This is a genomic window from Streptomyces sp. CA-250714 (assembly GCF_050936705.1).
Lineage (GTDB): Bacteria > Actinomycetota > Actinomycetes > Streptomycetales > Streptomycetaceae > Streptomyces.
In genome coordinates this window covers 1,652,056-1,708,867 of sequence record NZ_JBNJMI010000001.1, presented here as the reverse complement: position 1 = coordinate 1,708,867, position 56,812 = coordinate 1,652,056, and the positions used below count along the sequence as shown (strand labels likewise).

General features: G+C 71.0%; 49 protein-coding genes and 1 pseudogene (2 of these 50 running past the window's edge). 23 read left to right on the top strand and 27 right to left on the bottom strand.

The window, feature by feature from the left end; genetic code table 11:
• Positions 1–1,368: the 3' portion of a phytoene desaturase family protein gene (locus ACQEU8_RS07620; protein WP_433098166.1), read on the top strand. The gene continues 60 nt to the left of window position 1, outside the view; the window shows 1,368 of its 1,428 coding nt (coding positions 61–1,428); the start codon falls outside the window, past its left edge; its stop codon occupies positions 1,366–1,368.
• Between the two features lie 141 nt (positions 1,369–1,509).
• Complete coding sequence (locus tag ACQEU8_RS07615) at positions 1,510–2,643, top strand: glycerate kinase (RefSeq protein ID WP_433098164.1); 1,134 nt, start codon at positions 1,510–1,512, stop codon at positions 2,641–2,643.
• A 718-nt stretch (positions 2,644–3,361) separates the two neighbouring features.
• Here ACQEU8_RS07615 and ACQEU8_RS07610 read toward each other — a convergent pair.
• From ACQEU8_RS07610 to ACQEU8_RS07565, 10 genes are all read right to left on the bottom strand, one after another.
• Entirely contained in the window at positions 3,362–4,273 is a 912-nt protein-coding gene (locus tag ACQEU8_RS07610; RefSeq protein WP_433098162.1) for a CDP-alcohol phosphatidyltransferase family protein, read from the bottom strand.
• On the bottom strand, positions 4,260–4,958 hold the full coding sequence (locus tag ACQEU8_RS07605; protein WP_433098160.1) for a phosphatidylserine decarboxylase: 699 nt from the start codon (positions 4,956–4,958) through the stop codon (positions 4,260–4,262). Before ACQEU8_RS07605 ends, ACQEU8_RS07610 begins: the two co-directional genes overlap by 14 nt.
• Positions 4,959–5,128: 170 nt before the next feature.
• The gene (locus ACQEU8_RS07600; protein ID WP_433098158.1) at positions 5,129–6,343 is read right to left on the bottom strand and encodes an acyl-CoA dehydrogenase family protein; all 1,215 of its coding nucleotides are present in this window, start codon (positions 6,341–6,343) and stop codon (positions 5,129–5,131) included.
• Positions 6,343–6,867, bottom strand: coding sequence for a MaoC family dehydratase (locus tag ACQEU8_RS07595; protein WP_433098156.1), 525 nt, complete (start codon positions 6,865–6,867; stop codon positions 6,343–6,345). The genes ACQEU8_RS07600 and ACQEU8_RS07595 overlap by 1 nt, the downstream gene beginning before the upstream one ends.
• A gap of 3 nt (positions 6,868–6,870) precedes the next feature.
• Positions 6,871–7,842 carry an HpcH/HpaI aldolase/citrate lyase family protein gene (locus tag ACQEU8_RS07590; protein WP_433098154.1) on the bottom strand — a complete coding sequence of 324 codons (972 nt, stop codon included), beginning with the start codon at positions 7,840–7,842 and terminating at the stop codon, positions 6,871–6,873.
• Positions 7,839–9,956, bottom strand: a complete 2,118-nt coding sequence (locus ACQEU8_RS07585; protein ID WP_433098152.1) for a protein meaA — start codon at positions 9,954–9,956, stop codon at positions 7,839–7,841. Before ACQEU8_RS07585 ends, ACQEU8_RS07590 begins: the two co-directional genes overlap by 4 nt.
• Before the next feature lie 11 nt (positions 9,957–9,967).
• Positions 9,968–11,305, bottom strand: a complete 1,338-nt coding sequence (gene ccrA, locus ACQEU8_RS07580; protein WP_433098150.1) for a crotonyl-CoA carboxylase/reductase — start codon at positions 11,303–11,305, stop codon at positions 9,968–9,970.
• 323 nt (positions 11,306–11,628) lie between these two features.
• Positions 11,629–13,116: an amino acid permease gene (locus ACQEU8_RS07575; protein WP_433098148.1), complete on the bottom strand. Its 1,488-nt coding sequence runs from the start codon at positions 13,114–13,116 to the stop codon at positions 11,629–11,631.
• Positions 13,117–13,333: 217 nt separating this feature from the next.
• The gene (locus tag ACQEU8_RS07570) at positions 13,334–14,125 is read right to left on the bottom strand and encodes a TetR family transcriptional regulator (RefSeq protein WP_433098146.1); all 792 of its coding nucleotides are present in this window, start codon (positions 14,123–14,125) and stop codon (positions 13,334–13,336) included.
• Between the two features lie 101 nt (positions 14,126–14,226).
• Positions 14,227–16,011, bottom strand: a complete 1,785-nt coding sequence (locus ACQEU8_RS07565) for a 3-hydroxyacyl-CoA dehydrogenase family protein (RefSeq protein ID WP_433098144.1) — start codon at positions 16,009–16,011, stop codon at positions 14,227–14,229.
• Between the two features lie 361 nt (positions 16,012–16,372).
• Between ACQEU8_RS07565 and ACQEU8_RS07560 the strand changes: the two genes are divergently transcribed.
• A complete protein-coding gene (locus tag ACQEU8_RS07560) occupies positions 16,373–17,014 on the top strand; it encodes a HEAT repeat domain-containing protein (RefSeq protein WP_433098142.1) in 642 nt (213 codons plus the stop codon).
• A gap of 17 nt (positions 17,015–17,031) precedes the next feature.
• Positions 17,032–17,574: a pyridoxamine 5'-phosphate oxidase family protein gene (locus ACQEU8_RS07555; RefSeq protein WP_433098140.1), complete on the top strand. Its 543-nt coding sequence runs from the start codon at positions 17,032–17,034 to the stop codon at positions 17,572–17,574.
• Between the two features lie 3 nt (positions 17,575–17,577).
• Here the strand turns inward: ACQEU8_RS07555 and hpnR are convergent, their stop codons facing one another.
• The 3 genes from hpnR to ACQEU8_RS07540 all read right to left on the bottom strand — a co-directional run bounded on the left by hpnR (position 17,578) and on the right by ACQEU8_RS07540 (position 20,745).
• Complete coding sequence (gene hpnR / locus ACQEU8_RS07550) at positions 17,578–19,110, bottom strand: hopanoid C-3 methylase HpnR (protein WP_433098138.1); 1,533 nt, start codon at positions 19,108–19,110, stop codon at positions 17,578–17,580.
• 146 nt (positions 19,111–19,256) lie between these two features.
• Positions 19,257–19,661 carry a RidA family protein gene (locus ACQEU8_RS07545; RefSeq protein WP_433098136.1) on the bottom strand — a complete coding sequence of 135 codons (405 nt, stop codon included), beginning with the start codon at positions 19,659–19,661 and terminating at the stop codon, positions 19,257–19,259.
• Between the two features lie 13 nt (positions 19,662–19,674).
• On the bottom strand, positions 19,675–20,745 hold the full coding sequence (locus tag ACQEU8_RS07540) for an Rv2578c family radical SAM protein (protein WP_433098135.1): 1,071 nt from the start codon (positions 20,743–20,745) through the stop codon (positions 19,675–19,677).
• Between the two features lie 179 nt (positions 20,746–20,924).
• On the opposite strand from ACQEU8_RS07540, the gene ACQEU8_RS07535 reads away from it, so the two are divergent.
• The 8 genes from ACQEU8_RS07535 to ACQEU8_RS07500 all read left to right on the top strand — a co-directional run bounded on the left by ACQEU8_RS07535 (position 20,925) and on the right by ACQEU8_RS07500 (position 31,145).
• A complete protein-coding gene (locus ACQEU8_RS07535; protein ID WP_433098133.1) occupies positions 20,925–21,377 on the top strand; it encodes an SRPBCC family protein in 453 nt (150 codons plus the stop codon).
• Positions 21,378–22,083: 706 nt separating this feature from the next.
• Positions 22,084–24,552 (top strand): MFS transporter, encoded by a 2,469-nt coding sequence (locus ACQEU8_RS07530; protein WP_433102209.1) that lies wholly within the window; start codon positions 22,084–22,086, stop codon positions 24,550–24,552.
• A 221-nt stretch (positions 24,553–24,773) separates the two neighbouring features.
• Positions 24,774–25,475 carry a hypothetical protein gene (locus ACQEU8_RS07525; protein WP_433098131.1) on the top strand — a complete coding sequence of 234 codons (702 nt, stop codon included), beginning with the start codon at positions 24,774–24,776 and terminating at the stop codon, positions 25,473–25,475.
• Positions 25,476–25,570: 95 nt separating this feature from the next.
• On the top strand, positions 25,571–26,404 hold the full coding sequence (locus ACQEU8_RS07520) for a M55 family metallopeptidase (RefSeq protein WP_433098129.1): 834 nt from the start codon (positions 25,571–25,573) through the stop codon (positions 26,402–26,404).
• Entirely contained in the window at positions 26,397–27,908 is a 1,512-nt protein-coding gene (locus ACQEU8_RS07515) for a M20/M25/M40 family metallo-hydrolase (RefSeq protein WP_433098127.1), read from the top strand. Before ACQEU8_RS07520 ends, ACQEU8_RS07515 begins: the two co-directional genes overlap by 8 nt.
• 5 nt (positions 27,909–27,913) lie before the next feature.
• Positions 27,914–29,959: a prolyl oligopeptidase family serine peptidase gene (locus ACQEU8_RS07510; protein ID WP_433098125.1), complete on the top strand. Its 2,046-nt coding sequence runs from the start codon at positions 27,914–27,916 to the stop codon at positions 29,957–29,959.
• Positions 29,956–30,678 (top strand): DinB family protein, encoded by a 723-nt coding sequence (locus tag ACQEU8_RS07505; protein WP_433098123.1) that lies wholly within the window; start codon positions 29,956–29,958, stop codon positions 30,676–30,678. Before ACQEU8_RS07510 ends, ACQEU8_RS07505 begins: the two co-directional genes overlap by 4 nt.
• Positions 30,679–30,794: 116 nt before the next feature.
• Positions 30,795–31,145 (top strand): hypothetical protein, encoded by a 351-nt coding sequence (locus tag ACQEU8_RS07500; RefSeq protein WP_433098121.1) that lies wholly within the window; start codon positions 30,795–30,797, stop codon positions 31,143–31,145.
• Between the two features lie 333 nt (positions 31,146–31,478).
• Here the strand turns inward: ACQEU8_RS07500 and ACQEU8_RS07495 are convergent, their stop codons facing one another.
• Together ACQEU8_RS07495 and ACQEU8_RS07490 are read right to left on the bottom strand one after the other, a co-directional pair.
• Positions 31,479–31,721 (bottom strand): GNAT family N-acetyltransferase, encoded by a 243-nt coding sequence (locus tag ACQEU8_RS07495; protein WP_433098119.1) that lies wholly within the window; start codon positions 31,719–31,721, stop codon positions 31,479–31,481.
• Positions 31,722–31,882: 161 nt separating this feature from the next.
• Positions 31,883–32,848, bottom strand: a complete 966-nt coding sequence (locus tag ACQEU8_RS07490) for an aminoglycoside phosphotransferase family protein (RefSeq protein ID WP_433098117.1) — start codon at positions 32,846–32,848, stop codon at positions 31,883–31,885.
• Between the two features lie 314 nt (positions 32,849–33,162).
• Here ACQEU8_RS07490 and ACQEU8_RS07485 point away from each other — a divergent pair, with 314 nt between their 5' ends.
• The 5 genes from ACQEU8_RS07485 (at position 33,163) to ACQEU8_RS07465 (ending at position 38,894) form a co-directional block, all read left to right on the top strand.
• The gene (locus ACQEU8_RS07485; RefSeq protein WP_433098115.1) at positions 33,163–33,855 is read left to right on the top strand and encodes a 4'-phosphopantetheinyl transferase family protein; all 693 of its coding nucleotides are present in this window, start codon (positions 33,163–33,165) and stop codon (positions 33,853–33,855) included.
• A 202-nt stretch (positions 33,856–34,057) separates the two neighbouring features.
• The gene (locus tag ACQEU8_RS07480) at positions 34,058–34,720 is read left to right on the top strand and encodes a DedA family protein (RefSeq protein WP_433098113.1); all 663 of its coding nucleotides are present in this window, start codon (positions 34,058–34,060) and stop codon (positions 34,718–34,720) included.
• A 149-nt stretch (positions 34,721–34,869) separates the two neighbouring features.
• Positions 34,870–36,000 (top strand): sensor histidine kinase, encoded by a 1,131-nt coding sequence (locus ACQEU8_RS07475; protein WP_433098111.1) that lies wholly within the window; start codon positions 34,870–34,872, stop codon positions 35,998–36,000.
• Positions 35,988–36,632, top strand: a complete 645-nt coding sequence (locus ACQEU8_RS07470) for a response regulator transcription factor (RefSeq protein ID WP_433098109.1) — start codon at positions 35,988–35,990, stop codon at positions 36,630–36,632. Before ACQEU8_RS07475 ends, ACQEU8_RS07470 begins: the two co-directional genes overlap by 13 nt.
• Before the next feature lie 207 nt (positions 36,633–36,839).
• The gene (locus ACQEU8_RS07465; protein ID WP_433098107.1) at positions 36,840–38,894 is read left to right on the top strand and encodes a DUF5107 domain-containing protein; all 2,055 of its coding nucleotides are present in this window, start codon (positions 36,840–36,842) and stop codon (positions 38,892–38,894) included.
• Between the two features lie 211 nt (positions 38,895–39,105).
• On the opposite strand, the gene ACQEU8_RS07460 is transcribed toward ACQEU8_RS07465, so the two are convergent.
• The 3 genes from ACQEU8_RS07460 to ACQEU8_RS07450 all read right to left on the bottom strand — a co-directional run bounded on the left by ACQEU8_RS07460 (position 39,106) and on the right by ACQEU8_RS07450 (position 40,961).
• A complete protein-coding gene (locus ACQEU8_RS07460) occupies positions 39,106–39,465 on the bottom strand; it encodes a VOC family protein (RefSeq protein ID WP_433098105.1) in 360 nt (119 codons plus the stop codon).
• A 123-nt stretch (positions 39,466–39,588) separates the two neighbouring features.
• Positions 39,589–40,398 (bottom strand): methyltransferase domain-containing protein, encoded by an 810-nt coding sequence (locus tag ACQEU8_RS07455; RefSeq protein WP_433098103.1) that lies wholly within the window; start codon positions 40,396–40,398, stop codon positions 39,589–39,591.
• 80 nt (positions 40,399–40,478) lie between these two features.
• Complete coding sequence (locus tag ACQEU8_RS07450) at positions 40,479–40,961, bottom strand: CBS domain-containing protein (protein ID WP_433098101.1); 483 nt, start codon at positions 40,959–40,961, stop codon at positions 40,479–40,481.
• 293 nt (positions 40,962–41,254) lie between these two features.
• On the opposite strand from ACQEU8_RS07450, the pseudogene ACQEU8_RS07445 reads away from it, so the two are divergent.
• From ACQEU8_RS07445 to ACQEU8_RS07435, 3 genes and pseudogenes are all read left to right on the top strand, one after another.
• Positions 41,255–42,043 (top strand): annotated as a pseudogene (locus ACQEU8_RS07445) (SigB/SigF/SigG family RNA polymerase sigma factor); the annotation flags it as partial.
• 359 nt (positions 42,044–42,402) lie between these two features.
• Entirely contained in the window at positions 42,403–43,734 is a 1,332-nt protein-coding gene (locus tag ACQEU8_RS07440) for an aminotransferase class I/II-fold pyridoxal phosphate-dependent enzyme (protein ID WP_433098099.1), read from the top strand.
• Positions 43,735–44,982: an MBL fold metallo-hydrolase gene (locus tag ACQEU8_RS07435; protein WP_433098097.1), complete on the top strand. Its 1,248-nt coding sequence runs from the start codon at positions 43,735–43,737 to the stop codon at positions 44,980–44,982. It abuts the gene before it with no gap.
• Here the strand turns inward: ACQEU8_RS07435 and ACQEU8_RS07430 are convergent.
• On the bottom strand, positions 44,979–45,638 hold the full coding sequence (locus ACQEU8_RS07430) for a DedA family protein (RefSeq protein WP_433098095.1): 660 nt from the start codon (positions 45,636–45,638) through the stop codon (positions 44,979–44,981). The genes ACQEU8_RS07435 and ACQEU8_RS07430 overlap by 4 nt on opposite strands.
• The gene (locus ACQEU8_RS07425; protein WP_433098093.1) at positions 45,635–46,411 is read right to left on the bottom strand and encodes an MBL fold metallo-hydrolase; all 777 of its coding nucleotides are present in this window, start codon (positions 46,409–46,411) and stop codon (positions 45,635–45,637) included. The genes ACQEU8_RS07430 and ACQEU8_RS07425 overlap by 4 nt, the downstream gene beginning before the upstream one ends.
• Before the next feature lie 203 nt (positions 46,412–46,614).
• Between ACQEU8_RS07425 and ACQEU8_RS07420 the strand changes: the two genes are divergently transcribed.
• Positions 46,615–48,732: a phage holin family protein gene (locus ACQEU8_RS07420; RefSeq protein ID WP_433098091.1), complete on the top strand. Its 2,118-nt coding sequence runs from the start codon at positions 46,615–46,617 to the stop codon at positions 48,730–48,732.
• A 4-nt stretch (positions 48,733–48,736) separates the two neighbouring features.
• On the opposite strand, the gene ACQEU8_RS07415 is transcribed toward ACQEU8_RS07420, so the two are convergent.
• The 3 genes from ACQEU8_RS07415 to ACQEU8_RS07405 form a co-directional block, all read right to left on the bottom strand.
• Positions 48,737–49,843, bottom strand: a complete 1,107-nt coding sequence (locus tag ACQEU8_RS07415; RefSeq protein WP_433098089.1) for a fatty acid desaturase family protein — start codon at positions 49,841–49,843, stop codon at positions 48,737–48,739.
• Positions 49,844–50,015: 172 nt separating this feature from the next.
• Complete coding sequence (locus tag ACQEU8_RS07410; protein ID WP_433098087.1) at positions 50,016–50,324, bottom strand: YrhK family protein; 309 nt, start codon at positions 50,322–50,324, stop codon at positions 50,016–50,018.
• Between the two features lie 19 nt (positions 50,325–50,343).
• Positions 50,344–51,156 (bottom strand): helix-turn-helix domain-containing protein, encoded by an 813-nt coding sequence (locus ACQEU8_RS07405; RefSeq protein ID WP_433098085.1) that lies wholly within the window; start codon positions 51,154–51,156, stop codon positions 50,344–50,346.
• Positions 51,157–51,246: 90 nt separating this feature from the next.
• Here ACQEU8_RS07405 and ACQEU8_RS07400 point away from each other — a divergent pair, with 90 nt between their 5' ends.
• Positions 51,247–51,552: a 4a-hydroxytetrahydrobiopterin dehydratase gene (locus tag ACQEU8_RS07400; protein WP_433098083.1), complete on the top strand. Its 306-nt coding sequence runs from the start codon at positions 51,247–51,249 to the stop codon at positions 51,550–51,552.
• A 106-nt stretch (positions 51,553–51,658) separates the two neighbouring features.
• Here ACQEU8_RS07400 and ACQEU8_RS07395 read toward each other — a convergent pair whose 3' ends face one another.
• From ACQEU8_RS07395 to fdhD, 4 genes are all read right to left on the bottom strand, one after another.
• Complete coding sequence (locus ACQEU8_RS07395; RefSeq protein WP_433098081.1) at positions 51,659–52,498, bottom strand: aldo/keto reductase; 840 nt, start codon at positions 52,496–52,498, stop codon at positions 51,659–51,661.
• A 134-nt stretch (positions 52,499–52,632) separates the two neighbouring features.
• Positions 52,633–54,459: an AMP-dependent synthetase/ligase gene (locus ACQEU8_RS07390; protein WP_433098079.1), complete on the bottom strand. Its 1,827-nt coding sequence runs from the start codon at positions 54,457–54,459 to the stop codon at positions 52,633–52,635.
• A gap of 264 nt (positions 54,460–54,723) precedes the next feature.
• Positions 54,724–55,362, bottom strand: coding sequence for a hypothetical protein (locus ACQEU8_RS07385; RefSeq protein ID WP_433098077.1), 639 nt, complete (start codon positions 55,360–55,362; stop codon positions 54,724–54,726).
• Positions 55,363–55,470: 108 nt separating this feature from the next.
• Positions 55,471–56,322, bottom strand: coding sequence for a formate dehydrogenase accessory sulfurtransferase FdhD (gene fdhD / locus ACQEU8_RS07380; RefSeq protein WP_433098075.1), 852 nt, complete (start codon positions 56,320–56,322; stop codon positions 55,471–55,473).
• A 208-nt stretch (positions 56,323–56,530) separates the two neighbouring features.
• Here fdhD and ACQEU8_RS07375 point away from each other — a divergent pair, with 208 nt between their 5' ends.
• Positions 56,531–56,812, top strand: partial view of an ROK family protein gene (locus ACQEU8_RS07375; protein ID WP_433098073.1) — the 5' portion only. The gene runs 900 nt beyond the window's last position; only the first 282 of its 1,182 coding nucleotides appear in the window; it begins with the start codon at positions 56,531–56,533; the stop codon falls past the right edge of the window.

Here is a 56,812-nt window from a genome sequence, read left to right as displayed (position 1 = left end):
GTTGAGCTGGCCCGGCGCGGCTTGGAGGTCGAGCTGTTCGAGGCACGGGACACCATCGGCGGCGGCGCCCGCACCGAGGAACTGACCCTGCCGGGCTTCCGGCACGACCCCTGCTCCGCCGTCCACCCCACCGGCGCCGCATCGCCCGCCTTCCGCTCCATGCCGCTGGACCGCTACGGCCTGGAGTGGCTGCAACCCGAACTCCCGCTGGCACACCCGTTCCCCGACGGCAGCGCCGCCGTGCTGGCCCGTTCGGTCGGTGAGACGGCGGCCTCCCTCGGCCCGCGCGACGCGGGCGCCTACCGTCGTATGGTCGGGCCCTACCTCGGCCGCTGGGAAACCCTGGCCGAGGACTTCTTCGGCTACGGCTCGGCCTTCAACGGCCGCTTCCCCACCGATCCCGTGCAGCTCGTGAGGTTCGGCCTCACCGGGCTCCAGCCGGTCACCTGGACCAGGATCCGGTTCCGCGACGAGAAGGCCAGGGCACTGCTCGCGGGCATGGCGGGGCACGTCATCGCACCCATGAACAACCCGTTCATGACGGCCCCGGCGCTCGTCTTCGCACTCGCCGGGCATGTGGTCGGCTGGCCGGTCCCGCGCGGCGGCTCCCAGGCCATCTCCGACGCACTGGCCGGCTATCTGCGCGCCCTCGGCGGTACGATCCACACCGGCACCGAGGTCAAACGCCTGGACGAACTCCCGCCGGCCCGCGCCTACATCTTCGACACCTCGCCGACCGCCCTCGCCCGCATCGCCGGGCTGGGCAGCGCCTACGACAACGTCCGCTACGGCGCCAGCCTCTTCAAGATCGACTACGCGCTGGACGGGCCCGTCCCCTGGACCTCCCCGCAGGCAGCACGCGCCGGAACGGTGCACGTCGGTCCGACGCTGGACGACATCGACACCGCGATGCGGGACGCCGTCGTACGCGGCCGGGCCCCCGAGCGGCCCTTCCTCATCACCGCACAGCCCAGCCTCGTCGACCCCACCCGCGCCCCCGAGGGCAAACACGTCTTCTGGGCGTACGGCCATCTGCCCAACGGCTGGGAGGGCGATGCCACCGAGGCCGTGGAGCGCCAGATCGAGCGCTTCGCACCCGGCTTCCGGGACCGGGTGCTGGCCCGCGCCACCGCGGGACCGCCGCAGCTCGCCGCGCGGAACGCCAACTATGTCGGCGGCGACATCTCCTGCGGCTCGGCAGCCGGGCTGCGGCTGCTGATCCGGCCCAAGCTCAAGCGCGTCCCCTACGAGACCGCGCACCCGTCCGTCTTCCTGTGCTCCTCCGCGGCCCCGCCGGGACCCGGCGTACACGGTATGGCCGGTCATCACGCCGCGCGGGCCGTGTGGCGGCGGCTGCGGGCCCGGTGACGCAGCTCCCCGTGCGGGGCGTACAGTGCGGCGCGTACGCCCCCTCCGGTCGTGGCCCATGGTCGGGGAAGGCGTCGGAAAGATAGGGTCCCCAAGGCGCGACTGCCTGTTCGAACAACAGAGAGACCCAGGGGCAGAACCATGACTTCGACGGTGCGGACCACACCGGCGCGCGTACTGATCGCCGCGGACAAGTTCAAGGGATCGCTGACGGCCGTCGAGGTCGCAGAGCGTCTCACGGCTGGAATCCGGAAGGCCCGCCCGGAGGTGCACGTCGAGGCCCTGCCGGTGGCCGACGGCGGCGACGGCACGGTCGCGGCGGCCGTCGCCAACGGCTTCGTGCGCCACGAGGTCGAGGTCACCGGACCCCTCGGCGCCCCCGTCACGGCCGCCTTCGCGCTGCGTGAGGGCACCGCCGTCGTGGAGATGGCCGAGGCGTCCGGCCTCCAGCATCTGCCGCCCGGTGTCTTCGTGCCGCTGACCGCCACCACGTACGGCGCCGGCGAACTGCTGCTGGCCGCCGTCGACGCGGGCGCGCACACCATCATCTTCGGCGTCGGCGGCTCGGCCACCACCGACGGCGGCGCAGGCATGCTGGACGCGCTGGGCGCCCGGCTGCTCGACCGGGACGGTGACTCCATCCCGTGGGGCGGCGGCGGACTGCGGGAACTGGTCTCCGCCGACCTGTCCGGCATGGACCCCCGGCTCAAGAACGTCGAGGTCGTCCTCGCCAGCGACGTGGACAACCCGCTGACCGGCCCCAAGGGCGCTGCCGCCGTCTACGGTCCGCAGAAGGGCGCCACCGAGGAGGACGTGAAGCTGCTGGACGGGGCCCTCACCCACTTCGCCGAGGTCCTCGGCGAACAGGAGGCCGCCGCCTCGCCCGGCGCCGGCGCCGCGGGCGGCATCGGCTTCGGCGCCCTCGTCGGCCTCCGGGCCCGGTTCCGCCCCGGCATCGAGATCCTGATGGAGGAGCTCGGCGTCGAGGCCGCGATCGGGAGGGCCTCGCTCGTGATCACCGGAGAGGGCTCTCTGGACGAGCAGACGCTCCATGGGAAGGCCCCCGCGGGCGTCGCGGCTGCTGCGCGCCGCGCCGGGAAGCCTGTGCTCGCCGTTTGCGGCCGCCTCGCCATCGGTCAGCGGGAGCTTGATGCCGCCGGTATCGAGAGGGCCTACGCGCTTACGGATATCGAGTCCGATGTCGAACGGTGCATTGCCGATGCGGGGCCCCTCCTTGAAACCCTCGCCGAACGCCTCGCCGCGGACCGCTTGTAACCGGCTGCGTTGTTGAGGGCTGGGTGGGTGGGGGAGGTGGCGGGCTGAGGGCCCCACCCCGGGGGCCCTTCTCGTGTTGGGGGCGCTGCCCCCAAACCCCCGGTCCTCGCCGGACGGGCGTTGGGGCGGCTCCGCCCCCCAACTGCCCCCCGCTACGGGGGCTCCGCCCCCCTAGGAGCCCCCCCCGACCCAAATTGACCCTCTGGACAATCAGTCCCCCGCGCCTGCTCCAGGACTATTCGCTGCGGGTGGCGCCCATATCTGGGGTGGATGAGAGCGCCCATTGCTCCAACCCCAGATATGGGCGCCACCCGCAGACAAAAGGCAGCAGCCCTGAAGCGGACGGCTCTTACGTCAATGGCTAGGCAGGTTGCGGAAGGGGGGTCCTAGGGGGGCGAAGCCCACCTAGCGGGGGGCCGTTGGGGGGCGGAGCCCCCCGACACGACCTGTCGGCGGCAGCCGAAATACAAAGGGGGCGTGCCCCCACAAGCCAGCCGGCCCGGCGGCAGGCGGGGGAGCCGCCCCCAACCCCCACCCACCCCAGGCCACCACCACCCCCACCCACCCACGCCACCACGAACCCCCACCCACCCCGCACCGCCCCCAACCCCACCCACCCACGCCACCACCAACCCCCTCCCACCCCAAGCCCTCACCCGCCCCCGAGGCACGAAAAAGGGGCCCACCAGCGATGTGGTGGGCCCCTCACGGAAGGGGATCAGCCCTGCGCAGCAGCCCGCGCTTCCCGCCGGTTGTCCCGAAACGCATTCACCCGCCGAGCCGTGGCAAACAAAGGAATCACCGCGCCAAGAACAACCTGCAACGCGCAGCCCGTCTGAAGCAGCAGCTCCCCACCGGGAGCGTCGAAGGCCCAGGAGGCCAGCAACCCCATGCTGAGCACGATCCAGCACAGCATGGCCACCGCCAGCCGTCCCCGCGGCTTCGGGTACTCCACGCGGCTGACCATCAGCCACGCGACGCCGAGAATGCCGAGCGCGGTCGGCACGAAGGGCAGCTCCAGCAGCACGATGGAGATCACGGTGAGCGCACCGAAAGGCCCTGGCATGCCCTGGAACATCCCGTTCCGCATGGGCACGCAGGAGAACCGCGCAAGCCGCAGCACCACCGCCAGCAACACCACGACGGCGGCGACAACCGAGATCCGCTGGTGTGACGCGTCGTTGGCGACCATGCCCCAGACGGCCACGAAGTAGGCGGGCGCCAGCCCGAAGCTGATCAGGTCGGAGAGATTGTCCAGCTCGGCGCCCATCGCCGAGCTGCGCAGCTTGCGCGCGACCAGCCCGTCGAAGAGATCGAAGACGGCGGCCATCAGCATCAGCACCACGGCGGTGGCGGCGCTGTGCCGGGCCATGCCGCCGTCCTCGCTGCCGGTCAGATGCGGAATGAGCACGCCGGTGGTGGTGAAGTACACCGCCATGAAGCCGCAGGTCGCGTTGCCCAGCGTGAGCGTGTCCGCGATCGACAGCCGGGTCGACAGCGGCATCTCGTCGTCGGCGTCGTCCGTGTACTCCGCGTATTCGTCATCGGCGTACTCGGCGTAGCCGGTATCCGCGGACCGCTCCGTTCCGGGAACCCAGGTCGCCTGGGCGTCGGGATCAATCACGGTCAAGGCGAGTCACCCCCGCTGTCGTGGTCTGACCGACCTCCACGGCCGTCTCGACGCCCTTGGGGAGGTAGACGTCCACCCGGGAGCCGAACCTGATCAGCCCGAGGCGCTCGCCCTGCTCGACCTTGGCACCACTGGGCACGTACGGCACGATCCGCCGGGCCACGGCGCCGGCGATCTGGACCATCTCGATATCGCCCAGCTCGGTGTCGAAGTGCCAGACGACGCGCTCGTTGTTCTCGCTCTCCTTGTTGAACGCCGGAACGTAGCCGCCGGGGATGTGCTCGACGGACGTCACCGTGCCCGCGAGGGGTGCCCGGTTGACGTGGACGTTCAGCGGGCTCATGAAGATGGCGACGCGGGTACGGCCGTCCTGCCACGGCATGATGCTCTGCACCACGCCGTCGGCCGGGGAGATCACCCGGCCCTGGCCGATTTCCCGCTCCGGGTCCCGGAAGAACCACAGCATCCCGGCGGCGAGCGCCGTCGCGGGTACGGCGACCAGGGCGGCGCGCTTCGACTTGCGGGCGCGGGCCAGACTGAGAGCCGCCGTCGCGACGGTCGGGGCGAGCCACGGCGAGGCGCCGCGTGCGAGGCGCACACGGGGTGCGCGGGATGCGCCGGAGCCGGGGCCGTCAGCGCCGGACGAGGGGGAGCCGCTGGGTGCTGTGGATGGGCTGTGGGGCATGAATGACCTTCGTAGCGGAGGGAGCCGCGTAGGTGACAGGGGGACGGCGGCTTTCCCGGGATGCTATCGGTTTCTGATGGCAACTGGGCAAGCCAGCGGGCCAGTCAGTGGCCGAAGTCCCGGTTCGGGGTGTGATCTTGAATACCAAGAAAACACCCCGAAAAGGACATTCAGCCCTGGCTTCGGTACTCCTCGAGGAGCCGCCGGCCCACGATCATTTTCTGGATCTCTGCGGTTCCTTCGCCGATCAGTAGCATCGGCGCCTCCCGGTAGAGCCGCTCGATCTCATATTCCTTGCTGAAACCGTACCCGCCGTGGATGCGGAAGGCGTCCTCCACGACCTCCTTGCAGTACTCGGAGGCGAGATATTTCGCCATCCCTGCCTCCAGGTCGTTGCGTTGACCCGAGTCCTTCTTGCGGGCCGCACCCACCATCAGGGCGTGTGCTGCCTCGACCTTCGTGGCCATTTCGGCCAGCTTGAACTGAATGGCCTGATGCCCGGAGATGGGCTTGCCAAACGTGTGACGCTGCTGCGCGTAGTCGATACCGAGCTCGAAAGCACGCTGTGCGACACCGCAACCACGGGCTGCGACATTGACCCGGCCGACCTCGACTCCGTCCATCATCTGGTAAAAGCCGCGACCGGTCGCGCCACCGAGAACCCGGTCGGCCGGGACCCGCAGATCGTCCATGATCAGTTCGGTGGTGTCGACGCCTTTGTAGCCCATTTTGTCTATCTTGCCGGGAATGGTGAGCCCCGGCTTGACCTGGCCGAAACCAGGCTCCTTCTCCACCAGGAACGTCGTCATCGACTTGTGCGGAGCCGTGCCCTCCGGGTGCCCCTCGTCGGTACGGCACAGCACGGCCACCAGCGTGGAGGAGCCTCCGTTGGTCAGCCACATCTTCTGCCCGTTCAGCAGGAAGTCGCCGGAACCGTCGTCGGCACGCACGCCCTTGGACGTGATGGCCGACACATCCGAGCCCAGCCCCGGCTCGGACATCGAGAACGCGCCACGGATCTCGCCCGTGGCCATCTTCGGCAGGAAGTAGTCCTTCTGCTCCTGGGTGCCGTGCTGCTTGAGCATGTACGCCACGATGAAGTGGGTGTTGATGATTCCGGAGACGCTCATCCAGCCGCGGGCGATCTCCTCCACGCACAGTGCGTATGTGAGCAGCGACTCACCGAGCCCGCCGTACTCCTCGGGGATCATCAGGCCGAAGATCCCGAGCTCTTTCAGGCCCTCGACGATCTCGGTGGGGTACTCGTCCTTGTGCTCCAGTTCCGTGGCGACGGGGAGGATCTCCTTGTCGACGAAACTCCGCACCGTCGAGAGGATTTCCCGCTGTATCTCCGTCAGACCCTCGGTCTGTGCCAGCCGGCCCATCACTTACCGCCCTTCGGTGCCGGTTCCCGCAGTTCGGGGCGGCCCGGCTGTTCCCCGCCACGCTCCTTGACGTAGGTCTCCGTCGGCACCATCACCTTGCGCCGGAAGACGCACACCAGGGTGCCGTCCTGCTTGTAGCCCTTGGTCTCGACGTGCACGATCCCGCGGTCGCTCTTCGACTTCGACGGGATCTTGTCCAGCACCGTCGTCTCGCCGTAGATGGTGTCGCCGTGGAAGGTCGGCGCCACGTGCTTGAGCGACTCGATCTCGAGGTTGGCGATGGCCTTTCCCGAGACGTCCGGCACCGACATCCCCAGCAGCAGCGAGTAGATGTAGTTGCCGACCACCACGTTCTTGCCGAAGTCGGTCGTCGACTCGGCGTAGTTGCTGTCCATGTGCAGCGGGTGGTGGTTCATGGTGAGCAGACAGAACAGGTGGTCGTCGTACTCGGTGACCGTCTTTCCCGGCCAGTGCTTGTAGACGTCGCCGACCGTGAATTCCTCATAGGTACGCCCGAACTGCATCGGTCAGTCCTCCGGAGGTGTGAAGGAGGTGGTGCGCTTCATCCCCGCCGCGCGGCCCTTGCCGGAGATGACCAGTGCCATCTTGCGGCTGGCCTCGTCGATCATCTCGTCCCCGAGCATCGCCGAGCCCTTCTTGCCGCCCGCCTCGGAGGTGTAGTACTCGTACGCGTCCAGGATCAGCTCGGCGTGGTCGTAGTCCTCCTGGGAGGGCGAGAAGACCTCGTTGGAGACCTCGACCTGGCCCGGGTGCAGCACCCACTTGCCGTCGAAACCGAGCGCGGCGGCGCGCTGGGCGACCTTCCGGTAGCCCTCCACGTCGCGGATCTGGAGGTAGGGCCCGTCGATGGCCTGGAGGTCGTGGGTACGGGCCGCCATCAGAATCCGCATCAGGATGTAGTGGTAGGCGTCGGCCGGGTAGCCGGGCGGCTGCTCGCCCACCACCAGTGACTTCATATTGATGGACGCCATGAAATCGGCCGGGCCGAAGACGATGGTCTCCATCCGGGGCGAGGCCGCGGCGATCTCGTCGACGTTCACCAGGCCCTTGGCGTTCTCGATCTGCGCCTCGATGCCGATCCGGCCGACCTCCAGACCCACCGTCTTCTCGATCTGGGTCAGCAGCATGTCCAGCGCCTGCACCTGCGCCGCGTCCTGCACCTTCGGCAGCATCACGCAGTCCAGGTTGGCCCCCGCGCCCTCCACGACGGTGACGACGTCGCGGTAGGTCCACTCGGTGGTCCAGTCGTTGACCCGCACGACGCGCGTCTTGCCACTCCAGTCGCCCTCGTTGAGGAACTTCACAATGGTGTGCCGCGCCTCCGGCTTGGCCAGCGGGGCGCAGGCGTCCTCCAGGTCCAGGAAGACCTGGTCGGCGGGGAGGCCCTGCGCCTTCTCCAGAAACCGCGGGTTGCTGCCCGGCACCGCCAGGCAGGAACGCCGCGGACGGAGCGCACGCTGCCGGTTGTCGCTGTTCACGAGGAGACCTCCAGTGGTTCTCGCTGGTCGCGCTCACTGCGCTCGTCGCGCGTTTCGAGCTTGTGCTGTGTCCGGATCTCGTCGACGATACGGCCGATGATTCGGGTGATCCCGAAGTCCTTCGGGGTGAAGACGGCGGCGACCCCCGCCTCGCGCAGCGCCCGCGCGTCCGCCGACGGGATGATCCCGCCCACGATCACGGGGACGTCGGCCGCGCCCGCCTTCCGCATCCGCTCCAGCACGTCGGGCACCAGTTCGGCGTGCGAGCCGGAGAGGATGGACAGGCCCACGCAGTGCACGTCCTCGGCGAGTGCCGCCGAGACGATCTCTTCCGGCGTGAGCCTGATGCCCTGGTAGACCACCTCGAAGCCCGCGTCCCGGGCCCGTACGGCGATCTGTTCGGCGCCGTTGCTGTGGCCGTCGAGCCCCGGCTTGCCCACCAGCAGCCGCAGCTTGCCGACGCCCAGCTCGGCGGCGGTGCGCTCCACGTGCCGGCGGACCGCCGCCAGCTCGGAGCCCTCCTCGGCGCCGACCGCGACCGGGGCCGAACTCACCCCGGTCGGGGCGCGGAACTCGCCGAACACCTCGCGCAGCGCGCCCGCCCACTCCCCGGTGGTGACCCCGGCGCGGGCGCAGTCCAGCGTGGCCTCCATCAGATTGGTGTCGCCGGCCGCCGCCTCCCGCAGCGCCGCGAGGGCCTGCTCGGCGCTGGGGTACAGCCCCGGCTCGCGGGCGCCCTCGCGCCAGAACGGCTCGTCCCGCGTCTGCCGCCAGCGCTTGACGGCCTCCACGGTCGCCGCCTCACCGGCCGGGTCCACGGTCAGGATCGCGGTGTCCAGGTCCGCGGTGAGCGGGCTCGGCTCCGTCGACTCGTAGCAGTTGACGCCGACGATCTTCTCCTCGCCCGACTCGATCCTGGCGCGCCGCTCCGCGTGCGAGGCGACGAGCTGGGATTTGAGGTAGCCGGACTCGACGGCCGCCATCACCCCGCCCATCTCCTCGATCCGCGCCATCTCGGCCAGCGACTCGGTCACCAGCGTGTCCACCTTGGCCTCGATGACATGGGAGCCGGCGAAGATGTCCTCGTACTCCAGCAGATCGCTCTCGTGTGCCAGCACCTGCTGGATACGCAGCGACCACTGCTGGTCCCAGGGGCGGGGCAGGCCCAGCGCCTCGTTCCAGGCGGGCAGCTGCACGGCACGCGCGCGGGCGTCCTTGGAGAGGGTGACGGCCAGCATCTCCAGCACGATGCGCTGCACATTGTTCTCCGGCTGCGCCTCGGTCAGCCCGAGCGAGTTGACCTGCACCCCGTAGCGGAAGCGGCGCTGCTTGGGGTCGGTGATGCCGTAGCGCTCGCTGGTGACGCGCTCCCAGATGCGGGTGAAGGCCCGCATCTTGCACATCTCCTCGACGAAGCGGACGCCCGCGTTCACGAAGAACGAGATCCGCGCCACCACCCGCCCGAACTCCTCGGGCGGCACCTGCCCACTGTCCCGTACGGCGTCCAGCACGGCGATCGCCGTCGCCATCGCGTACGAGATCTCCTGCACCGGCGTGGCCCCGGCCTCCTGCAGGTGGTAGCTGCAGATGTTGACCGGGTTCCATTTGGGCAGGTGGGCGACCGTGTAGGCGATCATGTCGGTGGTCAGCCGCAGCGAGGGCCCCGGCGGGAAGACGTGCGTCCCGCGGGAGAGGTACTCCTTGACGATGTCGTTCTGCGTCGTGCCCTGGAGCTGGGATATGTCGGCGCCCTGCTCCTCCGCGACCACCTGGTAGAGCGCCAGCAGCCACATGGCCGTGGCGTTGATGGTCATGGAGGTGTTCATCTTCTCCAGCGGGATGCCGTCGAAGAGCCTGCGCATGTCCCCCAGATGGGAGACCGGGACCCCGACCCGGCCCACCTCGCCGCGGGCGAGGATGTGGTCGGGGTCGTAGCCGGTCTGGGTGGGCAGGTCGAAGGCGACGGACAGCCCGGTCTGGCCCTTTTCGAGATTGCGCCGGTACAGCTCGTTGGACGCCTCAGCGGTGGAGTGCCCCGCGTACGTCCGCATCAGCCACGGGCGGTCGCGCTTTTTGGGCTCGCTCGCGTCGGATGGCTCCCGTGCATCGGTCATTGCGGGCGCCCTCAGACGTTCCTGAAGCGATTGATCGCGTCGATATGCCGCGCCCGCTTCTCCTCGTCGCGCACGCCCAGGCCCTCCTCGGGGGCCAGCGCGAGGACGCCGACCTTGCCCTGGTGGAGGTTGCGGTGCACGTCATAGGCGGCCTGGCCGGTCTCCTCCAGGGAGTAGCTCTTGGAGAGCGTCGGGTGGATCTTGCCCTTGGCTATCAGCCGGTTGGCCTCCCAGGCCTCGCGGTAGTTGGCGAAGTGCGAGCCGACGATCCGCTTGAGCGACATCCACAGGTAGCGGTTGTCGTAGCTGTGCTCGTAGCCGGAGGTGGAGGCGCAGGTGACGATGGTGCCGCCCTTGCGGGTGACGTAGACGCTCGCGCCGAAGGTCTCGCGCCCCGGGTGCTCGAAGACGATGTCCACGTCCTCGCCGCCGGTCAACTCGCGGATGCGCTTGCCGAAGCGCTTCCACTCCTTGGGGTCCTGGTTGTGCTCGTCCTTCCAGAACCGGTAGCCCTCGGCCTTGCGGTCGATGATGGCCTCGGCGCCCATCCGGCGGCAGATCTCGGCCTTCTCGTCGCTGGAGACGACGCAGATCGGGTTGGCGCCGCCGGCCAGCGCGAACTGGGTGGCGTACGAGCCGAGTCCGCCGCTGGCGCCCCAGATGAGCACGTTGTCGCCCTGCTTCATACCGGCGCCGTTGCGGGAGACCAACTGCCGGTAGGCGGTGGAGTTGACCAGGCCGGGGGCTGCCGCCTCCTCCCAGCTGAGGTGGTCCGGCTTGGGCATCAGCTGGTTGGACTTGACCAGCGCGATCTCGGCGAGTCCGCCGAAGTTGGTCTCGAAGCCCCAGATCCGCTGCTCGGGGTCGAGCATCGTGTCGTTGTGCCCGTCGGCGGACTCCAGTTCGACGGAGAGGCAGTGCGCGACGACCTCGTCGCCCGGCTTCCAGGAGTTGACGCCCACGCCGGTGCGCAGCACGACGCCCGCCAGGTCGGAGCCGATGATGTGGTACGGCAGGTCGTGCCGTTTGGCCAGCGGCGAGAGGCGTCCGTAGCGCTCCAGGAACGCGAAGGTGGACAGCGGCTCGAAGATCGAGGTCCACACGGAGTTGTAGTTGACCGAGGAGGCCATCACGGCCACCAGGGCTTCGCCCGGGCCGAGTTCGGGCACCGGCACCTCATCGAGGTGCAGCGACTTGCGCGGGTCCTTGTCCCGGGTCTCCAGCCCTTCGAACATCCCGGCCTCGTCCTTGTGGACGGTCACGGCGCGGTAGGACTCGGGCAGCGGGAGGGCGGCGAAGTCCTCCGGCGAGGTGTCGGACGCGAGGATCGCGTCGAGGATCTGGTTCACGGTATGCCTCCGGCGAAGCGCGGGCTTTCAAGAACGCTTGAGGGAACGTCGGTTGTGAGGCAGTGCCGTCGGTTCGGCCAGTGCTTGTGCGCGGGTGTGCGCGGGTCGCTTGTGACGCCAAGCGGTCCGGGGCACACGGTTTGGGCCGCGGGGACAGCGCCCGGACTGATGACAAGGTATGACACCCAGTGCCAGGTGACAAGACACCGCGTGCCGTGAATTCTCACATGGCGCGATCTGCTCTCATCTGAGCGATGATCGATCAAAATCAGGCTGCCGCCCAGGTCAGAGCGTGCGGCGGCAGAGCACGGAACGGCCGGTGGTCAGGGCACGTGGTGCGGCGTCGGCTCCTCGCCCCGCCGCAGCCGGCTGCGGCGGCGTCCGTACACCGCGTACAGCACGGCCCCCAGTGCCATCCAGGCACCGAACCGCGCCCACGTCTCCGCCGGAAGGTTGAGCATCAGCCACAGCGAGGTCAGCACCGAGGCGATCGGCAGCGCGGGCACCAGCGGCGTACGGAAGTTGCGCGGCAGATCCGGCCGGATACGCCGCAGAATGATGACGCCCAGCGCCACCACGACGAACGCGAACAGCGTCCCGATGTTTACCAGCTCGGCCAGCTCGGACAGGCTCACGAAGCCCGCGACGACCGCGACGAGGACGCCGAGCAGGACGGTCGAGCGGTACGGCGTACCGAAGCGCGGATGCACCCGGGCGAAGATCGGCGGCAGCAGTCCGTCCCGGCTCATCGCGAAGAACACCCGCGACTGCCCCAGCAGCAGGATCATGCACACGGTGGTCAGCCCGACCGCCGCGCCGAAGCTGATGAGCCCTGCCCAGAACGGTTCGCCGACGGCCTTGAACGCGTCCGCCAGCGGCGCGTCCACGGTGAGCTTCGAGTACTCCCGCATACCGGTGACCACGATCGAGACCGCGACGTACAGCACCGTGCAGATGATCAGCGAGCCGAGGATGCCGCGGGGCATGTCACGCTGCGGGTTGTGGGTCTCCTCGGCGGCCGTGGCCACCACGTCGAAGCCGATGAACGCGAAGAAGACGATCGCGGCGCCGGTGAAGATGCCCATCACACCGAACGTCGTCGGCTCGTACCCGGACATCAGCTGGATCAGCGGTGCCGCCCACCCGGACCCGGAGTCCACGGCGCCCTGCGCGGGCGGGATGAAGGGGTCGTAGTTGTCGGCCGTGATGAAGAAGGCACCGGCGACGATCACCAGCAGCACCACCCCCACCTTGATCGCCACGACGGTGGAGGTGACCCGGGCCGACAGCTTCATGCCGATCACCAGGATCACCGTCAGCAGCAGCACCAGCACACACGCCAGCAGATCGAAGCCGAACCCGGTCTCGTCACTGGTGCCCGAGAGCCACCCCGGCAGATTCCAGCCGATGCTGTCCAGCAGCGAACGCACATACCCCGACCAGCCGACCGCCACCACCGCGCAGCCCAGCGCCAGCTCCAGCACCAGGTCCCAGCCGATGATCCAGGCGGGCAGCTCACCGAGCGAGGCGTACGCGAAGGTGTAGGCGGAGCCGGCCACCGGGACGGTGGAGGCGAACTCGGCGTAGCACAGCGCGGCCAGCGTGCACACCACCCCGGCTGCCGCGAACGAGATGGCCACCGCCGGGCCGGCCGTCGACTTGGCGACCTGGCCGGTCAGCACGAAGATGCCGGTGCCGATGATCACGCCGACGCCGAAGACCGTCAGATCGAGCGCGGAGAGTGATCTGCGCAGCCCGCGCTCGGGGTCGTCGGTGTCGAGGATCGACTCCTCGACGGACTTGGTCCGCAACCACTGCCTGGATCGCTTCGCCTTGTGTCTGGGACCCTTCGCCCCGCCTGGCGCCACCGACACTGCCGCACCTCCACGTCGCCTTCGCGCCATGGTTTCCGCTCACCTGGCCGGGAGCGGGGATACGGGGCGGACGCGCGGGTGCAATTCACCCGACTCCCTCGCCGGGGCCCGGGCCACCAGGCCGGCGGGCAGGGCGCGGGGGCCCGGGGGGGGCTCAGTTCTGGGAGAGCGCGCGTTCGATGGTGGACATGATCTCGCCCAGCGGGGCGTCGGTACGGGCCACGGTCACCAGCACCTCGTCCCGGCGCTCCACCGCCGCCGCGGGCTGCTCCGTGCTCGGGCGGTGCGCCCCGAAGCCGGTGCCGAACGTACGCCGCACGATGGCGAAGGCGTGGTCGAGCTGCGCCATCACATCCCCGGCGGCGCCCGAACGCAGCCAGCGCCGCAGCACATGGTTGTGCGCGGTCACCACCGCCGAGGCCGCCACCTCGGCCAGTAGCGGCTCGTCGTAGCCGCTGACCCCGTCGCGGTGCGCCTCCTCGTCGAAGTGGCCCAGCAGATAGCGGGTGAACAGCCGCTCGTAGCGGGCCACGGAGGCGATCTCCCGCTCCCGCAGCGCCGGTACCTCGCGGGTGAGCTTGTACCGCTCCACGCTGCCCTTCGGCGAGGCGGCGTACATCTTCATGACTTCCTTGATGCCCCGGCACACGGTGTCCAGCGGGTGCTCGTGTGCGGGCGCCGCCTCCAGCACTGCCTGGGCGCGCACGAGGGTGTCGTCGTGGTCCGGGAAGATCGCCTCTTCCTTGGAGCGGAAGTGCCGGAAGAAGGTGCGCCGCGCGACGCCCGCGGCCGCCGCGATCTCATCGACCGTCGTCGCTTCGTAACCCTTCGTGGCGAAGAGCTCCATGGCAGCGGCGGCCAACTCACGGCGCACCCTGAGTCGCTGGGTGGCTGCACCGTTCGCACGCTGGCTGGTCGTACGGGAGTTCTTCTCGGGCTCTGGCATGTGGTGAACGTTACACGCCGTGACGGGTTCGGGGGACGGGCTGTTTGCCGGGCTGCCTGCCGACGGCTCCAACAGCCCGCCCCACCCGATTCCGGCGCCGGTCACCGGCGTGCGTACTCACGGAAGCCGCGCCCCGTCTTCCTGCCCAGACAGCCCGCGGCGACCAGGTGTTCCAGCAGTGGAGCCGGTGCCAGTCCCGGGTCGCGGAACTCCTCGTGCAGCACCCGCTCGATGGCGAGCGAGACGTCCAGGCCCACCACGTCCAGCAGCTCGAAGGGGCCCATCGGATAGCCGCCGCCGAGCTTCATCGCGGCGTCGATGTCGTCCAGCGAGGCGTAGTGCTCCTGGACCATCTTCACGGCGTTGTTCAGATACGGGAAGAGCAGCGCGTTGACGATGAACCCCGCGCGGTCGCCGCAGTCCACCGGGTGCTTGCGGAGCTTCCCGCAGACCTCGCGGACGGTGGCCTGCGCATCCTGGGCCGTCAGCACCGTGGTGACGACCTCCACCAGCTTCATGGCCGGTGCGGGGTTGAAGAAGTGCATGCCGATCACGTCCTGCGGCCTGGAGGTGGCGCGGGCGCAGGCGACCACCGGCAGCGAGGAGGTGGTGGTGGCCAGTACGGCACCCTGCTTGCAGACCGCGTCCAGACGCTCGAACAACTGCCGCTTGACGTCGAGGTCTTCGGCCACCGCCTCGACCACCAGGTCCGCCTCGGCCAGTGCCTCCAGCGACCCGGCCGGGGTGATCAGTGCCAGGGCGGCGTCCCGGTCCCCGGCCGTCATCCGGCCCTTCTTCACCGAGCGCTCCAGCGACCGGGCGACGCGCTCCTTCGCGGTCTGCGCCTTCTGCTCGCTGCGCGCGGTCAGCACCGTCGGGTAGCCGGCCTTGGCGAAGACCTCGGCGATGCCGCCCGCCATCGTCCCCGAACCCACCACGCCCACCGCGGCGACGGTGCGGCCCGCGGCGCGCGGGGCCGCCGGGTCGGGGGTGAGCGCGTCGGGCACGATCTCGGAGCTGCCGGGCGCGGCGTAGGTGTAGAAGCCGCGGCCCGACTTGCGGCCCGTCAGCCCGGCCTCGCTCAGCTGCCGCAGGATCGGCGCGGGCGCGTGCAGCCGCTCGCGCGACTGCTCGTACATCGCCTCCAGTACGGTGCGTGCCGTGTCCACCCCGATCAGATCGAGGAGGGCCAGCGGGCCCATCGGCAGACCGCACCCCAGTTTCATGGCGGAGTCGATGTCCTCACGAGTGGCGTAGCGAGACTCGTACATGGCGGCTGCCTGGTTCAGATATCCGAACAGCAGCCCGTCCGCGACGAATCCAGGACGGTCACCGACCGCGATCGGATCCTTGCCCAGTTCCCGGGCGAGCTCGGTGACGGCGGCGACCGCCTGCGGGGAGGTGAGCACCGAGGAGACGATCTCCACCAGCTTCATGGCCGGGGCCGGATTGAAGAAGTGCAGCCCCAGCACGCGTTCGGGACGGTCGGAGTCGGCGGCCAGCCGTGTCACCGACAGCGCGTTGGTACCGGTCGCCAGAATGGTGTCCGGCTTGACGACGGTGTCCAGCTCCGCGAAGACCTGGCACTTGATGTCGTAGTCCTCCGGCACCACCTCGATGACGAGATCGGCCTCGGCCGCGGCCTCGAGACCGGTGAAGGTACGGAACCGTGCCAGCACGTCCCGGCGCTCGCTCTGTGTCATCCGCTCGCGCTCCACCGAGCGCGCCGTGGAGGACTCCAGTGCGGCAACGGCCTGCCGCGCGGCTGCTTCGTTCGTGTCGATGCCGATGACCTCACGCCCGGCGCGGGCGAGAATATCGGCGATGCCGGTACCCATCGTGCCGAGGCCGACGACGGCGATCGTGCGCAGGGGAGGACGGTCCATCAGGGGACTCCAGAGGGTGTGACACAGACCCCCGTGAAGGGGGCGCGGTTGATGAGGGTGAGGGTTTCGTGCACTACCGGGCGCGCGGGCGTACGCACGCGCAGGGCAGGGGAGTTACCGGTCACGCCCCGCTGCGCGGCCCTGTCCCGGGGCCCGGTCACGAGGCTGTCCTTACGGACCCGGCGCGCCTGTGCGCGTGGTGGGCCCGCTGCCGAACCGACGTCACTCTCGGCGGCTGCGTCACCAAACCGCCTGAGCGGGGATACCGCTCTGATGAGCACCTTAACTCGTGGGTAACCATAAAGCCAGGGGTAGGAACACTTCCACCGCTGTGGAACTCAGCACGTGAGGGGGAGCCGGAGTGGGCGACGCGTTCCGAGCGCTGATCGACCGTGTGCGGCCCGAGGCCGAGCCCGTCGAGTACGCACGTCTGGTCACGCTGGCCAGGCAGCGCAGCACGGAGGCGCGCGACCAGCTCGCCGCCGTGCTCGTGGAGACCGAACGGCCGCTGTGGGCCCGCGAGATCGCGGCTTTCGCACTGGGCAGCGCCGGTGACCGGAGGGCCTTCGAGACCCTCATCTTCATGCTGAACTACCGCGACCCGGTCTGCTGCGCCAGCGCGGCACAGGCACTGGAGCGGCTGCGCGATCCCCGTACGGCCAAGGCGGCAGCGGCCCTGGCCACCAACGAACTGCGCACCGCCTACGCGCTCTATCCCGTCCGGCTCCTGACGGCCCTCCGTGCACCCGAGTCGGTCCCCACCCTCATCAACGTCCTCCAGCGCCTGCTGATCGGCCCCCTGCACTACTGGCCGATCGCCGAGGCGTGCGTCGTCGGCCTCGGCGCCCTCGGCGACAAACGCGCCATCCCGGTCCTGGACGCGGCGGCGGAACACCACCGGCTGTCCCCGTCCGCGAAGGCCGCCCTGGCCCGGATCCCCACCCAGTCCCGCCGCGGCGAAGTCGCGGCGCGCCGGGAAACCGGACAGGAGATGTCGGGTTAGCGCGGCACGCTGGCCGTATGACGACGAAGAGCGTGACCGTGCCGAACGGTGTGAGCTGGGACGAGTTCCGGCAGGCGGAGCCGGGGTTCGCCGAGACGGTCGAGCAGCGGTTCGGGAAGTACACCCACCATGTGCTGGCCACCCTGCGCAAGGACGGATCGCCGCGGCTGACCGGGCTGGAAGCGGACTTCCGGGCGGGGCAGATGTGGCTCGGGATGATGCCGAACTCCCTGAAGGCGCTGGACCTGCGCCGCGACCCGCGCTTCGCGATGTACGCCAACCCCGGCTCGGGGACGGAGATGGACGGGGGAGACGTACGGGTCTCGGGACGCGCGGTCGAGGTGACGGACCCGGACGAGATCGCGAGCTGGGCGGCCGGCGTGCCCGACGGCGAGGCCCCCGAGGTGTTCCATCTCTTCCGGGTCGAGGTGGAAGAGGTGGTGCGGGTCACCATCGAGGGGGAGGAGATCGTCTTCCGTACGTGGCAGCCGGGCAGGCCGCTGCGTACCATCCGGCGCGGCAACGACGACGCACCGCCGCGCGAGGACCCGCCGGTCTGACGGCTACGGGGTCGGCCCGGTCTGCTGACCCGTCTCCTTGGTGCCGGTGTTCTCCCGGGTGCGGGTGCCGGAGCGGCCGATCGTATGGACGAACAGCTCCTTGCGGCCGGGCGCCCCGCGGCGCCCGGGGACGGGCAGCTCGTAGGTGACCGGACGCGCGTGGTCCGCCAGCTGCCGGTCGGCGTTGTAGACGCGGCCGAACTTCCACAGCATGCGGGCGAAGTTCGTCTGGCCGTGGGCCAGATTGCGGCCGAGGATGCGCATGGCGCCGATGGCGGTGCTCAGCCCCAGGTGCTTGCGGTTGATGACGGCCTGGGTGCTGACCAGCTCCCGGTAGAACTGCTCCAGCGGCAGCCGGGTGGGTACGACGGCGTGCTGGATGTCGAAGAGCCGGTAGTCGCGCGTGGTCAGCTGGCGGGCCTCGGTGTGCCAGACCTCCGTGCCCGGATACGGCGTCATGACGGTCAGATGCACGATCTCCGGCACCGCCAGCGCGAACTCGCGTACCAGGCGGAACTGTTCCTCGTCCCACCCCGGGTCGACGATCAGGTTGATCGCCACACTGATGCCCATCCGCCGCGCCGTCTCCAGCGCCTTGAAGTTCTCGTCCGGGCTGATGCGCTTGCGGAACTGGTCGAGCCCTTCGGCATCCAGTGCCTCCATGCCGAGGAACATGTACTTCAGGCCCAGCCGCGTCCAGCGTTCGAAGACCTCCTCGTTGCGCAGCAGCACATCCGCGCGGGTCTCCAGGTAGTACCGCTTGCGGATGTTGCGGCGCTCCAGCTCGGCGGCGATGCCGTGGCCGTGGTCGGGCTTGATGAAGGCGACGTCGTCGACGATGAAGACATTGGGCTCGCGGATGGACGCCATCTCCTCGGCCGCCGCCTCGGGCGCGGCACGCCGGTAGCTGCGGCCGTAGAACGTCCACGCGGAGCAGAAGGAACAGTCCCAGGGGCAGCCGCGGGTGAACTCGATGGAGGCGCAGGGGTCGAGCTCGCCGATGAAGTAGCGGTTGCGGCGGCGCATCAGATCCCGGGCGGGGCGCGGCCGGTCGATACTGTCCAGCATCTTGGGGGCCGGACCGCGCCCGTCCGCCGTCACCACACCGGGCACCGTGTGGGCCGCGTTGTCCCGTACCGCCGCCAGCAGCGGTACGACGACGGTCTCGCCCTCGCCCCGGGCGATCGCGTCGACCGCGCCCTCGGCCTGCTCCAGTACGTGGTCGCCGATGAAGGAGATGCTGTGGCCGCCGAAGAAGACGAAGCACCCGGGCGCCGCCGCCTTGGCGCTGTGGGCGATCTCGAGGGCCTCGGGGATGTTGGCCAGATAATTGAGGGAAACGCCCAGCGCTTCGGGTTGGAAGGAGCGCAGCTCCCGCTCCAGCACCTTCCGGTTGAGAACTTGCAGGTCGACCACGCGCACCTGGTGCCCCGCCTCCCTGGCGGCGGCAGCCACGCGCTCGAGTCCGAGCGGCTCCAGGCGGAGGAAGATTTCCGAATACATCAGCGCGCTCGGGTGGACCAGCAGCAGGCGCATACAGGCGCTCCAGATCTCCAGGGCAAGGCGGTCGGCGTGCGGTCGTGGCCAGGAAACCCTGGCCAGATTTATGCCCCTTCGATGAAAATTATCTGCTAACCGCTCTTACGTCCTGGGACACGCCGGTCCGTGCGCGTATGCCGGACTCACCCCGCAGCGGTCACGGCCAGCGCCTCGATCTCGATGAGCAGTTCCGGCCGTACCAGCCCGGCGACCTGCACGGCGCTGCACGCGGGCAGCCGTTCGGGGTCGAGATACCGGTCGCGAACGGCACGCAGCGCCGGCATCACGGCCAGGTCGGTCACGAAGAAGGTGAACTTCACTACGTCACCGAAGCCGGCACCCGCCTCGTCCAGACACCGCTGGAGGTTGGCGAACACCTGCTCGGCCTGGGCCTTGGCATCGCCCTCGCCGACGACCTTGCCGTCCGCGTCGATGGCCACCTGGCCGGATATCGCGATGAACCTGCCCTCTCCGATGACCAGATGGCTGTAGCCGTTTCCTGGTGCGAGGCCTTCGGGAGTGGCGATGTGAGTGAGTGCTGAGGACATGCGGCGCATGCTGTCAGAGCAGGGTGAGCTGTGTGCAGTGGTTTTCTTCTGCCGCGCTGTCGAGTTCCGCGGCCTCCGCCGGAGGGGCCGCCTCGGCCGGTTCGATCCGGCGCGCGGCCCCGGAGGTCGAGGGGCCCACGCCGTACTCGGCGGCAAGCTCGTGCACCTGTCGTGTGATGCGCCGCTGATACCACTTGGGCGCGTACGCACCGGCCGAGTAGAGCCCTTCGTAGTGCCGTACCAGCTGCGGGTGGTGCTGGTGCAGCCAGCGGAAGTACCACTCCCGTGCGCCGGGCCGCAGATGCAGCGCCAGCGGGGTGACGGACGTGGCTCCCGCGGCGGCGATGGCGCGCACAGTGGTGCGCAGCTGCGCCGGTGAGTCGCCGAGGAAGGGGATCACCGGGGCCATCAGCACCCCGCACGGAATGCCGTGCTGAGTGAGCTGCCGTACGACATCCAGCCGCCGCTGCGGGGCCGGAGTGCCGGGCTCGACGGTGCGCCACAGGTCCTCGTCAGTGAACCCGACCGACACCGAGATTCCGACGTCGGTGATGGCGGCGGCCGAACGCAGCAGGTCCAGGTCGCGCAGGATGAGCGTGCCCTTGGTGAGGATGGAGAACGGGTTCGCGTAGTCGCGCAGGGCGGTCAGAATGCCCGGCATCAACCGGTAGCGGCCCTCAGCCCGCTGATAGCAGTCGACATTCGTGCCCATGGCGATGTGCTGGCCGCGCCAGCGGGGGCTGCTCAGTTCCTTGCGCAGCAGCTCGGGCGCGTTCACCTTCACCACGATCTGGGTGTCGAATCCCTCTCCGGTGTCCAGGTCAAGATAGCTGTGCGTCCGGCGTGCGAAGCAGTAGACGCACGCGTGGGAGCAGCCCCGGTACGGGTTCACGGTCCATTCGAACGGCATCCGCGAGGCACCTGGCACCTTGTTCACCAGTGAGCGGGCCCGCACCTCGTGGAACGTCATCCCGCGGAACTCGGGGGTGTCGAACGTACGACTCGTGACCGCGGAGGTGCCGAAGAGGGCGGGTGCCGCGGTCCGGCTGTGTTCATCGGCGTCCCTCAGCTCGTCCCAGCGCATCTGTGGCCTCCTCGGTGATGGTGTCGCGTCCCTTTGGCGGCACTGTCGCTTCTCTGTTCCCCCAGAGAATAGAACACTCGTTCGCATCGAACGTGTCAAGCCGGATTTGGGGAGCCGACCTGAGGGTGATTGGCTGACCACCCGTCCCATCACAGGCCGTCCAATTCACAGGAGGAGTCATGGCGCAGGTCGAGGCGACCACGCAGCGGGAGATCGCCGCCGGGCCCGATGAGGTGTTCGACGCGCTGGCCGACTACAGCGGGACCCGGGCCGAACTGCTCCCCGCGCACTTCAGCGAGTACGAGGTCCGGGAGGGCGGCGACGGCGAGGGCACCGTTGTGCACTGGAGGCTCCAGGCGACCAGCAAGCGCGTCCGGGACTGCCTGCTCGACGTCACCGAGCCCACCGACGGCGAACTGGTGGAGAAGGACCGCAACTCCTCGATGGTCACCACCTGGCGTGTGACCCCGGGCAGCCAGGAGAAGACGGCCCGGGTCACCGTGACGTCGGTCTGGAACGGCGCGGGCGGCATCGGCGGCTTCTTCGAGAAGACCTTCGCGCCCAAGGGGCTGGCCCGCATCTACGACGAGGTGCTGCAGCGGCTGGCCGCCAAGATGGAACAGGCGGGCTGACCTCCGCCGCTCCCGTGAAGCGGCGCGCCCTCTCACCGGATCGAGTGGTTTCCGGCGGAGGGCGCTGCCGCCCCGGCGATCCCCCTCAGTGGCGAAAACCCCTGTTCGGCAGCCCGACAGACGTCCCCGGCAACCGAATTGAGCCCCACCTGTCCCACGCCGCGCATCCGAACCGTGCTTGAACGCTCTTGTCGTGCAATGCGAGAAATACCCCCCACCAGGCAGCGGCAAGGGGAGTGTGATGGGCGGGACCGGCGGGGCCATCCTCGACAGCAGGGACGACGAGAATCCCGTACCGGGAGCGGGTCTTCACCCCGGCACGGCCGCGCACACTCCGGCCGCCGTCGAGGTCACTCTCGAACTGCCGGGCCAGCGCGATGTTCCCGTAGCAGCCACCCCGGTGCGGGCGCCGGCGCTTGATCCCGCCCAACTGGGCGTGGCCGCGCGGCAGCCCGCGGAGCAGCTGGTGTCCACGCCGGAAGCCCCGGCGCCGGGCCACGGGGCAGGGGTGTCGGCAGCGGTGCACTGGGCGGGATCATCGGCGCTGGCGCACGGGCCGGAAACGGATGCAGTGGTGCGCGGGCCGGAAACATCTGCGCTGGCGCACCGGCCGGAAACGGCTGCACCCGTGCGCGCGCCGGAAACATCTGCACTGGTGCACGGTCCGGAAGCGGCAGCACTCGTGCCCGGGCCGGAAACGGCTGAGATGCCCGTCGCACCCCCAGCACCGCAGCCCGCCACGTCGCACCAGGCGCCGCAGGCACCCCGGGAGCCGCGTCCGGCAGCCAGGACCGCAGCGCAGGTGCTGGACGGCGGCCCGCCCGGGGCCGTCCTCTCTCCGCGCCGCCTCCGGCTCGTTTTCGGGGTGCTGCTGCTGTCCCTGCTGCTGGCGGCGCTCGAACAGACCATTGTCGCCACGGCACTTCCCCGGATCGTCGGCGAACTCGACGGCGTGCGCCAGATGTCCTGGGCCGTCACTTCGTACCTCCTGGCCATGACGATCGGGCTGCCCGTCTACGGAAAGCTCGGCGACCTCTTCGGCCGCAAGGGGCTCTTCCTCTTCGCCATCGGCGTCTTCACCGTCGGCTCGGCGCTCGCCGGCTGGGCCGGATCGATGGAGGAACTGATCGTCCACCGCGCCGTGCAGGGCACCGGCGCCGGGGGGCTGATCGTCGGCGTGCAGGCGATCATCGCCGACGTCGTACCGGCCCGCGAACGCGGGCGCTACATGGGGCTGATCGGCGCCGCGTTCGGACTGGCCTCCGTCGCAGGGCCGCTTCTGGGCGGCTGGTTCACCGACGACCTGTCGTGGCGCTGGTGCTTCTGGTTCAACGTACCGGTGGGTCTGCTCGCCCTGCTGGTCACCTGCTTCGCGCTCAAGCTCCCGCGTACCCGCGTACGCCCCCGGCTCGACATCCTCGGCGCGCTGCTGATGGCCGCGTTCTCCACCTGCCTCGTCCTGCTGACCAGTTGGGGCGGCACCACCTACGCCTGGGGCGACCGCGTCATCCTCGGGCTGGCTGCGGGCGCGCTGGTCAGCGGAGTGCTCTTTCTCGTCGCCGAGCGCTTCGCGCCCGAACCGGTGCTGCCGCTGCGGCTGTTCCGCGACTCCGTCTTCAACGTCACCGGACTGGTGGGCGCCGCCATCGGCGTCGCACTGTTCGGCGCGGCCGGCTATCTGCCGAGCTTCTTGCAGATGGTCGAGGGCGTCAGTGCCACCTCGTCGGGGTTGCTGATGCTGCCGCTGATGTGCGGAGTCGTCGTCTCCTCGCTCCTGGCGGGGCAGCTCATCTCCCGCACCGGGCACTACAAGATCTTCCCCATTCTGGGGTGCGGCCTGTCCGCCGAGGGCATGTGGCTGCTCTCCAAACTGGAAGCGGACACCTCGCGCCAGGTCTTCGGCATCTGGTCCGGCATCCTCGGGCTGGGCATCGGCTTTGTGCTGCCGGTGCTGGTGCTGGCCGTGCAGAACTCGGTGAAACCGACCGACATCGGCGCCGCCACCAGTGCCAACAACTACTTCCGGCAGATCGGCGGCAGCGTCGGCGCCGCCCTCTTCGGCACCCTCCTCGCGCACCGGCTCGCGGACGCCCTCGCCCGTGAACTCCCCCGGGGCGAGGGCGAGGTGCCCGACCCCGACTCGGTCACCCCGCAGATCGTGCGCGCGCTGCCCGCGCCGCTGCGCGACGGCTATATCGAGGCGTACGCGGACGCGATGCCGCGGATCTTCCTCTACCTCGTACCGGTGCTCGTCCTCGGGCTGGCACTGTCCCTCTTCCTCAAGGAGAAACCACTGGTGTCCCAGCACACGCCCGTGCCGTCGGCCCGTACGGCGGAAGCCGAAGCACCCGCAGCGCCCATGCCCGACGCCAACGGCGCGGCACCACACCCCCAGCCGCAGTCCGCGCCGTACGCCCCGGGTGTCCCGGTCTGCGGCAGCGTGCGGCACCACGACGGCAGCGCTGTCCCGCGCGCCGCACTCACCCTCGTCGACAACGCGGGACGGCAGATCGGGCGCGGTGCCACCGGAGACGACGGGCGCTATGCGCTGAGCACCCCGGGTGAGGGCTCGTACGTGCTGATCGCCGCGGCGTGCGGGCACCAGCCGCGCGCGGTCAGCGTCACCGTGGGCGAACGGCCCGTCGATCTCGATGTGGTGCTCGGCGGCGCGGGACGCCTGGCCGGCAACGTGCTGACGGCCGACGGCAACCCCGTCAAGGACGCCATCGTCACGCTCACGGACGTACGCGGCGAGGTCGTCGCCACCACCCGCAGCAGCCGCGAGGGCAGCTACGTCATCACCGAACTCGTCGCCGGCGAGTACACGCTGGCGGCCAGCGCGCCCGTCTACCGCCCGGCCGCGCTGCCCGTCTCGGTGCAGGCGTCCCGTGAGACACGGCAGGACATCGAACTGGCCGGCGGTGCCGTGCTGCGCGGCACCGTACGGGCCACGGGCGGGCGGCCGGTCGAGGACGCCAGGGTGACGCTGCTGGACGCCGCGGGCAATGTCGTCGACACGGCGACGACCGGCGCCGACGGCATCTTCCGCTTCGTCGACCTGGCCTCGGGCGAGTACACGGTGGTGGCCGCCGGCTATCCGCCGGTCGCCACCGTGCTCCAGATCGCCGGTGGTGGGCGCACCGAACGCGACCTGCAACTCGGGCACGAGGACTGACCGACCGGCCCGACCCCCGGACGGCGGGGGACCGCCCGCACCCGGCCCCGGCCGGCGGGGTGGACGGCGCGGTGCACGCGTCGGGAGAGCTCCTGCCCGCCCCCGGGGCACGTCCCCCGTTCGGGCGGCACTTCCCCTACTGCCTTGATCCGGCTCTACGGTGGTGAAGGCCGTGTCCGTCGGGGCGGGGCCGGCCGTCGCCGGAAGAGAGGACTGGTCCAATGGGAAGCGAGCCGGACGCCGACCGAGCGGCCCGGGCGGCGGACCCCCTCGCCCCGGCGGACACCCTCGTCGCCGTACGCGGCTGTCTTCCGGCTGCCGCGGTGGCCGTCGACGCACGCGGCACCGTGGTGCACTGGGGTGCCGGGGCCCGAGTGCTGTTCGGATACCACCGCAGAGACGCCATGGGCGCCCCGGCGGGCGAACTCCTTCCGGTGACGGGCGCGTTGAACGCCTCCGCACGCCCTGGCGACCATCACTGGCTCGACGGCATCGGCGATCTGGCCGGCTCCGGCACGGCCATGGCGGGACGCGCCCGGGTGCCGGTGCCCGGCGGGGAGCGGGCCGATGTGCTGTGGTGGGGCTACCCGCTGGCGGCCCCCGCGCCGTTCCGGCTGCTGGTGCTCGCCACCGGCGCTGCCCGGCTCCAGCGGCAGCGGGCACTGCGCGGCACCCGCGTCGTGCCCGGCTTCGGCCACAACCGCTGGTTCCCCGAGGCGGCCGAGCTGCGCATGCGACTGGCGCGGATGCTGGGCCGGCCGGGGCCGCGGATGCCGCGACGGGCGGAGCGGCGGGCGGCGGCGCTGGTGGCCGCGCGAGTGCGGGAGCTGGGCTGCCCGGTGGTGGAGGTGCACCGCCCGGTCGTCCCGCACGATCCCACGCTCGCGGTGCTGAACGCGCAGGTCAGCGGCGGGTGTGGATAAGTTCCTCACCCGCCGGAGTGAAAACGAATGGTGTGGACCAGTGGAGTTATCCACAGGGCTGTCCTGGCCGTTGGCGACCGCGTACCGTTCCGGACATGAAGATCCTCATCAGCGCCGACATGGAGGGCGCAACGGGAGTCACCTGGCCGGCGGACGTCCTGCCGGGCACTCCGCAATGGGAGCGCTGCAGGTCGCTGTTCACCTCCGATGTGGACGCCGCCGTCAGGGGCTTCTTCGAGGCAGGCGCTGACGAGGTGCTCATCAACGAGGCGCACTGGACCATGCGCAACCTCCTGCTGGAGAAGCTGGACGAGCGCGCCGAGATGATCACCGGCCGGCACAAGTCCCTCTCCATGGTCGAAGGCATCCAGCACGGCGACGTGGACGGCATCGCCTACATCGGCTACCACACCGGCGCCGGTAGCGAAGGCGTCCTCGCGCACACCTACCTCGCCAACTCCCTGACCGGTGTATGGGCCGACGGCTCACGGGCCAGCGAGGGATACCTCAACACGCTGGTGGCCGCCGAGTTCGGCGTGCCGGTGGTACTGGTCACGGGCGACGACCGCACCGTCGAGGACGCCAAGGGCTACGCGCCCGAAGCGCTGGGCGTCGCCGTCAAGGACTACGTCTCCCGGTACGCCGCGGTCTGCCGCCCCCCTGCCCGCACCGCCGCCGAAATCCGGGACGCGGCCCGCCTCGCCGCCCCGCTGGCCGAGCGCCGCACCCCGCCCGAGCCCGAACCGCACACCATCGAGATCGAGTTCGACGCGGAACACCTGGTGGGCGCCGCCACCGTCGTACCCGGCGTCGAGCGCTCGGGCGAACGCCGCGTCGCCTACACCTCGCCCAGCGCCTACGAGACGATCCGGTGCTTCAAGGCCGTGACGACCGTCGTCTCGGCCGCGGTGGAGGAGCAGTATGGCTGAGCCGACAGGACAGGAAGAGGGCACGATGAAGCCTGCACCGCGGCAGGGACACCTCGACGCACAGGTCTTCGAGGAGGTGGTGACGGCCACCTCCGAGCTGATCCGCCTCGACACCACCAACCGGGGCGGCGGGGAGGGCAACGAGCGCCCGGCGGCCGAATACGTCGCCTCCGGACTGGCCGACGCGGGCATCGAGCCCCGGCTGCTGGAGAAGAAGGCCGGACGGACCAACGTGGTCGCCAGGATCGAGGGCAGCGACCCCGGCGCCGGGGCGCTGCTGCTGCACGGCCATCTCGACGTGGTCCCGGCCGAGGCCGCCGACTGGACGGTGCACCCCTTCTCCGGCGAGGTCCGGGACGGCGTCGTATGGGGCCGCGGCGCCATCGACATGAAGAACGCCGACGCCATGGCCCTCTCCCTGGTCCGTGCCTGGGCCCGTGCGGGCGTGCGGCCGCCCCGCGACATCGTCCTCGCCTTCACAGCCGACGAGGAGGACAGCGCGGAGTTCGGCTCCGACTTCCTGGTACGGGAGCACCCGGAGCTGTTCGAGGGCTGCACGGAAGGCATCAGCGAGTCCGGTGCCTTCACCTACCACGCCGGGCCCGGCATGCGGCTCTACCCCGTGGGGGCCGGAGAGCGTGGCACGGCCTGGCTGAAGCTGACCGCGCACGGCAGGGCCGGCCACGGCTCCAAGCCCAACCGCGCCAACGCCGTCAACCGCCTCGCCGCCGCCGTCCACCGCATCGGCGAGCACGAATGGCCGGTGCGGCTCACCCCCACCGTGCGGGCCGCGCTCGCCCGCCTCGCGGAACTGCACGGTCTGCGCCCGCTCGCGGCGGACGCGCAGGACGCCGAGGTGGACGCGCTGCTCGCCCAGCTCGGCCCGGCCGCCGCACTGGTCCAGGCGACTGTGCGCAACAGCGCCAACCCCACCATGCTTGAGGCCGGTTACAAGATCAACGTCATCCCCGGGACGGCTACGGCCCGGGTGGACGGCAGGATGGTTCCCGGCGCCGAGGAGGAGTTCCACGCCACCCTCGACGCACTGACCGGCCCCGATGTGCAGTGGGAGTTCCAGCACCGCGAGATCCCCCTCCAAGCACCGGTCGATTCCCCGCTGTTCGCCGCCATGTGCGAGGCCCTGGAGCACTTCGACCCGGGCGCGCACGCGGTGCCGTACTGCCTCTCGGGCGGCACGGACGCCAAGCAGTTCTCCCGGCTCGGCATCGTGGGCTACGGCTTCACACCGCTCAAGCTGCCCGAAGGCTTCGACTACCAGGCACTGTTCCACGGCGTGGACGAGCGCGTACCGGTAGAGGCCCTGCACTTCGGCATCCGCGCCCTGGACCGTACGCTGCTCGGCGCCTCCGGCAACCCCTCGCCGGACAGCCCGAACGGTACGGCCACCCGCGAGGACCGTTCCTCCGCCGGCCTCCGGCCTGGAGGTGCCCCCGACGACGACACCGCCACCACCCGCGACGCGACCACCCCGTCAGGAGGCTGACCCCCATGTCCGTCCAGGCCCCCTACGGCACCTGGCCCTCACCGATCGACGCCGGCCTCGTCGCCGCGCACGACGGGCGGCCCGAGTTCCTCGGCTCCGTCGGTGAGGAACTGTGGTGGACAGAGCCGCGCCCCGAAGAGGGCGGACGCCGCGCCCTGATGCGGTTCGCAGCGGACGGGCAGCGACCCCCGGTCAGCGTGCTGCCCGCGCCGTGGAACGTGCGCAACCGTGTGATCGAGTACGGCGGCCTGCCCTGGGCGGGTGCACCACGCGCCGAGGGCGGACCCCTGATCGTCTTCACCCACTTCGCCGACCAGCGGCTCTACGCCCTGGAGCCCGACGCTCCGGATGCCGAACCCCGGCCGCTTACGCCGCTGTCGGACGTGGTCGAGAGCGGACTGCGCTGGTGCGATCCGGTGGTGCTGCCCGAGCGCGGTGAAGCATGGTGCGTGCTGGAGGAGTTCACCGGAGAGGGACCCACCGAGGTGCGCAGGGTGCTGGCGGCCGTACCCCTGGACGGCTCCGCGGCCGGGGACCGCGGGCGGGTGCGGGAGCTGACCGGGGACGGCGACCGGTTCCTGACCGGGCCACGGCTCTCCCCCGACGGCCGGCGCCTGGCCTGGCTCGCGTGGGACCACCCGGCGATGCCATGGGACGGCACCCGAGTGATGACCGCGCGAATCTCCGACGACGGCACGCTGGAGGCCCCTCGCGTGATCGCCGGCGGCCCCGAAGAGGCGGTCGCCCAGGTCGAGTTCGGCACCGACGGCGCCCTGCTCATCGCCTCGGACACCAGCGGCTGGTGGAACCTCCAGCGCCTGGAAGTCGAAACCGCCGAGCGGGCCGAGGAAGCGCAACCGGGCCGCGGCCCTACCGTCCCGCGGGTGCCGCTGTGCCCACGTGAGGAGGAATTCGCGGGTGCCGCGTGGAAGATCGGCCAGCGCTGGTTCGCGCCGTTGCCCTGCGGACTGGTGGCCACGCTGCACGGGCAGGGCGCACAGCGGCTCGGCGTGCTCGACCCGGAGACAGGCGAACTGGTCGACGCGGCCGGACCCTGGACCGAGTGGGCGCCCGCACTCGCCGTCATCGACTCCCGCGTCACCGGCATCGCGGCCAGCCCCCGCACCTCCTACGAGATCGTCGAGCTCGACACCCGCACCGGCCACACCGTCGTACTCGCCTCGCACCACGAGGACCATGTCGACCCGGCCTACTATCCCGAGCCGCAGATCCGCACCTTCACCGGACCCGACGGGCGCGACATCCACGCCCATATCTACCCACCGCACCACCCCGACCACGCCGCGCCCGCCGGTGAACTGCCGCCGTACGTGGTGTGGGTGCACGGTGGGCCCACCAGCCGCGCCCCGCTGGTGCTCGATCTGGAGATCGCCTACTTCACCTCGCGCGGCATCGGCGTCGCGGAGGTCAACTACGGCGGCTCCACCGGTTACGGGAGGGAGTACCGCAACCGGCTGCGTCAGCAGTGGGGCGTCGTCGACGTCGAGGACTGCGCGGCAGTGGCTCGCACCCTCGCCCGAGAGGGCACGGCAGACCCGCAACGGCTGGCCATCCGCGGCGGCAGCGCGGGCGGCTGGACCAGCGCCGCCTCGCTCACCTCCACACTCACGGAAGGGCTGTACGCCTGCGGCACCGTCACCTATCCCATCCTCGACCTGACGGGCTGGGCCACGGGCGAGACCCACGACTTCGAGTCGCAGTACCTGGAATCCCTGGTCGGCCCGCTCTCCGAGGTTCCCGGCAGATACCGCGAGCGGTCCCCGCTGCACCGGGCACAGCGGATCACGGTCCCCTTCCTGCTGCTCCAGGGCCTGGACGATGTGATCTGCCCGCCCGTGCAGTGCGAGCGCTTCCTGGAACAGGTCAAGGGCAGAGGCATCCCGCACGCCTACGTCGCCTTCGAAGGGGAGGGGCACGGCTTCCGCAGGGCCGACACGATGGTCCGCGCGGTGGAGGCCGAACTGTCCCTGTACTCCCAGACCTTCGGCCTGAACCGTGAGGACATCCCACGGCTGGAGCTGCGCACATGAGCATCCCGCCGCTCCCCGAAGGAGAGCCCGCACCGACCCTGGCCGACCCGCACCAACTGCTGGAGGGCTACCTCGACTACTACCGCCGCACCCTGCTCCGCAAGGTCGCCGCGCTTCCGGAGGAGGAACTGCGCGCCACGCGCCTCCCCTCGGGATGGACCCCGCTGGAGCTGATCCGCCACCTCCAGTACGTCGAACGGCGCTGGCTCAACTGGGGCTTCATGGCCGAGCAGGTCCCCGACCCGTGGGGCGACCGCGGCACGGGCGATCCGAAGGACCGCTGGCAGGTGCCCGAGGGCATGAGCACCCGGCAGGTGCTCGACGCCTACACAGCGCAGTGCGACAGCTCTCGGCAGGTCACGTCCGCTGCCAAGCTCGACCAACGTGCCTCGGTCGGCGGCCGCTTCGCCACCGAGGCGGAGGCGCCCACCCTTGCCTGGATTCTCTTCCATCTGCTCCAGGAGTACGCGCGCCACGTCGGCCAGCTCGACGTGTGGTGGAACTGGCCGTTGGCGGCACGGGGGAGTAGGGGCGAAAGGTGGGGGCGGTGGATTCGGCAACGTATGGGGGTGGGGCAGGGGTGGTGGAAGACGAGAGGACGAAGGCCAGGTCGGGTCCGGCCAGGTACGGTCCGGCCAGGTCGGGTCTGGCCAGGTCGGGTCTGGCCAGGTCGGGGCGCCGTGGGGGCGTCGTCGGGGTCGTTCTGCTGGCCGCGCTGATCGGGCCGGCCTTGGCCGGATGCGGCGAGTCCGACGAGAACACCGGGACAGGCGGCAAGCCCAAGGCCAACCGTGCCTCCGCATCCGCGTCCGCGTCGAAGAGCCCGTCTCCCGCGGTGACAGCGGCCGATGGGAGCGACCCCGAGGCGTGCGCCGACGGTAACTGCGAGATAGCCGTGTCCGATCCGGTGACGGTCCGCTTCAAGATCCCGGACGGCCCCGCGAAGCTGTCCCTGACCGAGGTCGGCAAGAACCGAGTCGGCTACAAGGTGACCGCGAGCGGAAGCCGAACGAGCGGCGAGGCGAGCGGCAAGGGCAGCGGATGTACAGCCGTCTTCCGCAGCGGCGGCAGCAGCAGTTCGTGCGGCGTGGCGGGGGAGTCGCCGGAAAAGGTGGACAGGGCGGTGGTCCTGCAAGTGGTCGCAGGCGCGGACGGCACCGCGCTCGTTCGGCTGGTCTCGGACTGAGCAGGGATTGGCCGGTGCGTCCGGGCGTCCGGGCGTCCGGGGGGCGCCGGGACGGTGGTGGGGGCGTGAAAGCGACGAAGGGGAGGGCCCAATGCAGTTGGTTTTGAGGCCATCCAGGAAGTCCGCTCCCGTCTGCTGCCGCTCCGGTCCGGCCGAGGCCGGCTCGGCGCGATCAACAAGCCGATGTGGTGGCGGATTCTGCGGATCGGGGCGGCCGCAGCAAGGTCGGGCCCCGGTCGTTGGTCCCACAACCAGACCAGCCAGCAGAAGAAGCGCCGTGGCGCCGGTGGACCCGTGGACCGCAACCCCGCGCTCCCGCCCTAAGGGTGGGGATCAGAGTGGCGCGAGGACCAGAAGAATCTCGTCGCGGTCATCGTCTGCGGCGAGTCGGAGTTCGCCGGGCCACCGGCCGACTTCCTTCCAGCCGAGCCTCCCGTAGAAGTCCTCCAGGCCAACGCCGCTGCGGGCAGCGAGGCGCAGTTGTTCCAGGCCCAGCTCTTCCTTGGCTGCTCTGCGCACTTCCTTCATGAGGGCCCGGCCTGCACCACGCGCGTACAGCGGTGCGGGTCTGCACATGGTGGAGAGTGCCCCTGTGTGCGATGAGCTCGAACCGGTTGCGACGGATGCGAGAGGTGAGCTGCTGGAAGGTGAGCGGGCCCCGGGATCGTGGCACTCACGCATGGGGCCCTTGGTGGAAGACCGGGCTCCATGAACCCTGAGTGCCCCAGTGGCGCCGCCTACAGTCCGGCGACGTCCGCCAGGATGCGGGCTTGGTGTAGGAGGGTGATGGTGTCTTCCAGGTCGTCGTCCTCGTCGGCCGACCAGAGCGCGTACTCGACGTGGCGGGCGACCGACCAGGCGCGGATCCGGGCGGTGTCCTCGCCGAGGGCGTCCGCGAGGAGCGCTGTGCGGTGGCGGAGTAGGCGGTGGGGGTCGGAGTGCTCGAAGGGGTCGTCGACTTGTTCGAGCAGGGGCCATGGGTCGAAGGCGGGGTCGCCGGTCATCGGCTTGGCGTCGATGGCGAGCCAGGGGGCGCGCCGCGCCGACAGCAGATTGCCGGGGTTGAAGTCACCGTGCACCAGCACCTGGCGGCGGGCGGTGCGCGGCAGTTCGCGGAGGAGCTGGGCGGCCAGCCGGTACAGCCCCGTGTCGAGCTCAGGGGGCCACTCGCGGGCGGCCTGTTTCTCGGCGAGGTCGGCCCACTCGGTGGCGGTGTCCGCGACCCGGCCGACGCCGAGCGCCGTTGCCTCGGCCGGGTCCGCCGACCATAGTTCGCGCAGCACGTTCGCCGCCGCGAGCAGCCGCTCGTCGGCCGGGATGTGGTCGGCGTCGCCCAGTTCGGCGCCCGGCTCCAGGCGTTCCAGCAGCAGCGCGTAGAGGTCCGCGTCCTGCTCCAGCACCCGTACGGCACCGCGTCCGTCCCACAGGCGGAGGGCCGCCCCCTCGGTGCGGGCCTCGGGGTGGGGCCAGGTCAGCTTGAGTACGGCTCGCGTACCGTCCGGTCGGTCCGCCGGTGCCACCCAGGAGCAGCTGCCCCCGTGGAACGGCGCGCCCAGGCGCAGCTGCCAGCGCTCGCGCATCTGCTCCACCAGCTGCGGCAGCCCGGCCAGCCAGTCGCGCCCGCTTTCCGTGTGGCTCATCTCGGTGAGCACGGGCAGGTTGGGAGGAAAGAGATCGGTCACGTCACCGTCCCGGACGGTCATCTGCGGCGGCAGTTTTCGAACAGGGCCTCACTACGGTACGGCGCTCCGGCCACTTCTCCGAGTGCTTTTTGTCCGGCCGCGCGGCTTCGGTGCCCGGGCGGCCTGTCTGGCCCCGGACAGGCTGTCTGGCCCCGGGCGGGCTGTCTGGCGCGGCCCCGGCCACCCGGGTGCCGCGCCCGCATGGGGCCGCCCCACCCCCCGGCTCTCCCGGCCCCGAGGAACCATCGAAGGACCGAACGCTCGGCCTCCCCGCCGGTGCATGCATGGGGTCCGCGTGGCAGCGCGGTTCGCACTCGTTCGGGTACGGTCGCGGCATGACGAGCGTCGCACCCGGTATCGGTGATCCCGCCCGTTCTCCCGCCGTCCATGTGCTCCGTGTTTCCGAACACGCCGCAGCGGCCAGGGTTTCCGGTGCTCTCGCGCCGCTCTCGGAGGAGGAGCGGGCGCGTGCTGCGGCGTTCGTACGGGAGGTCGACCGGGAACGTTACGTCGTTGCGCACCTGGCGCTGCGCAGGGAGTTGGGTGCGCTGTTGGACCTGGATCCGGCCGAAGTGCGGTTCGCCCGTGCGGACTGCCCGGTGTGCGGGGACCCGCACGGCAGGCCGATCGTGCCGGGCGATCCGGTGCACTTCTCCCTCTCGCACGCGGGGGACGTGGTGTTGCTGGCGTTCGCCGCCGTGCCGGTGGGGGTGGATGTCGAGGAGCTTCCGGGCGTCGAGTCAGTGCGCGAGACGATGAGCGCGCTGCACCCCCGGGAACGGGCCGAGTTGGCGGCGGTGTCGGACGCCGCGGCGCTGCCCGCCGCCTTCACCCGCTGCTGGACGCGGAAAGAGGCGTATCTGAAGGGGACGGGAGCCGGGCTGGGCGAGGACCCGTCCATCACCTACGTCAGCGCTCTGGACGAGCCCGCCCAGGTGCCCGGCTGGCACCTCACCGACCTTCCGGCCCCCACGGGCTACGCCGCCGCCGGTGCGCTTCGGAAGGGCTCCACCGACACCGCCGGGTGAGCGAACTCCCCGTAAGGCAGCATCAGTTGGCCTGACCCGCGCCCAGAAGACAAACAGAAGTGCGGTTTCCCGCAACAGCCAGGTGCGGGAAACCGCAGTGGGCTGGGAGGCAATCCGCATACCGGCGGTGAGCTGCGGTTTCTAGCTTGGGTGGTGATCGGGGCACCCGCCCCGGTGGCCGACTCGACAGCCCGGAGACTCTATGCACCCCTCGTCCTTGGCCCTGCCGCAGGAACCCGCCGGCGGCATCGCGGGCTGGGCCGCCGATCTCGTCGACACGATGGGCGGTCCGGGAGCCGGACTGGCCATCGCGTTGGAGAACCTCTTCCCGCCGCTGCCGAGTGAGGTGATCCTGCCGCTGGCCGGGTTCGCGGCCGGGCAGGGGGTGATATCGCTGGTCTCGGCGCTGTTCTGGACGACGCTCGGCTCCGTCGTGGGCGCCGTGGTCCTCTACTGGATCGGCAGGCTCTTCGGACGTGACCGTATGCACGCGATCTGGGCGCGGCTGCCGCTGGTGAAGGCCTCGGATCTGGCGCGTACGGAGGAGTGGTTCACGAAGCACGGCACCAAGGCGGTGTTCTTCGGCCGTATGGTGCCGATCTTCCGCAGCCTGGTCTCCGTACCGGCCGGGGTGGAGCGGATGCCGCTGCCCGTGATGATCGTGCTGACCACGCTGGGCAGTCTGATCTGGAACTCCGTCCTGGTGCTGGCCGGTTACTGGCTGGGGGGCCGGTGGCAGATGGTGGAGACCTACGTCGGGATCGTCTCCAAGGCCGTGCTGGGTCTGGTGGCGCTCGCTCTGGTGGGGTACGTGGCCGTGCGGTTGCGCGGTCACAGCCGGGCCAAGCACCGCCGTGCGGGGTGACGGTGTACGCGTCCGAGCGATCTTGTTCCGGTTGTGCGCCCGTACTAGGCTCCGACGCCGTGCAGGGTGCCGATGGAGCGAACGCTGCCGATGGAGCGAGCGCTGCCGCGGCAACCCGGCCGCCCTCATGGCCGTACAGGAGCCTCGGGGTGTTCCTCGGCTGCGCCACGGCGCTGCTCGGTTTCCTGTACTTCGTGCTCGTCGGTTCCGCCCTCGGCCCGTTCCTGCTGTGGCCGTTCACCCGGAGCAGCGCCCTCGGCGTTCTGATGGCGGGAGTGCGCGGGCTGACGGCGCTGGAGCGGACCCGCCGGTCCGTCTTCTTCGGCGACCGCTTCCCGGAGCACTACAAGGCGTCCGACCAGAAGCTGTTGCGCTATCTGGCAGTCCGCAGCTGGACAGGGCTGCTGTGCGCCGTCGTGCTCGGGCTGCTGGGCTTCGGCATCATCCTGGCGGGGCTGGTGGCGGTCAGAACGGTGCAGGGTGCGTTCAGCTGGGATGACTGGCTGACGCAGGCGTTGCTCGGCGGTGTGCTGCTCTTTCTGGACATCCAGGGGCTGCATTCGCTGGCCGTGCTGGACGCGCGTAGCGCCCGCGAGTGTTTCGGCCCGTCCGAGCGGGAGTTGCTGCGGCGGCGTATCGACGAACTGGCCACCAGCCGGGCCGCGGTGGTGCACGCGGTGGACGCCGAACGACGGCGGATCGAGCGGGATCTCCATGACGGGATGCAGCAGCGTCTGGTGGCCCTCGCCATGCTGCTGGGCCGGGCCCGCCGGGGCCGCGATCCCGGGCAGGCGGATGCGCTGCTGCGCCAGGCGCACCAGGAGTCCCAGGACATCGTCACCGAACTGCGTGAAGTGGCCTGGCGGATCTATCCCTCGGCGCTGGACAGCCTGGGGCTGGAGGAGGCGCTGGGCGGGGTCTCGGACCGGTGCGCCATCCCGGTGCGTACCGAGTTCGACGTCGGTGGGCCGGTGCCGCAGCCCGTGGAGACAGCCGCGTACTTCGTGGTGTCGGAGTCGGTGACCAACGCGGCCAAGCACTCCGGCGCCACGGCCGTCTCCGTTCGGGTGGTGCTCCGGGACGCCCGGGACAGCCGCGGCGGCCCTCGGCCGGTGCTCGCCGTGTGCGTCCAGGACGACGGGAAGGGCGGTGCCGATCCCGGCGGCAGCGGGCTGGGCGGGCTGCGCAGCCGGGTGGCCGCGCTCGACGGCACACTGCACATAGACAGCCCTCCAGGGGGACCGACCACCATCACCGCGGAGCTGCCGTGCGCGTGCTGATCGCCGAGGACTCGACGCTGTTGCGGGAGGGGCTGGTGCGGCTGCTCGTGGAGGAGGGGCACGAGGTCCCGGGCGCGTTCGGGGACGCGGATTCGCTGCTGAAGGAGATGGCGGAGCGGCAGCCGGACATCGTCGTCCTCGACATCCGGATGCCGCCCACGCACACCGACGAGGGGCTGCGCGCCGCACTGGAGATCCGCGAACGCTGGCCACAGGTCGGGGTGCTGGTGCTCTCCCAGCACATCGAGCGCAACTACGCGGCACAGCTGCTGGAGTCCGACGCGGAACGGGTGGGGTATCTCCTCAAGGACCGTGTCGCCCAAGTCGAGGAGTTCCTGGACGCGTTGGAGCGCATCCAGGCGGGTGGCGCCGTGATCGATCCGGAGGTGGTGCGGCAGCTGGTCTTCCGTACCACGCACGGAGATCCGCTGGCCCGCCTCACACCCCGGGAGTGCAGCGTGCTGGAGGCCCTGGCACAGGGGCACACCAACACGGCCATCGCGCGGAAGCTGCACATCTCGCTGAGCGCGGTGGAGAAGAACCTGGCCGCCGTCTTCGACAAGCTGGAGCTGTCGCACACGACGGGTTACAGCCGGCGGATCCTGGCGGTACTGAGGTACCTGGAGTCGTAGCGGCGGCAAGGCCCCGGCGATACCGCACAACCGCACGGCGAGGCCAGGCAACGCCGGCACGGCGAGACCCGGCAACGCCCGCACGGAGAGGCCCGGCAACGCCCTCAAAAGGATCTGGCGCGCGGGAAGCGGAGCGTGTTCCATGGTCATCGGGAGTCCCCGGTCAGGCGGCGCCCGTTGACGACGTAGGGAAGAAGCGAGGTTGCCGTGGCCACGACCGTACGACGCAGCACCCGGACCCTGCCCGCCGCGCCGCTCGGCCCCGAGAATCCGCTGCCCGCGCTGCTGTCGCTGGACGAGGCCCACACCCTCGACGAGGCCGAACGCGCCGCGCTGCCAGCTGAGATGGCGCGGCAGGTCGGCTACGCTCCGCTGCGTTCGGTGCTGCCCACCCGTGTTCGCGACGGCTACGGGCGGCAGCGCACCCCCACCCGCCTCGACACGCTCGTGCTGGAGAACGACCAACTGCGGGTGACCGTACTGCCCGGTCTCGGCGGCCGTATCGCCTCGCTCTTCCACAAGCCGACCGCGCGTGAACTCCTCTACGTCAACCCCGTCTTCCAGCCCGCCGACTTCGCGCTCAACGGTGCCTGGTTCTCCGGCGGAATCGAGTGGAACATCGGCGCGACGGGGCATACGACGCTCTCCTGCGCGCCGCTGCACGCTGCGCAGGTGCCCGCGCCGGGCGGTGACGGTGTGATGGTGCGGCTGTGGGAGTGGGAGCGGCTGCGCGACACCCCGTTCCAGGTGGACCTGTGGCTGCCCGAGGACTCCGACTTCCTCTACGTCGGGGTCCGCATCCGCAATCCGCACCACCGCACCGTCCCGGTCTACTGGTGGTCCAACATCGCCGTGCCCGAGGATCCGGGGACGCGCGTGCTCGCCCCCGCTGAGGAGACCTGGTACTTCGCCTACGAGCGCAGGCTGCGCCGGATACCGGTGCCCGAGTGGGAGGGCACCGATCTGACCTACCCGCTGCACAGCCGGTTCCCCGCCGACTACTTCTACGAGGTGCCGAAGGACTCCCGGAAGTGGATCGCCTCGCTGGACGAGAAGGGGCAGGGCCTCGTCCAGACCTCGACGGATCTGCTGCGCGGCCGCAAGCTGTTCGTCTGGGGCGCGGGAGCGGGCGGCAGGCGCTGGCAGCAGTGGCTGACCGAGCCGGGCACGCCCGGTTACGTGGAGATCCAGGCGGGTCTCGCCCGCACCCAGCTGGAACATCTGCCGCTGGAGGCGGGCGGCGAGCTGGCCTGGCTGGAGGCGTACGGGCCGCTGGCCGCCGACCCCGAGACGGTGCACGGCGCGGACTGGGCGGCAGCCCGGGCCCACACCGAGCGGCGGCTGGAGGTGGCGCTGCCGCACGGCGCTGTGGAGGCGGCCTACGCGGCGTGGCGACCGTACGCGGACGCCGAACCGGAGGGCGTGCCGCAGCGCGTAGGGGAGTTGGGCTCCGGGGCGGAGCCCGGGGGAGGGTGGCTGGCGACCGGTTCCGGGTGGGGAGCGCTGGAGGTGGAACGCGGCGGCTTCACACTTCCGGGTACGCCGTTTCCGCTGGAAACGCTCGGCGCCGAGCAGCAGCCGTGGACCGAGTTGCTGCACACCGGGAGCCTGCCCTGCGGCTCGGAAGATGTGCCCCCGGGGCCCACGCTGGTCGCGGCGGAGTGGCGTGAGCTGCTCGAATCCGCCTACGCCGGCGCCGGCCCGAACGCCGACGCGGCCGGCAAGGCGTCCCGGCGCGAGCTGGACTACCACCTGGGGGTGGCGCAATGGCACGCGGGTGACCGCTCGCAGGCGGTACGCAGTTGGGAGCGGTCGCTCGAACAGGGCGCGCGCTGGCCCGCGTTGCGCTGTCTGGCCGTCGCCGACTGGCAGGACGGCAACGGCGCCCGCGCCGCGGACCGCTATCTGGCGGCCGCACGGGACGCGCGGGACCGGCTCGACGCCCGCGACCCCCTCGCAGCCGCGGCGCTCGCCGCCCTCGCGCGGGAGGCGGTCGAGACGCTGCTGGCCGAGGACCGTGCCGAGGACGCCGAGCGCGTGCTGGACGGGCTGCCCGAGGAGCAGCGACAGCGCGGCCGCTGCCAATTGCTATGGGCCCGCGTGCTGTTGGCGAAGGGCGACAGGGAGGGCGCCCGCGCGCTTTTCGACGCCGGTTTCGAGGTCGAGGACCTGCGGGAGGGCGAGGAGGCGCTGAGCGACACCTGGGCGGAGCTGACCGATGAGCCCCTCCCCGCCCGCTACGACTTCCGTATGCGGCCCTAAGCGCTTGCGTACCCCGCATGGGGGCTGCGCTTGCCCACCCTGCGCCCCTGGCGCAGACTGCCCAAGCGCAGCGGGGGGACGCGGACGCGCCCCGTCAGGGGCGCGGGGAACTGCGCGACAAGCCACAACGCTCCCGCAGCCTGCGGGATCGGACAAGGGGCACCCCCTTGCCAGAACAGGGGAGGGGGCGCCGGACACTGCCCGGCGGCTCCTACTCGCCGGCGCCCTGCTTCCGGTCGACGTACTCAAAAACGCTGCCGTCCGGATGACGCGCAACCAGATTGCGGCCGATCGGCGTGGGCTTGGGCCCCGCAATGATCTGCGCCCCCACGGTGTGCAGATCAGCCAGCGCGTCGTCCACGTCCTGCACGGCCAGGGTCGCCTTGACCTTGCTGAGCACGTTCAGATGTTCCTCGGGGCCGCTCATCAGGAAGAAGGGGCCGACGGCGGCAACCTCCACCGGGCCGTTCTGGAAGCGCATCGCCTCCGCGCTTGCCAGTCGTTCGTACACCGGAACGGCGGCGTCCAGATTGTCGACGCAGATACGCAGCGAGGTCCCCAGAATATCCATGGCCCCACCCTAGAGCGGGGCCACGCGCTGCGCCGAACCACGGTCGCCACGTGCGCAGTTGTGAATCTGCCCGGCGGCTTACGCGCGAGGGCTGCCGGGCTTACGCGGGAGGCCCGCCGGAGCTTACGCGCGGCAGAGGATCTCGCCGTGGACAACCATGAACCAGCCGTCCTGCTCGCGGCCCCAGGCCCGCCACGCCTCGGAGATCCGGCGGAGGTCGTCGGGTGTGGCCAGGCCGCTGTCGACGGCGATGGCGGCGTAGTCGGACGCCACCGTGCGGTCCGCCCACAGCCCGCTCCACCACTCCCGCTCGTCAGGTGTGGTGAAGCACCAGGTGCTGTTGCTCGGCGTGACGTCGGTGAAGCCCGCCTCGCGTGCCCACGCGTGCAGCCGCCGTCCGGCGTCCGGGACGCCTCCGTTGGCCTGCGCGACCCGGCGGTAGAGGTCCAGCCAGCTGTCCATGCCGGGAACTTCCGGGTACCAGAACATGCCCCCGTAGTCCGCATCCCGGACCGCCACCACTCCGCCCGGTGCGCACACCCGGCGCATCTCGCGCAGCGCGCCCACCGGGTCGCCCACGTGCTGGAGTGTCTGATGCGCGTGGACGACGTCGAAGGAGCCGTCCGGGAAGGCGAGTGCGTGTACGTCGCCGGTCGTGAACTCGACGTTGGACAGGCCGTGCTCCTCCGCGGTCGCGCGCGCCTGCTCCAGTACGCCCGCCGCCGCGTCCAGGCCGGTGACCGAGCCCTGCGGGACCAGCGCCGCGAGGTCGGCCGTGATGGTGCCGGGGCCGCAGCCGATGTCCAGGACGCGGTGGTCCTCGCGCAGCTGGTCGAGCAGATACGCGGCGGAGTTCGCGGCGGTACGCCACCGGTGCGAGCGCAGGACGGACTCGTGGTGGCCGTGGGTGTACACGGCAGTCTCGTGTGCCATGCATGCACTGTAGCCCGGTGTCTTGCCATGCGAGCAAGAACGTTCCGGAATATGGACAGCCAGGCGGACGGGGGTGCTGATCAGCGCCAGCCGTCCGCGCCCTCCTGGGACCAGGTGTCCGGCGCCGCACGGCTGATGTGGGCGAGCGTCGAGTCCGGCTCGTCCTCCTGCACCAGGTCGCCGATACTGACCATCCCCGCGAGCCTGCCGCCCTCCAGCACCGGCAGCCGGCGCACCGCATGCGTGCGCATCAGCTCCACCGCCGTCCCGATCTCCGTATCGGGGGTGACGGTCACCGGATCCGGCGTACAGGCCGACCGGCAGTTCACACTCAACGGATCCACCCCGTCCGCCACGGCGCGCAGTGTGATGTCCCGGTCGGTCAGCAGCCCGAGCAGCTTGCCGTCCTTGACCACCAGTACGTCACCGATCTCCTGCGCCCGCATCAGCTGCGCGGCCTCCACCAGCGACGCGTCGGGACGCACTGTCGTCGCCGCCGGCGTCATGATGTCCCCCACCGACCGCGCCCTCGGCCGGCCCTCTTCCGGTTCTCTCCGCGTCATCACCCTCGCCCCTCCTCCGCCTCGTTCGTGCCCTGCGGGACAGCACGACGTACCCGTCGAGGCGCCGCCGACACCCTTGCGGGACAAGGGAGTTGAGCGCCGGGACCGGAAAATCACAGTCGACGGATCGCCGTACGCGGGGTTTGCCGTCCGGCACATCGGGCACCCGCACACCTGTGCTTCGGAAAGAAGGCACGTCCGCGGGAGCGACCTGTGTGCCTCGGTCCCCCCGCACATGCCTTCGCTGCCGCGGTGACCGTCAGACGACGCGACCGTTACGGGAGCACAAGCTGATGATGACCGTCCGTACGACACGCTCCAGGCACCCCCACGACGACGCCCCCGACACCACCGCCGAGTTCCGACGCATCGCCGAACTGCCCGAAGGACCCGAGAAGGAAGAGCTCCGCCAGCGTGTGGTGCGCGCCTGGATGCCGATGGCCGGACGGCTGGCCAGGCACTTCCGCAACCGTGGCGAGGCCCTGGAAGACCTCGAACAGGTGGCCGCGCTCGGCCTGGTGAAGGCTGTCGCGCGCTACGACATCTCCCGGGGCTGCGCCTTCGAGAGCTTCGCCGTGCCGACCATCGTCGGCGAGGTCAAACGCCACTTCCGCGACCACATGTGGGGGCTGCACGTGCCCCGCCGTATCCAGGAGCTCCGCAACCGGGTGCGCAACAGTCAGCGGGAACTCAGCCACACCCTCGACGGACGCAGCCCGTCCGTACAGCGCATCGCCGAGCACTGCGGCCTCAGCGAAGAGGACGTACTGCTGGGCATGGAGGCGCTGGAGAGCTACAGCACGCTCTCCCTGGACGCCGAACTCCCCGGCGCGGACGACGGCTACTCCCTCGCCGACACCCTCGGCGACTGCGAACCCGGCTTCGACCAGATCGTCTTCCGCGAGGCCGTCAAGCCGCGGCTCGCACGGCTGCCGGAGCGTGAACGCCACATCCTCTACCTGCGGTTCTTCTGCGACATGACCCAGAGCCGTATCGCCGAACAGCTCGGCATCTCACAGATGCATGTCTCCCGTCTCATCAGCCGGACGTGCCGCCGCATTCACCATGAGGTCGAGGCCGACCGGCGCCTCGAGCGCGAGCCGCAACGCCGAGCGCCGTCCCGCCGCGAGCCGTCCCGCCGAGAGCGGGAGGGCGCACGGCGGGCCGCGGTGCGGCACGAGAGGGTCCGGCACGGGGCGCGCCAGGCCCGCCCCGGATGGCGCGGCCACGCACCCGCCGCCTAGGGAGTGCGTACCCGGGCATGGGTGCTGCGCTTGCCCACCCTGCGCCCCTGGCGCAGACTGCCCAAGCTTCGCAACGGGTTGCGCCCCGTAAGGGGCGCGGGTGCCCGAACCACACGTGTCGCCGCTGCCGGTGTCACCGCCGTCTGCCAAGGTGTACGCAAGAAAGGTTGTCCGATAAGCGGCGGAGGAAGAGACGGATGCGGCGCACGGACCAGGGCGAGGGAGTGGGCGCGGGCCCGCTCGCGGCCCCGTCCGCGCTGGCCGTCCGCGAGGCCGCCGGCGGCTACTGGCACCGGCGCGGTCTGCCCACCGACCCCGCGCAGATCGCCGTAGCGCCCGGCACCCCGCTGCTGCTGCTCGCCGTACTGGCCGCGGCGGGCAGCGGCGCCCCGGCCGCGGGCCCCGCGGCCGGAGAAGAGGGCGAGGACGTCCGGGCGCCCGGCAGCGTGCTGCTCCCGCACCCGTGCGCGTCCTGGTACGGGGAGCAGGCGCGGCTGCTCGGCCGGGCGGTGCACACCGTGCCGGTGCCGGTGGAGTGCGGCGGGATTCCGGACCCGTTCGCGCTGCTGGAGGCCGTACGTAGAACCCGCGAGGCGGGCGAGGTTCCGCAGGTGCTGGTGCTCTCCGTGGCCGACGAGGTCACCGGGACGGCCCCGCCGCCCGAACTGCTGCACGAGGTGTGCGAGGCCGCCGTCGCCGAGGGCCTGCTCATCGTCAGCGACGAGACCTGGCGCGACACCTCGTACGACCCGCACGACACCGTCATCGTCAGCCCGGCCGAAATGCTCACCGAGGCGGGCCGGGCCGACCATGTGGTGGTGCTCGCCGGGCTCGACGCGGCGTTCGAGGCACTGTTCGAGGGCAGACGGGAGGCCGCGCTCCGGCAGCCGGGACCACCGCCCGGGATCGCCCGGTTCCCCGCCACCGGCCGCGGCCAGCTGCTCGGCGAGCGGGTGCACGAGGTGCTGGCCGCGCTCCGCGCCGACCTTCCCAGCCCGGTCGCGGCGGCGGCCGCCGAGGCACTCGGCGAGCCCGCGGAGCTGGTCTCCCGCAGGTACGCCGCGGCGCGGCTGCACGCCGGTCTGGCCGGCGCGCTGCATCGCGCGGTCACGGACGCGGGCGCGGTGTGCCGCCCCGCGCATCTGGGGCGGCACCTGTACGCGGATTTCGACCCGTTCCGGCCCCGCCTCGCCTCCCACGGCATCACCGACGCGCCAGGTCTGGAGGCGGAACTGGTACGGCGGCTGGGCCCGTACGCGGTGGGCGGGCACCGCTTCGGCGACGATCCGCACGAGCTGCGGGTGCGGCTGACCACGGACCTGCTCACCGCCGCCCTGCCGAGGGCCGCCTTCCCGGCGGCCGAACGGGCCCGTGGCGCGGGACACCCGGTGGATGCCGCAGGTCACCCGGTTGCGGAGGGGGCAAGGGCGGCCGCCGAACCGGACCCTGGGGAATTGCCCGGAGTGGCCGAGGCGTTGGCACAGGTGCAGTCGGTGCTGGTCGACCTCACGGATGGGAGTCCTCAGTAGATGACCGAACGGACCGGGCAGCCCTCCGAGCGCTCCCCACTGCCCGAGAAGGCCGCCACCTCGGAAACCGCCGAGGAGGCTTCCATGGCGGCCGAAGCCGTCCCGGCCGGGCCCGCCCCAGGGGCTTCCGCTGACGGAACCGCGCCGCCACCGGCCTCCGGCGGCGCTCCGTCCGAGGACGGGCCCGGCGGCAGGGGTCCCACCGATGTGCTCGTCCAGCCCCCGCCCCCGGCGCTCTCGCCGCCGCGCCCCGTCGGGGCCCGCCGTATCTGGCCGCGCTCGTTCGAGGACCGGCTCACCTCGCCGCTGCCCGGGGTGCGGGCGATGGCCCGGCTGGCGCGGGAGGGGGCCATGCGGCCGATCGGGGAGGCACTCGCCGAGGAGATCCCCAAGCTGCCCTTCGCGCCCGGCCCGATCCCCGACCCGGGTACCGACACCGTCTCCGTCACCTGGGCAGGGCACGCCAGCTGGGTGGTGCGGATCGGCGGTCTGACGGTGCTGACCGACCCGGTCTGGTCCCGGAAGATCCTCGGTACCCCCGCCCGCATCACCCCCGTGGGTGTGGCCTGGCAGGACCTGCCGAAGGTGGACGCCGTCGTCATCTCGCACAACCACTACGACCACCTCGACGCCCCCACCCTGCGCAGACTTCCGCGTTCCACCCCGCTGTTCGTACCGGCGGGGCTCGGCGCCTGGTGCCGCAAGCGCGGCTTCACCACCGTCACCGAGCTGGACTGGTGGGAGGGCGCCGAGCTGCCCGCGGCCGAGGGCAGCTCCGGGGCGGAGACCGGGAGAGGCGCGCGGGTGCGCTTCGACTTCGTGCCGGCCCACCACTGGTCCAAGCGCTCCCTCACCGACACCTGCCGCTCCCTGTGGGGCGGCTGGATACTGACCGACCCGCAGGGGCAGCGGGTGTACTTCGCGGGCGACACCGGATACGGCCACTGGTTCCGCGAGATCGGCCGCCGCTACTCCGGCATCGACCTGGCGCTGATGCCCATCGGCGCCTACGACCCGCGGTGGATGCTGCGCCCCGTGCACACCGACCCCGAGGAAGCCGTGCTCGCCTGCCAGGACGTGGGGGCCCGCCGGATGGCACCCATGCACTGGTCCACCTTCCTGCTGTCGGGAGAGCCGCCGCTGGAGCCGCTCACGCGGGTGAGGGCTGCCTGGCGCAAGGCCGAGCGCCCCCGCGAAGACCTGTGGGACCTCCCGGTGGGGGCCTCCCGCGTACTGGAACCGGCCTAGCTCCGCGGCCTCCGTACCCGGCGCCACACCGAGGGCACGGCGCTCACGACCAGCGTCAGCCCGACCGCCGCGGCGATGCCCTCCCACGGGCGCGGAAAGAGGGAGCCGCCCGCGACGCCGAGAAGCTGGTAGAAGGCGGCCCACGCCAGGCACGCGAGGACATCGCCGCGGGCGAACTCCCGTATCCGCATACGGGCCAGCAGACAGGCGAGCATCACGGGGATGCGCCCCGCGGGTATCAGCCGGGAGACGACCAGCACCGCGACCCCGTGTTCGCGCAGCCGGGCGTCGGCCTGGGCGAGCCGTTCCGGCGCGGCCCGCTCCCGCAGTGCCGTCAGCCAGCGGGAGCCGTTCTTGGAGCCGACCCCGCGCTTGCCCAGCCAGTACAGCCCGAGGTCGCCGAGGAAGGCGGCGAACGAGGCGACACCGAAGACGGTGAGCAGCGCGAACACCGGCAGGCTCTGGTGCAGCGCGACCACGGCGGCGCCGCTGACCAGCGCCCCGGTCGGCACGACGGGCACCAGCGAGCCGAGCACCACCAGCAGGAACAATGAGGGGTAGCCCACTGCCTGCTGGGTGGACTCCGGTGGGCGTACCACCGCCTCGGAGACGGTGTGGGCGACCGCGCCCAGCCCGTCCGGGAGCGCGCCAGTCACCGGTCCGCCCCCAGTCGCACGCTCTCCCCGTGTTCCAGCAGATGCACCGTGACCTGAGGCGCCGGCCGCGCCGCCAGCCGCTTGAACTCGGCGCCGGGCGAGTGGAACTCGTGCGGCCTGACCGCATCCAGACCGACCGGCCAGTATGTACCGAAGTGCACCGGCACCGCGCTGCGCGGCCGCAGCCGCGTCAGCACCTCGGCGGCCCGGCGCGCGTCCAGATGTCCCTCGCCCAGGAAGGGCCCCCAGCCGCCGACCGGCAGCAGCGCGGTGTCCACCTCGCCGACCGCCTCCGCCATCCCGTCGAACAACCCCGTGTCACCCGCGAAGTAGGTGCGCTCCTCGCCCGCGACGACGAACCCCAGCGCGGGCGAGATGTGCCGTCCCACCGGCAGCCGCCGCCCGTCGTGCGCGGCGGGTACGGCCCGTACGGTCACCGGCCCGGCCGACACCTCGTCGCCCGGGACCACCTCGGTCAGCTCCAGCTGCCGCGCCAGCCGCCGCAGCCCCGGTACGGCACGTAGCGCTCCGCGCGGCAGGACGACGTGGGTACCCGGCGCCAGCATGGCCAGCGATCCGAGGTGCAGATGGTCGGCGTGCAGATGGGAGATGAGCACCAGATCGGCGCGGACCGCGTGCGGCGGCGGCAGCGCACCGCGGCGACGGCGCAGATGAGCGAGCCGGCGCACCAGCAGCGGATCCGTCAGCACCGTGACGCCCGAGTCCCGCACAGTGGCAGTGGCATGCCCCCACCACGTCACCTCGACCGACACGTGCGCCTCCTTCTTCCCCGCAGGCACCTATGAGCCTAGGACCCCGCGCCCCGAAGGGGCGCGGGGAACTGCGCGAGAAACCACATCGCACCCGCAGCCTGCGGACGTCAGGCAGGGGCACCCCCTCACCAGCACAGGGAAGGGACGAGCCTGTGCAAAAGTGGAGGTTGTCCCAATTGCCGTGAGGGAGGTGACCGACGCACGTGCGCGTCCCCCGCATACCGTGGCGCCGACTGGGCGCAGCCTCCCTGCGCGTCGGAGCCGTCTGGCTGGTCAGCACCCTCACCATGCTCCTGCTCGCCGGGGTCCTGCCCGATTTCCGGCTCCAGTCCGCCGGAGGCGACAGCGCCACCGTCATCGGCATCACCGCCGCCGCTGGCGCCGGAGCATTCGGTCTGCTGAGCGCCCTCGTGTGGCCGCTGCTGGTGCGCGCCTTCCTGCTGGTGCCCGCGCTGGTCCTCGGGCTGCTCGTCTTCTTCCTCAACGGGTCCCTGCTGTGGCTGGCCCTGTCCTTGATCCCGTACGGCGCGGGCAGCGCCGATCCGTCCATGGCCGTCGTGGTTGCCGCCGCCATGTCGGCGGCGTCCTCGGCGACCAACGCCTTCCTGGCGGTACGCGACGACCGTGCCTACCGCCACCGGCTCGCCCGGATCGCGGGCCGCAGGAGGCGCCGGGAGGGCGGTGGCGCGCTGCCCAGCACGCCGGGCACGGTCTTCCTCCAGCTCGACGGGCTCGGGCACGCGGTGCTCCAAGAGGCGCTTCAGGCACCCGAGGGCGGCGAGCCGCTGATGCCCGCTGTCGCCGCGCTGTACGGGCGCACCCACCGGCTGACGCGCTGGCGCACCGACTGGTCCAGCCAGACCGGCGCCAGCCAGCTCGGCATCCTGCACGGCAGCAACGAGGACGTCCCCGCCTTCCGCTGGTACGAGAAGGAGACCGGCGAGGTCATCGTCAGCAACCGGCCCACCAGCGCCGCCGAGCTGCAGCGCCGCGCCGTCGAGCGCACCGGCGATCTGGGGCTGCTCGCGCAGGACGGTGCCAGCCGCGGCAATCTGTTCACCGGCGGCGCCCGGCAGGTCGCGCTGGTGCTGTCCGTCTCGGCGCGCCGCGGCAAGGAGACCCGCTCCCGCGCCGGGTACTTCGCCTACTTCTCCGACCCCGCCAATGCCACCCGGACCGCGGTCTCGTTCGTCGCCGAAGTGGTCCGTGAGATGGTGCAGTCCACGCGTGCGCTGCTGCGGCGCGAGCGGCCGCGGGTGGGCCGGGGCGGGCTGTACCCGTTCATCCGGGCCTTCGCCACCGTCGTCGAGCGGGACGTGGTGGTGGCCGCCGTGCTCGGCGACATGCTCAGCGGCCGCACCGCCGTCTACGCCGATCTGGTCGGCTACGACGAGGTGGCCCACCACTCCGGGCCGCGCGGCCGGGACACCCGGCAGGTGCTGCGCAGACTGGACCGGTCGGTGCAGCTCATCGCCAAGGTCGCCGAGCGCGCCCCGCGCCCGTACCGGCTCGTGCTCCTCTCGGACCATGGGCAGAGCCCGGGGGAGACGTTCGAGCAGGCGTACGGGCTCACGCTGGAGGACCTGGTACGCGCCGGCAGCGGGCTCCAGGTGCCCCGCCGTGCCGGGCGGACCGCCAGCGGCTCGGAGGCGCGTACGGCGGCGCGTGCCGCGCTGCACCGGCCCGAGGAGTCCGGTCAGGAGGCGCCGCGCAAGCCGCGGCGCGACACCGGGCCCGTCGTACTGGCCTCCGGCAACCTGGCCCTGATCTCCTTCCCCGAGCACCCCGGCCGGCTGACCCGCGAACGGATCGACGAGCTGCGCCCCGCGCTGCTGCCCACGCTGGCCGAACATCCCGGTATCGGGTTCGTCCTGGTGCGCAGCGCCGAGCACGGGCCCGTGGTGCTGGGCGCGGGTGGGTGCGAGCACCGGTTGGAGACCGGCGAGGTGGTGGGGTCCCGCGACCCGCTGGCCCCGTTCGGTCCGGGTGCGGTCGAGGCGGTGCTGCGTACGGCGCGGTTCCCGCACGCCGCTGACATCATGGTCAACTCCGCGCTCGACCCGGAGACGGGTACGGTGCACGCCTTCGAGGAGCAGATCGGCTCGCACGGCGGGCTGGGCGGCGAGCAGAGCCACGCCTTCCTGCTGTCGCCGCTGACGCTGTCGCCGCCGGTGGAGCCGGGGGAGGAGCTGGTCGGCGCGGGGGCCGTGCACCGGGTGCTGCGCCGCTGGCTCGCCGAGGCCGCCGACCCCCATCTGCTGCCGGGCGCCGACCACTTGGCGGCACCCGCCGCCGACCTGCCGATGGCGCCCCACGTGTGACCGGTCACCCCTGCGGCGTGGGCGAGCCCTCGCGGAGCGGGGCGCCGACGTCGCGGAGGTGGCTCAGGGCTTCGCGCCAGGAGGCGAGCAGCCCCGTCTCGTGGTATGGGACACCCAACTCGGCGCAGTAGTCGCGGACGATGGGCCGTGCCTTGCGCAGATGGGGCGTCGGCATGCTGGGGAAGAGGTGGTGCTCGATCTGGTAGTTGAGGCCGCCCAGCGCCAGGTCGGTGAGCAGTCCGCCGCGTACGTTGCGCGAGGTGAGCACCTGGCGGCGCAGGAAGTCGGGCCGCTCGTCGCCCTTGAGGGTCGGCATGCCCTTGTGGTTGGGCGCGAAGATGCTGCCCAGATAGACGCCGAAGACCGCGTGGTGGACGAAGAGCACCGCGAAGGCCATACCGGCCGGCAGCGCCCAGAACAGCACCCCCAGATAGGCGGCGGTGTGCACCAGCAGCAGCGTGGCCTCCAGCCACTTGCGCTTCAGGTGCGGCTGGCGCAGCGCCCGGAAGCTGGAGACGTGCAGATTGAAGCCCTCCAGCGTCAGCAGCGGGAAGAACAGCGCCGCCTGGTGCCGTCCGATGAACCGGGGCAGCCCGCGTGCCTCGGTCGCCTGTTCCCGCGACCAGACGAGGATGTCGGGTGCGACGTCCGGGTCGAGGTCCTCGTGGTTGGGGTTGGCGTGGTGCCGGGTGTGCTTGTTCATCCACCAGCCGTACGACATCCCTATGCACAGGTTGCCGACCGCGCGGCCGAAGAATTCGCTGGCCCGGCGGCCGCGGAAGACCTGCCGGTGCGCCAGGTCATGGGCGACCAGCGCCAGCTGACCGTAGACCACACCCAGGTACGCGGCGACGGCGAGCTGCCACCACGAGGCGCCCACCGCGAAGACCGCCACCCAGCCGGCGGCGAACGCCAGTCCGACGAGGGTGAGGCGTACGGCGTAGTAGAGCGGCCTGCGGGACATCAGCCCGGCCGCCGATATCCGGGCGGAGAGCTGGGAGAAGTCGCTGCCCGGCCGCCCGGCGCCGGAGCCGGGCCGAGCGGTGGGCGAGGGCGCACGGCCGGGGTCCGGGGTGGTCCGCGGCTGCGGCGCGTCGATCGCTGTCGTCATACCTGCGAGCCTTCCGGTCGCGGGCGGCTGCCGACAGCCGCGCAGCATGCCTACCGGGGCGGGGGCTGGCCTCCCCGCCGGGTGTAGCTAGCTACACCCGGCCTCCGGGACATCCCTGAGCGCCGTCTGAGGGAACGGCCCGTAGGGGACGGCCGTGGTACTGACCGGAGGGTCAGTAGTCCTGGTCGGCTCCGCTCGCGCCGAGCGGAGCACCGTGCACCTTCTGGAGGTGCAGCTGCCGGGTGAGCCGCAGGACGGGACGGATCATCAGCTCCACGCTGCCGAACACGAAGCACCACGTACCGGGACCGGCCCACTCCGGCGAGAAGAACATGATGCTGCCGATGAGGAACCAGACGGCGACCAGTACGTCGTTGGCGATGCTGACCGCCTCGTAACGCTGCCGGACGACCAGCTCCTCCTTGCCGATGTGCAGAGTGAGACTGTCTCTCTTGTGGTGATGTGGGGGGTTTTCCGACACAGTCGAGGACGCTAGCGGATCAGCCGCTGTGGTGCAGGGCCTTGGCGGTCGCCGGGTCGGCCGGGAGGAAGGTCTCCACCGCAAGCTCGGAGACGGTCACATCCAGGGGCGTGTTGAAGGTGGCGATGGTGGACAGGAACGAGAGGGTCTGCCCGCCGTGCTCGATGACCATCGGGAGGGCGAAGCGCTGTTCTCCGGTGGCGGGCTGCGCCGGGGCCGTGTCGCCTCCGGGCACCGGGTACGCGGCCACCTCGTCGTGCAGGGCGCGCAGCGCGGGGGAGCGGTACAGGGCCAGTTGCCGGCTCATCTGGTCCAGCAGGTGGCCCCGCCACTCGGCGAGGTTGCGGATGCGGGGCGCCAGGCCCTCGGGGTGAAGGGTGATCCGCATGGCGTTCGAAGGGGGTTCCAGCAGATGCGGGGCCACCCCCTCCAGCAGGGCGGCGATGCCCTGGTTGGCGGCCACCACGGTGTAGCAGCCGTCGAGCACCAACGCCGGGTACGGGTCGTAGGCGGCGACCATCCGCTCCAGCGCGCCGCGTACCTGGCCGAGGGCCGGGTCGTCCAGCGGGGTCGCGGCGAAGGCGGGAGCGAAGCCCGCGGACAGCAGCAGTGTGTTGCGCTCCCGCACCGGAACGTCCAGCGTGGCGGCCAGCTTGAGCACCATCTCTCGGCTGGGCGCGGTGCGGCCGGTCTCGATGAAGCTGATGTGCCGCGCGGAGGAGTCGGCGCGCAGTGCCAGTTCGAGCTGGCTGAGCCCCGCGCGCTCGCGCCACTCGCGCAGCAGCATCCCTATGGTGGGCGCGTCGGTGGGCCCTTCGGTCACAGCGGTCATGGACCAGACGGTAACCGAACCCGCGTGGCACGCTGGGGCCCTGGACCGGACGGTGAGCAGACCGTGCAGCCCCCGAGGAAGGGAAACCCCATGGCGCCCCAGCCGCTGACCCCCGAGGAGACCGAGCAGGCGCTGGCCGGTCTTCCGCACTGGACGACCGACGGCGACAGCGTCTCCCGCTCCTACTCCCTCGCCGGCCACCTCCCGGCCGCCGCGATGGCCATGCACGTTGCCGCGATTCAGGAGGAGCTCAACCACCACTCCGAACTGACGCTGGGCTACAACTCGCTCTCGATCACGGTCAACACCCACAGCGTCGGCGGCCGTATCACGGAGCTGGACATCGCATTGGCCCGGCGGATCGAGGAGATCGCACCGGGCCATGGGGCGAGTTAGGGCGCGCCCCGCGCCCGGAAGGGGCGCGAGGAACGGCGCGACAAGCCACAGCGAACCCGCAGCCCGCAAACGACGGTAAGGGGCACCCCCTCACCGGAAGCTGGTGTCAGTCGCCGAGCCAATTCATCGTGTCCGGGTCAGGGCCGATCCGCGAATCCGTGTTCAGCTCCCCGATCCGCGCCATGTCCTCCCCGCTCAACTCGAAGTCGAAGACGTCGATGTTCTCGCGCACCCGGGACGGGGTGACCGACTTGGGGATCACCACATTGCCCAGCTGAAGGTGCCACCGCAGCACCACCTGGGCGACGGTCTTGCCGTGCCGGCCGGCGATCTCCCGCAGCGCGGGCTCGTCGAGCAGATCGCCGCCCTGGCCGAGCGGCGACCACGCCTCGGTGGCGATGCCGTGGTCGGCGTGGAAGGCACGCGGCACGGACTGCTGGAGCCGGGGGTGCAGCTCGATCTGGTTGACGGCGGGCACGGTGCCGCCCAGCTCGATGACCCGGTTGAGCTGCGTCGGCTGGAAGTTGGAGACGCCGATGGCACGGGCCCGCCCGTCGGCGTAGATCTTCTCGAAGGCGCGCCAGGTGTCCTCGTACTTGTCGACATCCGGCATTGGCCAGTGGATCAGGTACAGATCCACGAAGTCGAGGCCGAGCCGGTCGAGGGAGGCGTCGAAGGCGCGCAGGGTCGTGTCGTACCCCTGCTCGGAGTTCCACAGCTTGGTGGTGACGAACAACTCGTCGCGGGGCAGACCGGCCTCGGCGATGGCGCGGCCCACGCCCTCCTCGTTCGCGTACACCGCCGCCGTGTCGATGCTGCGGTAGCCGGACTCCAGCGCCGTGGTCACCGCCGTCGCGGCCTCGTCGGCCGGCACCTGCCAGACGCCGAAGCCGAGCTGCGGCATCGTGACGCCGTTGTTGAGCGTGGTGGTGGGAACGTTGCTCACGCGATGGGTCCTTACGTTCGATGTTCTGCGTTGCCGGCGATTGTTCTGTTGCCGGCGATTGTTCTCCGGTGTTCGTTCGCCCCCCGGTCAACGATCTGCGCCGGACATCTGTTCCTTGCCGAATGCGAGTTTGTTCAGCTCTGGTACAGAGCCTCTATCTCGGACGCGTACGCCGCCTCGATGGCCCCGCGCCGCAGCTTCAGCGACGGTGTCAGCAGCCCGTCCTCCTCGGTGAAGGGTGCCGCGAGGATACGGAAGGTGCGGATGGACTCGGCCTGGGAGACCTGGGTGTTCGCCGCGACGACCGCCCTGCGCATCTCCGTCTCCAGATCCTCGTCCCGCAGCAGCTCGGCGGGGTCCAGCTCCGGCTTGTTCCGCATGGCGAGCCAGTGCTGCACCGCCTCCTGGTCGAGGGTGAGCAGCGCGGAGACGTAGGGCCGGTCGTTGCCCAGCACAATGCACTGGCCGACCAGCGGGTGCTCACGGACCCGCTCCTCCAGCGGTCCTGGCGAGACGCTCTTGCCGCTCGAGGTGACCAGGATCTCCTTCTTGCGGCCGGTGATCGTCAGATAGCCGTCGTCGTCCAGCGCGCCCAGATCGCCGGTGGCGAACCAGCCGTCGCGCAGCGTGCTCCGGGTGGCGCGCGCGTTGTTCAGATAGCCGGTGAAGACCTGGCCGCCGCGCAACAGGATCTCACCGTCCTCGGCGATCCGCACGGTGGTGCCGGGCACCGGCTGGCCGACGGTGCCGAAGCGGGGGCGCTCGGGCGGGTTGGCGACGGCGGCCGCCGTCGTCTCCGTCAGCCCGTACCCCTCGAAGATCCGCATCCCGGCGCCGTCGAAGAACAGCCCCAGCCGGCGCTCCATCGCCGAGCCGCCCGACATGGCGTACCGGCACTGGCCGCCCATGGCGTCGCGCAGCTTGGCGTAGACGAGCTTGTCGTAGAGCTGGTGCTGCATACGCAGCGAGGCGCCGGGGCCGGGGCCGGTGCCGAACGCCTTGTGCTCGATCGCCTCGGCGTACCGGACCGCCACGTCCACGGCCTTCTGGAACGGGCCGAGCTTGCCCTCGGACTCGGCCTTGCGGCGTGCGCTCTGGAAGATTTTTTCGAACAGGTGTGGCACTGCCTGGACGAAGGTGGGCTGGAACGCCGCCAGATCGGGCAGCAGTGCCCCCGCCGTCATCTGCGGCTGGTGCCCCACCTTCAGGCCGGCCCGCAGTGCCGCGACCTCCACCATCCGGCCGAAGACATGGGCGAGCGGCAGGAAGAGCAGTAGCGAGCCCTGCTCGCCGGGCTTGGCGCTGAAGACCCCGTCGTAGCGGGCGATGATGTTGTCGGTCTCGGCCATGAAGTTGGCGTGCGTGATCACACACCCCTTGGGGCGGCCGGTGGTGCCCGAGGTGTAGATGACGGTGGCGACGGTGTCCGGGGTGAGCGCGAGCCGGTGCCGGTGGACGACCTCGTCCTCCAGGTGCGCGCCCGCGGCCATCAGCTCCTGCACCGCTCCCGCGTCGAGCTGCCACAGCTTCTTCAGCCGCGGCAGCCGGTCCACCACCGAGCCGACGGTCATGGCGTGGTCCTCGTGCTCGACCATGGCGGCCGACACATCGGCGTCGTGCAGCATCCAGCCCACCTGCTCGGCGGAGGAGGTCGGGTAGACGGGGACGGACTGGGCGCCGACCGCCCACAGTGCGAAGTCCAGCAGCGTCCACTCGTAGCGCGTACGCGACATCAGCGCCACGCGGTCACCGAACCGGACGCCCTGGGCCAGCAGTCCCTTCGCGACCGCTACGACCTCGTCCCGGAACCGGGCAGCGGATACGTCCTGCCAGTTGCCGTCCGCGTCCTTACGAGCCAGCAGGGGCAGCTGCGGGGTCCGGTCGGCGTGCCCGAAGACGGCATCGGCCACCCCGCCAACCTGGGGCGCCGTGGCCAGGGCCGGAACGGTGAACTCGCGCAAAGACTCTGCTCCTCGACTGCACAGTGACATGTGCCACCGCGCGAGTGACCGTATCCGATCGGGCAGGTTGATCGGGAGGGGTGTCGATGCAGGTCAGTCGGTCAATTGGGACAGTTCGCCGCCGTGCTCACAGTTGACCTCAAGGTCGTTTCCCGACCCGCCGCGTTTCTGCACGGAACCTTCGCGCCGCGAAGCGGACTGTTTGCGGGACATGCGAGTTACTGGGGGTAGGTGTGACAGAAGGGACACCCCCTTCGCGGCAACCTAGAGTGCCGGAAGCTCCCCGCGCGGGGTCGGGTCGTACGTGCAGGGCGAGAAGGTCCTGCCCTCCAGCGGCCCGGCCCCGGGGCGGGTCTCCGTCCAGGTCAGCGCCACCTCGTCGCCGCCCCGCTCCGCGTCCAGATACCTCCGCGTCTTCTCGTGCGAGAAATCGCGGATGTGCCAGCCGTGGCGGCGCAGATACGTGGCCGCGCGGCGCAGCGCGGGCTTCACCTCCGCCTCGGAGACGTCCGCCACCTGCCAGGCGTGCGTTAGGAAGAACGCGCCCGGAACCGGCTCCTCCAGCCAGTTCTCCAGCCCGTCCGCGTGGCAGTAGGCCGGGCCTACATCGACGCCGGGGCGGGAACGGGTCCACTGCCTGCCCCACCCGTCGGTGTCAGGGCCGCCGAGCCGGAGCGCCCCGGTCACCTCGGCCGAGACGCCCGTGATCCTGCGGGCCACGGTCTCCGGCTCGGCTTCCGGATAGTCCTCCGGGACGGCCCGTGCGATCAGGTACGCCCCGATGACCCCGGCGACCAGGAGAAACGGCGCCGCGAGCAAGGCGACGCAGCCGAATCCGACAGCCCTCGCGCCCCTCGGCCTACGCCGCCGCGCTGCCTGTTCTGTCTCCCCCTGCGCACTCACGCACGGCAGACTACGGCCGGGCCACGCGGCGGGCACATCCGTACGAGGCTCAGCCATACGAAGCCCTCAGTCATATGAAGGCTCAGAGGACTCAGCCGTACGAAGCCCTCACCCGGTGCTCACCGGCAGGGCCAGCCGGTGCGCGCCCGCGTAGATGTTCATCGAAGCGCCGCGCAGGAAGCCGATCAGCGTCAGGCCCGTCTCCTCGGCCAGATCGACGGCGAGCGACGACGGCGCCGAGACGGCGGCCAGCACCGGGATGCCCGCCATCACCGCCTTCTGCGCCAGTTCGAACGAGGCGCGCCCCGAAACCATCAGCAGTGCGTCGCGCAGCGGCAGCGCGCCGTTCTGCGCCGCGCGGCCCACCAGCTTGTCGACGGCGTTGTGGCGGCCCACGTCCTCCCGTACGTCGAGGAGTTCACCCACGGCAGAGAACAGCGCCGCCGCGTGCAGTCCGCCCGTACGGTCGAACACCCGCTGGGCGGCGCGCAGCCGGTCGGGCAGCTGAGCCAGCAGTTCGGTGCTGATGCCGTGCGGCCGGTCGCCGTCGAGCTCCCAGCGCGCCGTGGTGCGGACCGCGTCCAGGCTGGCTTTGCCGCACAGCCCGCACGAGGACGTGGTGTAGACGTTGCGCTCCAGTGCGGCGATGTCGGGCGCCGGGACGTGCGGGGCCAGCTTTACGTCGACGGTGTTGTAGGTGCTGACGCCGTCCTCGTCGCGGGCGCTGTCGCAGTAGACGATCGCGGCGATGTCGTCGGCCGCCGAGCCGATGACGCCCTCGCTGACGAGGAAGCCGGCCGCGAGGGCGAAGTCGTCGCCGGGGGTGCGCATGGTGACCGCCAGCGGCTTCCCGCCGAGCCGGATCTCCAGGGGTTCCTCGGTGACGAGAGTGTCCGGGCGCGTGCTGACGGCGCCGTCCCGGACGCGGATGACGGGGCGTCGTGCGGTGACCCTGCCCATGGGTGCCCTCACCTCCCGGTGGCTTCGACCTTACGGACCTTAAGCGAACCGGTCGCCTGCCGTGAGCCCGGGCTTTGTCCATTCTCGGGAAGAAGTCGAACCAGTTTGCGCAGAACTTCTTCCCAACCCCGGTCGCCACTGCTACGTTCCCCGTGCATTCCCGGACGCGACGCCGACCTATACGGCTGGAGGGGTAGCGGTGAGGCGCATGACTGCACGGCCCGCGAACGCGCATCAGGCGCGGCTGCTCCGCCTGCTGCGTGACGGCGGCCCCCGGTCGCGCGCCGAACTCGGGGACCGTGTCGATCTGTCCCGCTCCAAGCTGGCCGTCGAGGTCGACCGGCTGCTGGAGACGGGACTGGTCGTCGCGGACGGGCTGGCCGCCTCGCGCGGCGGGCGCCGCTCGCACAACATCCGGCTCGCTCCCGGGCTCCGCTTCCTGGGCGTCGACATCGGCGCCACCTCCATCGACGTCGCCGTCACCAACCCC

What these genes read in the sequence shown, in the direction of transcription:
- ACQEU8_RS07615 (WP_433098164.1), top strand. Translation starts at nt 1,510, where the DNA reads ATGACTTCGACGGTGCGGACCACACCGGCGCGCGTACTGATCGCCGCG.
- ACQEU8_RS07605 (WP_433098160.1), bottom strand. Translation starts at nt 4,958, where the DNA reads ATGCCCCACAGCCCATCCACAGCACCCAGCGGCTCCCCCTCGTCCGGC.
- ACQEU8_RS07600 (WP_433098158.1), bottom strand. Translation starts at nt 6,343, where the DNA reads ATGGGCCGGCTGGCACAGACCGAGGGTCTGACGGAGATACAGCGGGAA.
- ACQEU8_RS07595 (WP_433098156.1), bottom strand. Translation starts at nt 6,867, where the DNA reads ATGCAGTTCGGGCGTACCTATGAGGAATTCACGGTCGGCGACGTCTAC.
- ACQEU8_RS07585 (WP_433098152.1), bottom strand. Translation starts at nt 9,956, where the DNA reads ATGACCGATGCACGGGAGCCATCCGACGCGAGCGAGCCCAAAAAGCGC.
- ACQEU8_RS07570 (WP_433098146.1), bottom strand. Translation starts at nt 14,125, where the DNA reads ATGCCAGAGCCCGAGAAGAACTCCCGTACGACCAGCCAGCGTGCGAAC.
- ACQEU8_RS07565 (WP_433098144.1), bottom strand. Translation starts at nt 16,011, where the DNA reads ATGGACCGTCCTCCCCTGCGCACGATCGCCGTCGTCGGCCTCGGCACG.
- ACQEU8_RS07555 (WP_433098140.1), top strand. Translation starts at nt 17,032, where the DNA reads ATGACGACGAAGAGCGTGACCGTGCCGAACGGTGTGAGCTGGGACGAG.
- hpnR (WP_433098138.1), bottom strand. Translation starts at nt 19,110, where the DNA reads ATGCGCCTGCTGCTGGTCCACCCGAGCGCGCTGATGTATTCGGAAATC.
- ACQEU8_RS07545 (WP_433098136.1), bottom strand. Translation starts at nt 19,661, where the DNA reads ATGTCCTCAGCACTCACTCACATCGCCACTCCCGAAGGCCTCGCACCA.
- ACQEU8_RS07540 (WP_433098135.1), bottom strand. Translation starts at nt 20,745, where the DNA reads ATGCGCTGGGACGAGCTGAGGGACGCCGATGAACACAGCCGGACCGCG.
- ACQEU8_RS07535 (WP_433098133.1), top strand. Translation starts at nt 20,925, where the DNA reads ATGGCGCAGGTCGAGGCGACCACGCAGCGGGAGATCGCCGCCGGGCCC.
- ACQEU8_RS07530 (WP_433102209.1), top strand. Translation starts at nt 22,084, where the DNA reads ATGCCCGTCGCACCCCCAGCACCGCAGCCCGCCACGTCGCACCAGGCG.
- ACQEU8_RS07525 (WP_433098131.1), top strand. Translation starts at nt 24,774, where the DNA reads ATGGGAAGCGAGCCGGACGCCGACCGAGCGGCCCGGGCGGCGGACCCC.
- ACQEU8_RS07520 (WP_433098129.1), top strand. Translation starts at nt 25,571, where the DNA reads ATGAAGATCCTCATCAGCGCCGACATGGAGGGCGCAACGGGAGTCACC.
- ACQEU8_RS07515 (WP_433098127.1), top strand. Translation starts at nt 26,397, where the DNA reads ATGGCTGAGCCGACAGGACAGGAAGAGGGCACGATGAAGCCTGCACCG.
- ACQEU8_RS07510 (WP_433098125.1), top strand. Translation starts at nt 27,914, where the DNA reads ATGTCCGTCCAGGCCCCCTACGGCACCTGGCCCTCACCGATCGACGCC.
- ACQEU8_RS07505 (WP_433098123.1), top strand. Translation starts at nt 29,956, where the DNA reads ATGAGCATCCCGCCGCTCCCCGAAGGAGAGCCCGCACCGACCCTGGCC.
- ACQEU8_RS07495 (WP_433098119.1), bottom strand. Translation starts at nt 31,721, where the DNA reads ATGTGCAGACCCGCACCGCTGTACGCGCGTGGTGCAGGCCGGGCCCTC.
- ACQEU8_RS07490 (WP_433098117.1), bottom strand. Translation starts at nt 32,848, where the DNA reads ATGACCGTCCGGGACGGTGACGTGACCGATCTCTTTCCTCCCAACCTG.
- ACQEU8_RS07485 (WP_433098115.1), top strand. Translation starts at nt 33,163, where the DNA reads ATGACGAGCGTCGCACCCGGTATCGGTGATCCCGCCCGTTCTCCCGCC.
- ACQEU8_RS07480 (WP_433098113.1), top strand. Translation starts at nt 34,058, where the DNA reads ATGCACCCCTCGTCCTTGGCCCTGCCGCAGGAACCCGCCGGCGGCATC.
- ACQEU8_RS07460 (WP_433098105.1), bottom strand. Translation starts at nt 39,465, where the DNA reads ATGGATATTCTGGGGACCTCGCTGCGTATCTGCGTCGACAATCTGGAC.
- ACQEU8_RS07455 (WP_433098103.1), bottom strand. Translation starts at nt 40,398, where the DNA reads ATGGCACACGAGACTGCCGTGTACACCCACGGCCACCACGAGTCCGTC.
- ACQEU8_RS07450 (WP_433098101.1), bottom strand. Translation starts at nt 40,961, where the DNA reads ATGACGCGGAGAGAACCGGAAGAGGGCCGGCCGAGGGCGCGGTCGGTG.
- ACQEU8_RS07440 (WP_433098099.1), top strand. Translation starts at nt 42,403, where the DNA reads ATGCGGCGCACGGACCAGGGCGAGGGAGTGGGCGCGGGCCCGCTCGCG.
- ACQEU8_RS07435 (WP_433098097.1), top strand. Translation starts at nt 43,735, where the DNA reads ATGACCGAACGGACCGGGCAGCCCTCCGAGCGCTCCCCACTGCCCGAG.
- ACQEU8_RS07415 (WP_433098089.1), bottom strand. Translation starts at nt 49,843, where the DNA reads ATGACGACAGCGATCGACGCGCCGCAGCCGCGGACCACCCCGGACCCC.
- ACQEU8_RS07405 (WP_433098085.1), bottom strand. Translation starts at nt 51,156, where the DNA reads ATGACCGCTGTGACCGAAGGGCCCACCGACGCGCCCACCATAGGGATG.
- ACQEU8_RS07400 (WP_433098083.1), top strand. Translation starts at nt 51,247, where the DNA reads ATGGCGCCCCAGCCGCTGACCCCCGAGGAGACCGAGCAGGCGCTGGCC.
- fdhD (WP_433098075.1), bottom strand. Translation starts at nt 56,322, where the DNA reads ATGGGCAGGGTCACCGCACGACGCCCCGTCATCCGCGTCCGGGACGGC.